Annotated in this window: 45 protein-coding genes and 1 pseudogene; 16 read left to right on the forward strand and 30 right to left on the reverse strand. The window is 73.5% G+C overall.

Annotation, left to right across the window (positions count from 1 at the left end; all coding sequences use genetic code 11):
* Both RBH18_RS19390 and RBH18_RS19395 read right to left on the reverse strand, forming a co-directional pair.
* A partial coding sequence (locus tag RBH18_RS19390) for a hypothetical protein (RefSeq protein WP_306209747.1) occupies positions 1–994 on the reverse strand: 994 nt, incomplete at its 3' end.
* Positions 995–1,033: 39 nt separating this feature from the next.
* Positions 1,034–1,801: a hypothetical protein gene (locus RBH18_RS19395; protein ID WP_306209749.1), complete on the reverse strand. Its 768-nt coding sequence runs from the start codon at positions 1,799–1,801 to the stop codon at positions 1,034–1,036.
* A gap of 120 nt (positions 1,802–1,921) precedes the next feature.
* Here RBH18_RS19395 and RBH18_RS19400 point away from each other — a divergent pair, with 120 nt between their 5' ends.
* A complete protein-coding gene (locus tag RBH18_RS19400; protein WP_306209751.1) occupies positions 1,922–2,836 on the forward strand; it encodes a serine hydrolase in 915 nt (304 codons plus the stop codon).
* A gap of 58 nt (positions 2,837–2,894) precedes the next feature.
* Positions 2,895–4,517 (forward strand): PAS domain-containing protein, encoded by a 1,623-nt coding sequence (locus RBH18_RS19405; RefSeq protein ID WP_306209753.1) that lies wholly within the window; start codon positions 2,895–2,897, stop codon positions 4,515–4,517.
* An 11-nt stretch (positions 4,518–4,528) separates the two neighbouring features.
* On the opposite strand, the gene RBH18_RS19410 is transcribed toward RBH18_RS19405, so the two are convergent.
* The 4 genes from RBH18_RS19410 to RBH18_RS19425 form a co-directional block, all read right to left on the reverse strand.
* A complete protein-coding gene (locus RBH18_RS19410) occupies positions 4,529–5,392 on the reverse strand; it encodes an aldo/keto reductase family oxidoreductase (protein ID WP_306209755.1) in 864 nt (287 codons plus the stop codon).
* A 105-nt stretch (positions 5,393–5,497) separates the two neighbouring features.
* The gene (locus tag RBH18_RS19415; RefSeq protein WP_306209756.1) at positions 5,498–6,547 is read right to left on the reverse strand and encodes a S1 family peptidase; all 1,050 of its coding nucleotides are present in this window, start codon (positions 6,545–6,547) and stop codon (positions 5,498–5,500) included.
* 156 nt (positions 6,548–6,703) lie between these two features.
* The gene (locus tag RBH18_RS19420) at positions 6,704–7,960 is read right to left on the reverse strand and encodes an FAD/NAD(P)-binding protein (RefSeq protein WP_306209758.1); all 1,257 of its coding nucleotides are present in this window, start codon (positions 7,958–7,960) and stop codon (positions 6,704–6,706) included.
* Between the two features lie 325 nt (positions 7,961–8,285).
* Positions 8,286–8,990 carry a winged helix-turn-helix domain-containing protein gene (locus tag RBH18_RS19425; protein ID WP_306209760.1) on the reverse strand — a complete coding sequence of 235 codons (705 nt, stop codon included), beginning with the start codon at positions 8,988–8,990 and terminating at the stop codon, positions 8,286–8,288.
* 848 nt (positions 8,991–9,838) lie between these two features.
* Here RBH18_RS19425 and RBH18_RS19430 point away from each other — a divergent pair.
* The 5 genes from RBH18_RS19430 (at position 9,839) to RBH18_RS19450 (ending at position 13,431) form a co-directional block, all read left to right on the forward strand.
* Entirely contained in the window at positions 9,839–10,339 is a 501-nt protein-coding gene (locus RBH18_RS19430) for a flavin reductase family protein (protein ID WP_306209762.1), read from the forward strand.
* 464 nt (positions 10,340–10,803) lie between these two features.
* The gene (locus RBH18_RS19435; RefSeq protein WP_306209764.1) at positions 10,804–11,220 is read left to right on the forward strand and encodes a hypothetical protein; all 417 of its coding nucleotides are present in this window, start codon (positions 10,804–10,806) and stop codon (positions 11,218–11,220) included.
* A 69-nt stretch (positions 11,221–11,289) separates the two neighbouring features.
* Entirely contained in the window at positions 11,290–12,195 is a 906-nt protein-coding gene (locus tag RBH18_RS19440; RefSeq protein WP_306209766.1) for an alpha/beta fold hydrolase, read from the forward strand.
* Between the two features lie 33 nt (positions 12,196–12,228).
* Entirely contained in the window at positions 12,229–12,516 is a 288-nt protein-coding gene (locus RBH18_RS44250; RefSeq protein ID WP_456237631.1) for a ribosomal protein bL36, read from the forward strand.
* 81 nt (positions 12,517–12,597) lie between these two features.
* Positions 12,598–13,431 carry an alpha/beta fold hydrolase gene (locus RBH18_RS19450; protein ID WP_306209768.1) on the forward strand — a complete coding sequence of 278 codons (834 nt, stop codon included), beginning with the start codon at positions 12,598–12,600 and terminating at the stop codon, positions 13,429–13,431.
* 143 nt (positions 13,432–13,574) lie between these two features.
* Here RBH18_RS19450 and RBH18_RS19455 read toward each other — a convergent pair whose 3' ends face one another.
* Positions 13,575–14,996 (reverse strand): hypothetical protein, encoded by a 1,422-nt coding sequence (locus tag RBH18_RS19455; RefSeq protein ID WP_306209770.1) that lies wholly within the window; start codon positions 14,994–14,996, stop codon positions 13,575–13,577.
* A gap of 20 nt (positions 14,997–15,016) precedes the next feature.
* Positions 15,017–15,892, reverse strand: a complete 876-nt coding sequence (locus tag RBH18_RS19460; protein ID WP_306209835.1) for a pyridoxal-phosphate dependent enzyme — start codon at positions 15,890–15,892, stop codon at positions 15,017–15,019.
* A 27-nt stretch (positions 15,893–15,919) separates the two neighbouring features.
* On the opposite strand from RBH18_RS19460, the gene RBH18_RS19465 reads away from it, so the two are divergent.
* A complete protein-coding gene (locus tag RBH18_RS19465) occupies positions 15,920–16,651 on the forward strand; it encodes an HAD family hydrolase (RefSeq protein WP_306209772.1) in 732 nt (243 codons plus the stop codon).
* On the opposite strand, the gene RBH18_RS19470 is transcribed toward RBH18_RS19465, so the two are convergent.
* The 5 genes from RBH18_RS19470 to RBH18_RS19490 all read right to left on the reverse strand — a co-directional run bounded on the left by RBH18_RS19470 (position 16,642) and on the right by RBH18_RS19490 (position 21,790).
* Complete coding sequence (locus RBH18_RS19470) at positions 16,642–17,205, reverse strand: nucleotidyltransferase family protein (RefSeq protein WP_306209774.1); 564 nt, start codon at positions 17,203–17,205, stop codon at positions 16,642–16,644. The two genes, RBH18_RS19465 and RBH18_RS19470, sit on opposite strands and share 10 nt — an antisense overlap.
* 99 nt (positions 17,206–17,304) lie before the next feature.
* Positions 17,305–18,207, reverse strand: coding sequence for a GlxA family transcriptional regulator (locus RBH18_RS19475; RefSeq protein WP_306209776.1), 903 nt, complete (start codon positions 18,205–18,207; stop codon positions 17,305–17,307).
* Positions 18,204–18,788, reverse strand: coding sequence for an isochorismatase family protein (locus RBH18_RS19480; RefSeq protein WP_306209778.1), 585 nt, complete (start codon positions 18,786–18,788; stop codon positions 18,204–18,206). Before RBH18_RS19480 ends, RBH18_RS19475 begins: the two co-directional genes overlap by 4 nt.
* Positions 18,789–18,911: 123 nt before the next feature.
* Positions 18,912–20,645: an alpha/beta hydrolase gene (locus RBH18_RS19485; protein WP_306209780.1), complete on the reverse strand. Its 1,734-nt coding sequence runs from the start codon at positions 20,643–20,645 to the stop codon at positions 18,912–18,914.
* Between the two features lie 107 nt (positions 20,646–20,752).
* Complete coding sequence (locus RBH18_RS19490; RefSeq protein WP_306209782.1) at positions 20,753–21,790, reverse strand: TetR family transcriptional regulator; 1,038 nt, start codon at positions 21,788–21,790, stop codon at positions 20,753–20,755.
* 121 nt (positions 21,791–21,911) lie between these two features.
* On the opposite strand from RBH18_RS19490, the gene RBH18_RS19495 reads away from it, so the two are divergent.
* The gene (locus RBH18_RS19495) at positions 21,912–23,057 is read left to right on the forward strand and encodes a cytochrome P450 (protein WP_306209785.1); all 1,146 of its coding nucleotides are present in this window, start codon (positions 21,912–21,914) and stop codon (positions 23,055–23,057) included.
* A gap of 35 nt (positions 23,058–23,092) precedes the next feature.
* On the opposite strand, the gene RBH18_RS19500 is transcribed toward RBH18_RS19495, so the two are convergent.
* Positions 23,093–23,575: a hypothetical protein gene (locus tag RBH18_RS19500; protein ID WP_306209787.1), complete on the reverse strand. Its 483-nt coding sequence runs from the start codon at positions 23,573–23,575 to the stop codon at positions 23,093–23,095.
* Entirely contained in the window at positions 23,575–24,135 is a 561-nt protein-coding gene (locus RBH18_RS19505) for a hypothetical protein (RefSeq protein WP_306209789.1), read from the reverse strand. Before RBH18_RS19505 ends, RBH18_RS19500 begins: the two co-directional genes overlap by 1 nt.
* A gap of 96 nt (positions 24,136–24,231) precedes the next feature.
* Between RBH18_RS19505 and RBH18_RS19510 the strand changes: the two genes are divergently transcribed.
* The gene (locus RBH18_RS19510) at positions 24,232–25,167 is read left to right on the forward strand and encodes a sugar kinase (protein WP_306209791.1); all 936 of its coding nucleotides are present in this window, start codon (positions 24,232–24,234) and stop codon (positions 25,165–25,167) included.
* On the opposite strand, the gene RBH18_RS19515 is transcribed toward RBH18_RS19510, so the two are convergent.
* From RBH18_RS19515 to RBH18_RS19530, 4 genes are read right to left on the reverse strand one after another with little or no spacing between them, the layout of a single operon-like run.
* The gene (locus RBH18_RS19515) at positions 25,157–25,693 is read right to left on the reverse strand and encodes an NUDIX domain-containing protein (protein WP_306209793.1); all 537 of its coding nucleotides are present in this window, start codon (positions 25,691–25,693) and stop codon (positions 25,157–25,159) included. The genes RBH18_RS19510 and RBH18_RS19515 overlap by 11 nt on opposite strands.
* Positions 25,656–26,873, reverse strand: coding sequence for an MFS transporter (locus RBH18_RS19520; RefSeq protein WP_306209795.1), 1,218 nt, complete (start codon positions 26,871–26,873; stop codon positions 25,656–25,658). The genes RBH18_RS19515 and RBH18_RS19520 overlap by 38 nt, the downstream gene beginning before the upstream one ends.
* A 1-nt stretch (position 26,874) precedes the next feature.
* Positions 26,875–27,327: a hypothetical protein gene (locus tag RBH18_RS19525; RefSeq protein WP_306209797.1), complete on the reverse strand. Its 453-nt coding sequence runs from the start codon at positions 27,325–27,327 to the stop codon at positions 26,875–26,877.
* A gap of 38 nt (positions 27,328–27,365) precedes the next feature.
* Positions 27,366–29,363: a peptidoglycan recognition protein family protein gene (locus tag RBH18_RS19530; RefSeq protein ID WP_306209799.1), complete on the reverse strand. Its 1,998-nt coding sequence runs from the start codon at positions 29,361–29,363 to the stop codon at positions 27,366–27,368.
* A gap of 125 nt (positions 29,364–29,488) precedes the next feature.
* On the opposite strand from RBH18_RS19530, the gene RBH18_RS19535 reads away from it, so the two are divergent.
* Positions 29,489–31,795, forward strand: coding sequence for a putative bifunctional diguanylate cyclase/phosphodiesterase (locus RBH18_RS19535; protein WP_306209801.1), 2,307 nt, complete (start codon positions 29,489–29,491; stop codon positions 31,793–31,795).
* Here the strand turns inward: RBH18_RS19535 and RBH18_RS19540 are convergent.
* A complete protein-coding gene (locus tag RBH18_RS19540; protein WP_306209803.1) occupies positions 31,785–32,660 on the reverse strand; it encodes an NADP-dependent oxidoreductase in 876 nt (291 codons plus the stop codon). The genes RBH18_RS19535 and RBH18_RS19540 overlap by 11 nt on opposite strands.
* On the reverse strand, positions 32,657–33,175 hold the full coding sequence (locus RBH18_RS19545) for a hypothetical protein (protein ID WP_306209805.1): 519 nt from the start codon (positions 33,173–33,175) through the stop codon (positions 32,657–32,659). Before RBH18_RS19545 ends, RBH18_RS19540 begins: the two co-directional genes overlap by 4 nt.
* A gap of 164 nt (positions 33,176–33,339) precedes the next feature.
* Here RBH18_RS19545 and RBH18_RS19550 point away from each other — a divergent pair, with 164 nt between their 5' ends.
* Positions 33,340–33,486 carry a hypothetical protein gene (locus RBH18_RS19550; protein WP_203839018.1) on the forward strand — a complete coding sequence of 49 codons (147 nt, stop codon included), beginning with the start codon at positions 33,340–33,342 and terminating at the stop codon, positions 33,484–33,486.
* A 92-nt stretch (positions 33,487–33,578) separates the two neighbouring features.
* Here RBH18_RS19550 and RBH18_RS19555 read toward each other — a convergent pair whose 3' ends face one another.
* Positions 33,579–35,273 carry an alpha-glucosidase gene (locus tag RBH18_RS19555; RefSeq protein ID WP_306209810.1) on the reverse strand — a complete coding sequence of 565 codons (1,695 nt, stop codon included), beginning with the start codon at positions 35,271–35,273 and terminating at the stop codon, positions 33,579–33,581.
* Positions 35,274–35,334: 61 nt separating this feature from the next.
* Between RBH18_RS19555 and RBH18_RS19560 the strand changes: the two genes are divergently transcribed.
* From RBH18_RS19560 to RBH18_RS19575, 4 genes are all read left to right on the forward strand, one after another.
* The gene (locus RBH18_RS19560) at positions 35,335–36,342 is read left to right on the forward strand and encodes a glycosyltransferase family 4 protein (protein WP_306209812.1); all 1,008 of its coding nucleotides are present in this window, start codon (positions 35,335–35,337) and stop codon (positions 36,340–36,342) included.
* Between the two features lie 106 nt (positions 36,343–36,448).
* Complete coding sequence (locus RBH18_RS19565) at positions 36,449–37,594, forward strand: glycosyltransferase (protein WP_306209814.1); 1,146 nt, start codon at positions 36,449–36,451, stop codon at positions 37,592–37,594.
* Entirely contained in the window at positions 37,591–38,676 is a 1,086-nt protein-coding gene (locus tag RBH18_RS19570) for a glycosyltransferase (RefSeq protein WP_306209816.1), read from the forward strand. Before RBH18_RS19565 ends, RBH18_RS19570 begins: the two co-directional genes overlap by 4 nt.
* Positions 38,673–40,175 carry a glycoside hydrolase family 130 protein gene (locus tag RBH18_RS19575; RefSeq protein WP_306209818.1) on the forward strand — a complete coding sequence of 501 codons (1,503 nt, stop codon included), beginning with the start codon at positions 38,673–38,675 and terminating at the stop codon, positions 40,173–40,175. The genes RBH18_RS19570 and RBH18_RS19575 overlap by 4 nt, the downstream gene beginning before the upstream one ends.
* Positions 40,176–40,317: 142 nt before the next feature.
* Here RBH18_RS19575 and RBH18_RS44140 read toward each other — a convergent pair whose 3' ends face one another.
* The 8 genes and pseudogenes from RBH18_RS44140 to RBH18_RS19615 form a co-directional block, all read right to left on the reverse strand.
* On the reverse strand, positions 40,318–40,419 hold the full coding sequence (locus RBH18_RS44140; RefSeq protein WP_372338945.1) for a LuxR C-terminal-related transcriptional regulator: 102 nt from the start codon (positions 40,417–40,419) through the stop codon (positions 40,318–40,320).
* 6 nt (positions 40,420–40,425) lie between these two features.
* Positions 40,426–41,295: pseudogene (locus RBH18_RS19585) on the reverse strand (UDP-N-acetylmuramoyl-tripeptide--D-alanyl-D-alanine ligase); the annotation flags it as partial.
* Positions 41,292–42,806 carry a UDP-N-acetylmuramoyl-L-alanyl-D-glutamate--2,6-diaminopimelate ligase gene (locus tag RBH18_RS19590; RefSeq protein WP_306209820.1) on the reverse strand — a complete coding sequence of 505 codons (1,515 nt, stop codon included), beginning with the start codon at positions 42,804–42,806 and terminating at the stop codon, positions 41,292–41,294. The gene RBH18_RS19590 and the pseudogene RBH18_RS19585, both read right to left, overlap by 4 nt.
* Positions 42,807–42,861: 55 nt before the next feature.
* Entirely contained in the window at positions 42,862–45,264 is a 2,403-nt protein-coding gene (locus RBH18_RS19595; protein WP_306209822.1) for a penicillin-binding transpeptidase domain-containing protein, read from the reverse strand.
* A 4-nt stretch (positions 45,265–45,268) separates the two neighbouring features.
* Entirely contained in the window at positions 45,269–45,808 is a 540-nt protein-coding gene (locus RBH18_RS19600; protein WP_372338946.1) for a hypothetical protein, read from the reverse strand.
* A 12-nt stretch (positions 45,809–45,820) separates the two neighbouring features.
* Positions 45,821–46,873, reverse strand: a complete 1,053-nt coding sequence (gene rsmH, locus RBH18_RS19605) for a 16S rRNA (cytosine(1402)-N(4))-methyltransferase RsmH (protein ID WP_306209839.1) — start codon at positions 46,871–46,873, stop codon at positions 45,821–45,823.
* Positions 46,874–47,095: 222 nt separating this feature from the next.
* Positions 47,096–47,527: a division/cell wall cluster transcriptional repressor MraZ gene (mraZ, locus tag RBH18_RS19610; protein WP_305786326.1), complete on the reverse strand. Its 432-nt coding sequence runs from the start codon at positions 47,525–47,527 to the stop codon at positions 47,096–47,098.
* A 930-nt stretch (positions 47,528–48,457) separates the two neighbouring features.
* On the reverse strand, positions 48,458–49,200 hold a 743-nt coding region (locus RBH18_RS19615), incomplete at its 5' end, for a C40 family peptidase (RefSeq protein ID WP_306209828.1).

Genomic DNA, 49,200 nt, shown 5'->3' on the forward strand with positions numbered 1-49,200 from the left:
CCTCGGCCGCGATCTCGCGGTCGGCGCGGGCGGTCGCGGACATCTGCAGGTACATGAGGATGCCGAACATGGTCGCGAGCGTGGCGCCGGCGATGACGACGACCATGTCGGTACGGCCGGCGTTCGGCAGCAGGGCCTGATAGCTCGCGCCGCTGCGCAGCACCCACTGGCGCTCGCCCGCGGTGAAGTTGGCCGTGTAGCGGAACGCGGCGTTGCCGTTGCCCACGACCGCGGCGACCTCGGCCAGCTCGCCCGTGCCGGAGCGGGTGAGCAGCTGGATGTCGAGATCGTTCCCGGACGTGGCCAGCGCCAGTCCCCGCGCGATCAGGTCGCGCGCGGCCACGTTGAGGACCAGATAACCCTCGGACCCGGTCACCGGGGCGACCACGTCGAAGGACAGCTGCCGCTCGATCGCGGGGAGGGTGAGGTCGGCCAGCCGGACGTACGCGTCGGAGATGGCGACCGACTTCGCTGCCGCCTTCGTCACGTCGATCACCGCCTGCGCGGAGCCCTGGTCGACGCCGGGCTCCGGGGCGCGCTGCTTCGCCAGTCCGGCGGTGAGGACGGGGTACAGATGCTCGCGCAGCCCGGCGGCCCCGGGCTTCTTGGTGAAGCCCGCGGCGCCGCGGGCCCGCCAGCGAGCGGTGAGGCCCGCACTGTCCGGGACCACGAGAGACAGCGCCCGTACGGCCGTGAGCTCCTGCGCGTCCACCGCGGCGGCCAGCTTCCGGAAGGCGCCGGCGGTCGGCTCGGGCAGGGCGGTGAGGGCGGCGGCGGTGAGGCGGACGGCGTCGGAGTAGCGGCCGAGCTCGTTGACGACCGTGGTCTGCACGGCGGTGCTCGACGCGGCCAGGCGCGCCTGGGCGTTGCGCTCGAGGGCCCCGCGCAGCCGCACGCCGAAGCCGAACGAGACCGCGACGCCGCCCAGGATGATGATCAGCGAGAAGAACGCCGCCCACGGGCGCGACCACCCGCTGTTCCGCTCCTTCGCCACTTTTCCCAATTTAGCCGTTTTTGCGGCCCCTTGCTCCGCTTACTCCTCCGCGGCCTCGACCCGCTCCTGGCCGCGCCGGCGCAGCATCTTGAGGCCGGGCAGCCCGACGATCGCCAGGTGCAGGTCGTTGGTCACCTCGAGCAGCGAGTGCAGGTCGGGACCCACCTGGTCGAGCTTGGTGAGCAGCGGCAGCACGTCGTCGGTCAGGTGCTCGCGCAGCTGCGGCAGCTGGTCGATCATCCGGATCGCCGCGGTGACCTCCTCGGGCGTGAGGTCCTCGATGAACCGGGCGAGCAGCGGCGCCGCCTTGCGCAGCGTCGGCGCGTAGCCGTCGAGCAGCTCCCGGCTCTCGCTCACCGCCGCCCCGGCCGAGCCGATGACCGTCTTCGTCTCCGCGACCGCGCCGCCGGCCTCACCGATGATCCGCTTGGTGTCGGACACCGCGCCGCCCGCGTCGGCGATGATTGCGCGGGTGCCGGTCACCGCGGCCTCGGCGTCGGCGCTCACCCGGCCCACCCGGGTCACGATCGCCTCGGCGCCGGTGGCGATCTGGTCGGCGCGGGAGACGATCGCCTGGGCGCTCGCCACGGCGCCCTCCGCCTCGCCGGCCACCCGCTCGACCCGGTCGATCAGGCCCTCGGCCCGCTCGGCCAGCACGGTCATCCGGCTCACCAGCAGCTCGGCCTGGCCGAGCAGGCTCAGCAGCCGGACCGGCACCGTGGCCGCCGAGGCCGCGGCCTCCACCGCCTGACCTGCCGCGTCACGCGTGAGCCGGACCAGGGAAGCGGGGGTGGGAAGCAGCGCCATGCGCCCATTGTGCCCCCGGAAAACCATCACTAACCGTGGTGACGGCGGTGCCTATAGTGCGAGCGTTTGAACATCACCCGCCTCGCACGGCAGTATGCACGGGTGCGGCGTTCTCGAATCGTGATTTTCGTAGTGGCTGCGGTGGTCATCCTGGGCGGTGGATCTCTCATCGCCCTCGGCCTGCGCGGCGACGGTGGCGGCTCCGGCGGCGGCCTGCTGCCCAGCTCTCTCACTCTGGGTGACGAGAGCCCCACCCCGTCGGCGTCCCCCTCGCCGACCGGCCCGACCCCCGAGGAGCTGGCGGCCGCCGCGCGCGCCAAGCAGGTCAAGGCCCTCGACAAGGCGCTGAAGAAGCTCGACGCCGACTCCCCCGAGTTCTCGGTCGCGGTGCTCGACAAGACCACGGGGCAGAAGTACGCCTACCGCGGCACGGAGAAGTACGAGACCGCGAGCATCGTCAAGGTGCAGGTCATGGCGTGCATGCTCCTGGAGGCGCAGGAGAAGGACCGCGAGCCCACCGCGGGCGAGATGGACCTCGCCAAGCCCATGATCCGGCTCAGCGACAACAACGCCACCACGTCGCTGTTCACGCACCTGGGCGGGCGCACCGCGATCAACGCGTGCAACGCCAAGCTCGGCCTCACCCAGACCACGGTCAGCAGCTCCTGGGGCCTGACCAAGACGACGGTCGACGACCAGGTGAAGCTGCTCGGCGAGCTGGTCGACACCAAGGGCCCGCTGGACGCCGGCTCCCGCAAGACCGCCTTCGGCCTGATGAACTCGGTCGACGAGACCCAGACCTGGGGCGTCCCCGCGGCCGGCCGGACCGGCGAGACCACCACCGTCAAGAACGGCTGGCTCTCCCGCTCGACCGACAACAACCTCTGGATCATCAACACGGTCGGCCGCATCACCGGCGACGACGACACGAACGTCTCGATCGCGGTCCTGTCGCACAACAACGCGACCATGGACAGCGGCATCACGCTGGTCGAGAAGGTCGCCAAGCTGACGCGTACGTACCTCAAGTACTGAGCCGGACCGGGAGCGTAGCGGCATGGACACGCAGCGACGCCGCTGGTACTAGTTAGGCGTGCTGAGCGCCCTCGCCTGGATGGTGCTGGGAGGTGGCAGCGCAGCCGCGATCGTCTCCGGCGTGCGGCGTCACCGGCCCGCCCGGTCCGGACCCTGGTTCCTGCTCGCCGGCGCCGTCACGGCGAGCGCAGCCGGCGATGTGCTGACCGCGCTCGGCCGGCCCGGCGCCGCCGAGGTCTGCTTCTACGCCATGTTCGTCCCGGTCGCCTGGAGTCTGCTGCAGCTGACCCGCGCCGGGGCGATTCTCGTCGACCGGGCGCGGCTGATCGACCTGAGCGCGTTCGCGTGCTCGACGCTGCTGGTGATCTGGGTGTTCGTCATCGGCGACGCGGGCCGGATCGGGGACGTCTCCGGGGCGTACGTCATCGGGGCCCTGCTGCTGGTCGCGATCGTCACCCGCCTGCTGATCGCCGTGGGCCGGAACCTCTCGGCCGTGCTGCTGGTCGTCGGGGCGACGGGCGTCCTGGTCGGTGACATCGTGCAGCCGCTGTGGCCGGGCCCGCTGAGCGGGGCCGGGTTCGTGGTGCTCTATCTGGCCTGGGGCGCCGCCGCGCTGCACCCGTCGATGGTCCGGCTCACCGAGCCCGCGGCGCCGCGGCCGAGCCCCTGGCGCGGGCGCTGGGCGGCGCTGCTGGGCGTCTCCGCCGCCACCCCGCCGATCGTCCTGCTGATCGAGTCGGTCCACGGCACGGTCGGCGACGGCGTGGTGATCGCCGTGGCCGGCGCTGTCACGCTGCTCCTGGCGATCACGCGGCTGACCGACTCGGTGACTCTGAACGCCCGGGCGCTGACCCGGGAACGCGCCCTGCGGCAGGCGAGCGCCGCGCTGGTCGCCGCGGCCGACACGCAGGCCGTGGACGAGGCCGTCCGTGCCGCCGTCGGCCGTCTCATGCCGCCGGACGCCGTCCGCAGCGCCGTCTTCGCCCTCGACGACCGCCAGGTCCCGCCCGGCACGGCACCCGACCCGGCGCGCTGCAGCTGGTGGGCCGAGGGCCCGGACCACGACCACGCCACACTGGTCTGCCCGCTGCGGCTGGAACCGCTGGCCGTCGCCCGGCCCAGCGGCGGGGCGCTGATCCTGGCGGGTCGCCGCGACACCCTGACCGCCACGCGCGACGCGCTCGAGGTGCTGGCCGGTCAGGCGGCGCTCGCGCTGGATCGCGTCTCCCTGGTGGCGGCGGTCGGCCGCCGCGACAGTGACCTCTATCTGCGCGCGGTGATCGGCACCGGCACGGACATCATCGTGGTGCTCGACGAGGACCAGCGCATCCGGTACGCCAGCCCCTCGCTGCGCGAGCTGCTCGGTGCCCCCGGCCTCCCGCCGCTGGCGACACTGGACGACCTGGTGCATCCGGACGACCGCGACCTGCTGCGCCGGGCCTTGCGCGGCTCCGGTGACGGCGTGGTGGTCTGCTCGCTGGTGCGCACCGACGGCGGCCAGGTGCTCGTCGAGGCAGCCTACCGCGACCTGCGCACGGACCGCCTGGTCCAAGGCTTCGTGGTGACCATGCGGGAGCTTCCCCCGGGTCCCGGGCCGGACGGGCAGCGGCCCGGATGCGACACCCCGGACCAGGCACCGGCCCGGGTGAACCGGCGCAGCTCCCGGGACAAGTTCCGCTAGGGTGCGGCTCGTCAGCGGCCGATCTTGTCCAGCTCGGCGAGATCGTCGGCGGAGAGGGTGCGGCCGGCGCCGGCGATGTTCTCGCGCAGGTGGGCGACCGACGACGTACCCGGGATCAGCAGGATGTTGGGGGAGCGCTGCAGCAGCCACGCCAGCGCGACCGACATCGGCGTCGACCCCAGCCGCGCGGCCACGCCGTCCAGCGCCGACGACTGCAGCGGGCTGAAGCCGCCCAGCGGGAAGAACGGCACGTACGCCACGCCGTCCGCGGCGAGCTCGTCGATCAGGTCGTCGTCGCCGCGATGGGCGAGGTTGTACATGTTCTGGACGCAGACGATCGGGGCGATCCCCCGGGCCTCGGCGACCTGCGCGGGGGTCGCGTTGCTGATGCCGAGGTGCCGGATCAGGCCCTGGCTCCGCAGCTCGGCCAGCGTGCCGAGCGCCTCGGCGACCGGTTCGGGCACCGGGCCCTGGGCGTTGCCGAGCCGGAGGTTGACCAGGTCGAGCGTCTCGAGGCCGAGCCGGTCGAGGTTGTCGTGCACGGCCCGGCGCAGGCTCTCCGGGTCCCGTGCGGGAGGCCAGCCGCCCTGCGCGTCGCGGGTGGCGCCGACCTTGGTGACGATGTGCAGCGACGCGGGGTACGGGTGCAGGGCCTCGCGGATCAGCTCGTTGGTGACGTGCGGCCCGTACGCGTCGGCGGTGTCGATGTGCGTGATGCCGAGCCCGACGGCCTCGCGCAGAACGGCGAGCGCGCCGTCGTGGTCGGCGGGCGGGCCCATGACCCACGGGCCGGCGAGCTGCATGGCGCCGTAGCCGAACCGGGTCACGGTCAGATCGCCGAGCGTCCAGGTGCCGCCGGGAAGAGAAGTCGTCATGGCGACCACTGTGCGCCGGGCCGCTCCCCGCCGGGAAGAAGGCACCTGGAAGTGCGTAAGGCCCCGGCAAGTGCCGGGGCCCACGCGATCAGTTCACCGGACGGGTCACCAGACGGCGACGCCGTACGCGCTGAGGGGCTCGGTGACCGGCTGGAAGTAGGTCGTGCCGCCGGAGGAGCAGTTGCCGCTGCCGCCCGAGGTCAGGCCGTAGGCGACGGTGCCACGGTACAGCGGGCCGCCGCTGTCGCCCGGCTCGGCGCAGACGTTGGTGCGGATGAGGCCCGAGACCGAGCCCTGCGAGTAGTTCACCGTGGCGTTGAGGGCCTGGACGGTGCCGGAGTGGATGCCCGTGGTGCTGCCGCGACGGGTGACCGCCGTGCCGACCGCCGGGGTGCCGGAGGAGCTGATGTCCTGCGAGCCGACCGCGCCGCTGATCGTCACGCTGGTGGTGGTGTAGCGCACGATGCCGTAGTCGTTGCCCGGGAAGCTCGTGCCGGCGCGGGTGCCCAGCGTCGTCGAGCCGTTGGTCCAGGTGGTCCCGGCGTTGGTGCAGTGGCCCGCCGTCAGGAAGTAGTTCGTGCTGCCGCTGCGGACGTTGAAGCCGAGCGAGCAGCGCGAGCCGCCGGTGTAGATCGCGTCGCCACCCGAGATGAGGGTGGAGAGGGTACCCGGGGTCTGCTCGAAGGAGGCCTTGTCGCCCAGCTTGGCGACGATCGCCTTGACCGCGGCCAGCTTGGCGCCGGTGACGCTCGCGTCCGCCTGGACCGACACCTTGTTGGTGACCGGGTCGATGGCGAAGGAGGTGCCGGGCGTCTTGAGGTCCGACTTCAGGGTCGTCTCCGCGGCGGCCAGGGCGGCGCCGGAGTTCTTCACGTAGCGCACCGAGGCGCCCGCGGCGGTCGCGGCGGCGGCGGTGGCCGCGTCGGTCACGTTGACCACCAGCTTGCCGGACGAGTCGACGTACGATCCGGCGGCCTTGGTGCCGAGCTGGGCGCTCAGCGTGCTGGCCAGCTTCGAGGAGACGAGGGACGCGTCGGCGGCGGGGGCGGCCGCCGACGAGGCCGCGTTCGCGGGTGACGCGAACGCGCTGCCGGCGAGCAGGACGGCGGCCAGGCCGACGATCGGTCGGCCGAGCTTGGAGCCGGGGTTACGCACAGGGTCCTCCCAGGGGGATGGGGGGTGCACCGGGCATGTCCGGAGCACCTCGTGCCATCCGTAGTATCGAGAGAACTCAATGCATCGACAAGGGTCGCGCGCGCCGCCCCGATGCCCGTCAAAGCCGCTCTGAGCTGCGGAAACGGCGGTTGCATATCACGGGGCTATCACCAAAGCGGGATGCTCGGAACGCGTTTCGGCCGCCAGCCGTTGCGCCTGCGCGCGGATCTCCGGCACCGCCGTCGTCTCCCACTGCGACCCGCGGCGCAACGGCCCGATGAGCCACAGCCGCTCGTGCGCGCGGCCGTCGGCGGCGATCACCCGGCCGGCCGGGTCGACCGCGAGACCCAGGTCGTGCGGGCCGGCCACGGCCGTGCCCGACGACAGCAGGTCCTGGACCAGCGGCCCGGCGGCGCCCGGCAGCTTGCCCGGCCCCGCGCAGTTGACGACGGCCGCGTAGTCGCCGAGGCCCGGCCAGGCCGCCACCCCGCCGCGGCGGATCTCCAGCAGGCCCGCCTCGCGCAGCGCGACGACCCGCCCGGCGATCTCCGGCGCCATGCGGTGCCGGTGACACTCCCAGGTGCGGGCGAGATGCCGCAGGAAGGCGTCCTGCTCGGCGGGGCTCAGGGCCGTCCACAATTCATCGAGGTACGGCCGGAGCCCGTCGACCACCGGCCGCCAGTCCCCCGCCTCGCCCGCCGCCGAGCGCACCGCCCGCACGACATCGCGCAGCGTCGCGCAGTCGTCGAGGGCGGGCGCGGCCGGCGGAGCGGCGTCGACGGTGTGCGTGAGAGGCAGCAGCCCCCGGCGGCTGATCGCGACGACCGGGGCGGTCCGGCGCCCGTCCGCCGTGAGGGTGAGCGCGGCGTCGACCGCGGTGAGGCCGGTGCCGACGAGCAGCACGGGCCGGTCGGGCGGAAGGGCATCGAGGGCGCCGGGCTGCCACGGGTCGTCTAGGTAGTGCGGGTGGTCCAGGCGCTGGCGGGCCGAGGACGGTCCCCCGGTCGCCAGGATGACGTGGTCGGCGCGGATCTCGCTGCCGTCGTCGAGGGTGACCGCACCGGGGCGGACGGCCGTCGCGCGATTGCGGCGCAGGTGGAGCCGGCCCGGGTGGTCGGTCGCGGCCTCGTCCAGGACGGCGCGCAGATAGCGCCCGTACTCCGCACGCGGCCGGAAGTCGCCCGGCGCCGCCCCGGACCAGCGCACGAAGTGGCCCGGGTCCCCGGGGTCCGCGCTCATCGCCCCGGCCCGCGAGTTGAGGACGTGCCAGGGCCGGGCGTGCCCGTAGGCCACCCCGCCGCCCGGCTCCCCCGGCTCCACGAGCACGACGTCGTCATCGCCGCCCCGCAGCAACTCCCGAACCGTCAAGACGCCGGAACACCCGCCGCCCACCACCGCCACCGTACGCCGCATGAACCCCTCCTCATTCCCTATCTTCACGATAGGCTTAGGAGCCTTTCGCGCCAATCACCGTACCGGCGCGCGCCAGGGGGAGATCGGGGGCACCGCCTCGCACCATTGTCGGGTGCGGCCCACATCGTGGACCCGGCGACCGGCCGCCATCGAGAGCGACCTTTCTCACCTCGGCCGGGGGCAGCCGCGGCGGCTTCGCCGAGCAGGCCGTCGTCGCCGAGCCCTCCGCCCCCGGACTCGGCGCCCGGCATCCGTCGCCCGGCGCGCGAGGCTCGGCATCTGGCATCCGGCGCGCGGGGCTCGGCATCCTGCTGGGACTGTCCGCTCAGTCGGCGATCGTGATCGCGGCTTCCTCGGAGAGGCGGTAGCCGACGCCGTAGACCGTGGTCACGATGTCCGGGTCGCCGAGCTTCGTGCGGAGCCGACTGACGTGCACGTCGACCGTGCGCACGGTGGTGTGGGTGTGGCCCCACACGTGGCCGAGCAGCTGGTTGCGGCTGAAGACCTGGCGGGGGTGGCGGGCCAGGAAGAGCAGGAGCTCGTACTCGAGGCGGCTCAGGTCCAGCGGCACCCCGTCGAGGGTGGCGGTGCGCGGCCGCGGGTCCAGGTGCAGGCCGGCGACGCCGGGGCGGGCGACCGGGGCGAAGGCGGGAGCGTCGAGGGCGACCGCGGCGTCCGGGCCGGCGGCGACGACCAGGTCGCGGAGGGCGGCGAGGACGCGCTCGCTCTCCTCGGTTCCGGGCGCGCCGAGCGTGATGGTGACGGTCACGGACGACGAGGGCGTGGCGTCGCCCGGCACGGCGCGCAGGCGGCCCTGGCGGGACCGGAGACCCGGCACGCGCAGGGGGGCCGAGGCCACGTGCGGGGCAATGTGCTTCGAGGCGAGCTCCACGACCTGCTTGGACGCGGCTTCCGGGCGCTGCTTCGCGGCGAGATCGGCGCGCTGCTTCGCGGTGAGATCGGCGCGCTGCTTCGCGGCGACTTCCGCGAGCTGGTTCGGGGCGAGATCGGCGACGGCGAGGACGGACATGAGACGGGCCTCCGGGTGGGTGTCACCGCAGCCGGATCTCGGCGGCGGCTGAAGAATACTTCTCCCATGTGCGGGATAGGTTTAGCGGCGCGGGAGCGCGCCCATGGTCATGCGGAAGGGGGAACCACCGAGGGCCGTTCACGACGGGAGCCACGCACTCGAGGCGGGATCACCGCGGGGCCGACACCGTCGTCGACGCGATCGTGAACGCCCTCACCCGCACCGGGGTCAGCGCACCGGCCGGGTCACCGGGAGGAGCGACACCGCGCGCTGGCGCATCGGAGGAGATCGATGGCCAGGCGGGACGTCAGGCGTACGTCGCGCATCTGCATGTCCCCCACCCTTCCCGCTCGGTCACGTCCGGTCACAACAAATCCAGGATGCGGGAGCATTTTCCCGCCGAATCACCATGGCATCCCGGCGGCCACCCGGAAAGGTGACACCGCCCACAAAGGCGCATCTATGCAGTGATGGCCACCACTGTCACGACCCGCCCTCCGGGATGGCGACACCACCGGCCCGCCCCGCACCGGCACCACCCCACCCGTCACCCCACCCGGTCCGCAGCGGACCGAATGTCACCCTCTGCAGCGAGTTGACCACCGTCCATGGTGAACAGCTACGGTGGGGATGGTGGCCATCCTGCCCGCCGGCCGCAGTCATGTCAACAATAACCCATAGGTTTACTAGGATATGAGATCACGTTGACGCCGCCCCGACTCCCGGGGAAGCGTGGGGCCATGCCCACCGCTGCGCCGGCCGTCATCGACGCCGGATCTCAACCAGTGGAAGGCACCTGCGGCGCTGCAGCTACCTCGCTCGTCCGTCTCCGTGCAAAGGGAGATCCCATGACCGACACCACCCTCGTGGACGCGCAGCTCTTCCGCTCCCTGCTGCGCCGGCACGCCGCGGCCGTCGTCGTCATCACCGCCCCGGGCGAGCCACCGGCCGGCTTCACGGCCACCTCGTTCACCTCCGTGTCGCTCGACCCGCCGCTCGTCTCCTTCTGCCTGGCCCACACGGCCTCGGCCTGGCCGACCGTCGACGCCGCCGACACGGTCGCGGTGCACGTCCTCACCCAGGAGCAGGAGCACGTGGCCCGCATCTTCTCCACCCGCGGCATCGACCGCTTCGCCGCGCACGGCGCGTGGCACGAGGGGCCCGGCGGCGTACCCCTGCTGGAAGGGGTCCTCGCCACCATCGTCTGCCGCGTCGCCCAGCGCGTCGAGGCCGGCGACCACACCATCGTCCTGGCCACCCCGCTGACCGGCGACCACCACGAGGACGCCACGGCGGCGCCGCTCGTCTACCACGACGGCAGCTACGCCCACCTCCGCCGCACGGCGTGACACCGGCCGCCCCGGCGCAGCCTCGCCGCACGGCCCGAACCGGCGGACCACCACGGCGCGGACGACGCGGACGACGCGGCTCCGACCGACTGAACCCGCCACGACTCGCGGACGGGCGGCGCCAGGCGCACTCACCCCGGCGTGACTCGCTACGGCCGGCGCCAGGCGCACTCACCCTGCCGTGACTCGCCGACGGGCGGCCCCAAGCGCACTCACTGGCGTGGGTGCCCGGCGCACTCGCCAGCGGCGACGCTGGATGCCCTCGCCGACGGGTGGCACTCGATGCACTCGCCGACGGGTGGCGGCCTCCTGAGGAGCGCACCGAAATTCCGGGCCGGCGTCAACGGGCGTTGACGAAGCTGTGAGTTCCTGTGAGAACGCCAAAAGCTCACAAGATCGCGGGTCACGGGCCGATCACACCCCTCGTACGGGCCGACAGCCGGCTCGCCGAGGAGGAATCCGTCATGACTTCGATCAGTGCCCTGGGCACGTCGGGCACGGGCTGGACCCAGAGCTGGGCCTGGACCCCGGCGCCCCGCCCGGTCTCCGCCGCCGCCGAGACGAGCAGCACCGACACCAGCCAGGTCGCCGAGCAGCTCACGAGCGCCCAGAGTTCGGCACCGCCCCCGCCCCCGCCCGGCGGAGGCCCCGGCGGTCCCGGCTCCGGCGGGCCCGGCGGCTCGCGTGGCGAGGTCGCCGGGCTGCAGGACCCGTCGAAGCTCAACCAGATCAGCGACCTGCTCGACATGAGCGAGGACGACGTGACCACCTCGGCCACCAGCGCGACCAAGCTCGTCGAGCTCCTGCAGAACAAGGGCGTCGACCTGGGCCAGCTCCGCAACGTCCTGAACAGCGGCGACCTGCTCGACGTCCGCGCCTGACGGCCGGTCCGGCACCTCCGGCGCTCGCTCGGCGTGGCCCTTTTTATGGTTCACGCGTACCATAAAAAGATGACCGCCGAGCTGAGCAGCTTCCGGACCGACGCCGACCGGGCCCGTCACCTCGCCGTGCTGCGGGACCTGATCGACCGGCGGTGGCCGGTCGAGCGCACCGAGACCGACGTGCCGACGAGTTTCGGCACCACGCATGTGTTCCGCAGCGGGCCGGCCGGCAGCACCGCCGATCCGTTCGTGCTGCTCGCCGGCTCGGGCGGCGGCTCGCTGATGTGGACGCCGCACGTCGCCGGGCTCGCCCGCGAGCGGCCGGTGCTGGCGCTCGACCTCATCGGGGAGCCGGCCCTCTCGACCCAGACAGCCCCGATCAGCACGCCGGCGGACCTGTCGCGCTGGCTGACCGAGACGCTCGACGCGCTGGGGGTGCGGCGGGCGCATCTCGTCGGCTGCTCGTACGGCGGCTGGATCGCTCTGCTGCACCACCTCGACGACCCGGGCCGGGCGGCGTCGATCACGCTGCTGGACGCGGGCGGGTTCGGGCGCGTCACGCGGCGGTTCATGGCGTGGATCATCGTGACCGGGCTGTTCATGTTCGCGCCCGCGCCGCTGCGGCACCGGGCCGCCGGCTGGTTCCACAACAGCACGCTGCTCGACGACTCGATCCCGAAGCTGGCGAAGGGCACCTTCACCTTCCGCCCGCGGCTGCCCAGGCTCACCCCGCTCACCGACGATCAGCTGAGCCGGATCCAGGCGCCGGTGCTGGCCGTCTTCGGGGAGCGGAGCCAGCTGTACGACGCCGAGGCCACCGCCGCACGCGTCCGCGACCGCATGCCGGACGTCCGCACGCTGGTGGTTCCCGGGGCGGGTCACGACCTCGTCATGCACAGCCCGGACCTCGTCGTCGAACGCACGGTCGCCTTCGCCCGGGCCGTGGACGAAGCCCGAGCCACCGACGAAGCGTGAGCCACGCACCAACCTCCAGCCAGGGAGGACGCCATGCAGGGCGCCCGAGCCGGGCAGAAGGCGCGAGCCGCCGGGACGGATGACGACGGCGACGCCGGGCCGGACGCGGCGGACGCGGCGGACGCGGCGGACGCGGCGGACGCGGGCGGCCGGAATGCGCGGGACCCCGGCGACGTTTCCCCCGCGGGAGGTAACACCATGAAGGTTCGGAACTCGCTCCGGTCGCTGAAGAGCAAGCCCGGCTCGGTCGTGACGCGCCGCCGCGGGCGGATGGTCGTCATCAACCGTAAGAATCCGCGCTGGAACGGCCGGCAGGGCTGAGACGCGATACCGTGACATCCAACGCCGGGGACCCGCCGCCACGGGTCTCCGGCGTTTCCTGTTCCCGGGCACACTGAGATCATGGATCCTCTCGTGCACCCGGTGCCCTCCGCCGACGGCGTCACGCTGACCGTCGAGGAGCGGGGCACCCCCGGCGCGACGGCTTCGATCGTCTTCCTGCCGGCGCTGGGCGTGCCGCTCGCGTACTACGACAAGTTCCTCACCGCCTGGGCCGCGCACGGCCGGCACGTCGTCGGGGTCGAGCTGCGGGGGATGCCGCGCAGTCCGGTGGCCGACCTGCGCAAGGCCTCCTTCGGGTACGCCCATCTGCTGCGCGAGGATCTGCCCGCCGTCTTCGCGAGCGAGGCGCTGCAGCGGGCCGGCAGCTACGTGCTCACCGGTCACAGCCTCGGCGGTCAGCTCGCCCTGCTGTCGGCGGCCACCGGGGGCTCCCGGCCCGCCGCCGTCGTCACGATCGGCACCGGCACCAGTTCCAAGGCGGCGCACGCCACTCCCCTGGCCCGTGTCCGGCGCGCCGCCGGGGTGCGGTTCGTCGGGGCGGTCGCCGGGTCGCTCGGCTACTGGCCGGGGCATCGCCTGGGCTTCGCCGGACGCCAGCCCCGGCTGCTGATGGCCGACTGGGGTTACGAGGCCCGGCACGGCCGCTACCGGTTGCACGGCGACCGCACGGACTACGAGGCCGCCCTGGCCGCCCTCGACCTGCCGGCCCTGCTCGTGACGATCGCCGGCGACGCCATGATCACCGCCCCGGCCGTGGAGCACCTCGCCCGCCGCCTGCCCGCGCACGTGGACCGGGCCACCGTGACGGCCACCCCGGACCACTTCCGCTGGGCCCGCCGCACTCCCGAGCCCGTCGTCGCCGCCGTCGAGTCCTGGCTGGCCGGAAAGGCGTGACCCGGCAGCCGGCGCACGACCCGCGAAGAAAAAGGCCGGCTCACGACCCCGACGAAAAGGCGCACGACGCCGAGGGAAAGGCGCACCACCCGACGTAAAGGCGCACGACCCCGAGGAAAGGCTCACGACCCCGAGGAAGAGGCTCACGACCCCCGGATGACCGAAGGATCGAGCAGCCCGCGCGCCGCCGCGAGCCCGAGCGCCGTCCGCGGCGAATAGGGCACCCGCCACAACCCGCCGTGCGCCGCCCCCACGGCCTCGTCGGTCCACGCCTCCGCCGCCGCCGGACGCGGGTTCCGCAGCTGGTGCACCAGCAACGCCGCCATCAACCGGTTGCTGGTCGCCGGCTCGAACACCTCGACCCCGAACAGATGCGCCCCCGCGTACGCCGCGGCCAGCAGCCTGTTCCGCGTCACCGACCGGGTCCGGGTCGGCGGCGCCACCGCGAAGGCGACGTCCGTCCCGGCCCGCCGGGCGGCCGTGGCCCGCCAGCGCTGGATCCGTTTCGCCAGCGCGTAGTTCGGTCCCTGCTGCGGCACGAGGCTGTCGGCGATGCCCGGGTCGGCGCCCGCGGGATAGTGCGGTGCGAGCAGCCGCCCGCCCGACAGCGCCTGGGTCACCTTGACGCCGGCCGGCCGCGCCCGATAGCGCGACGCCGCCTCCGCGACCACCGGACCCGGCACGGCGAAGGTGTCGGTCGGCGTGGCGAGGAACGCCAGGGCCGTCTCGGGCCGCTCACCCACCAGCCGTACGCCGAGAGCGTCGACGCCCGCGGACAGCAGCGGATACGCGGCCCCGGGTGCGTACACGTAATTGCCGAGCACCAGGCGGCCCGGCACCTCCCGCAGCCAGGCGGCCACCTCGGGCAGCCCGCTGAGCAAGTCGATGCCGGCGTCCACCGGGGACGATCCCGGCGCGATCAATGTCCCCGCGCTGCGCCGGGCGGTGTCGGCGACCCGCTCCCACAACGCCGGCCGCGGCAGGTCGACACCGAGCACCGTGCCGCCCCACGCCAGCACGGCGGGCAGCGGGCCGAGCTCCGCGCCCGCGCCGAGGACGACGAGCCGCTGATCGGACAGGTCGAGCCACTCCGGGTGGGCGGCCACCTCCCGCACGAGCTCCGCGCACGATGCCTCGATCACCCCGCGCGCGATCCACGCATCGAGCTGCCGGTGCAGGGCATCACCCCGCAGGACCTCTTTCCCGTACGGAACGAGCAGCTCGCGCTCCGCCTTCTCCTGCCCGGTGACCGTGAACGTCGCCGGCGGCGGGGCGGGCACCGCGAAGATCTCGGACAGCGGCACGTCCCCGTCGTCCCGCGCCACGACCACCCGCTCATGGACGGCGGCGAGCCCGGCGCCCGCGACGGCGTACCCGTCGGTGAGGCTTGCCTCGACCAGCGCCCGGAAGTGCCGCAGATAGCCGGACCGCCAGTCCTGCTCGCGCGCGGCGCCCTCCGCGGCCGCCGGATCGACGGCACGCAACGCGTCGGCGACCACCGCCCGGCCGAAGCTCGTGCTGCTGCGCCGGCCGTCCGGCGTACGGGGAAACGCGACCTCGTTCACGCGGCAAGTATGCGGGTAGCTCAGCCCGCGTACGCGGGGTGGCCGAACAGGCCGGGCAGGCCGCCGGTGTGCAAGAACACGACCTTGCCGCGCGGGCGGGCCGCCGCGAGACCGGCCATCGCACGGCCCGTGTACGTCGGGTCGAGGAAGAGGCCCTCGGTGCGCGCCGCGAGCCCGACGGCCGCGCCCGCCGCCGGGGCCAGGGTCGCGTAGCCGTCGCCGACCTGCGTGTCGTCGATGCGCAACGCCGCCGGGTCTACCGGCTTGCCCATCTGGACGAGCAGACCGGCGACGGTCGCGCGGATGTCCGGGACGGCGCCCACGTCGACGCCGAGCACCCGGTCCGCGCCGAGCCCGGCGACCAGGCCGGCCATCGTGCCGCCCGAGCCGGCGGCGACCACGACAAGGTCGAGGTCCGGCGCCTGGGCGAGCAGCTCCCGCGCACAGTCCACATAGCCCTGTGCCGAAAAGGCCGAGGTACCCCCGAACGGGATGAGGTGACCCGGCTGCCGCGCCGCCACCTCGGCGACGGGCTCGGCACCGGTCCAGACGACGGTGGCGCCGGCGAGCTCGTCGAGGATCAGGTTGCCGCGCGCGGCCGGGGGCGGGTCACCGGCGAGCACGAGCGTGCAGCCGAGGCGCAGCCGGGCGGCGGCCGCGGCGGTCAGGCGCGCGTGGTTCGACTGCGGTGCGCCGGTGGTGACCACCCGGGTGGCGCCGGCCTTGACCGCCTCGGCACAGGTGTACTGCAGCTTGCGCACCTTGTTCCCGCCGCCGCCCAGGCCGGTGAGGTCGTCGCGCTTGAGCCAGAGCTCGTCGAGCCCGAGCTCCACCGCGAGGCGCATGGCCGGCTCGAGTGGGGTCGGCCACGTGGCCAGGGGGATCGGCCTGATCATCACGCCTGCGAGCATAGGATGCCGCCCGTGGAACCGCTCGAGGTGCGACCGGACGACGCGCTCGGCGTGCTGCTCGACGACGCGGCCGGGGTGTTGCTGGACCTGGACGGCACCCTGTTCGATCACGACGCGGCGGCGGACGCCGGGGTGCGCGCCTGGCTGCCGACGCGCGGGCTCGACGCGACGGACGAGGCGGTCGCCCGCTGGCGGGCCCTGGAGGAGCCGCACCTGGCGGCGTGGCGGGCCGGCACGGTCACGTACGCGGAGCAGCGCCGCCGGCGGCTCCGCGACTTCCTCGCCATCTCCGGCACCGATGCCGAGCTCGACGCCGTCTTCGCCGGTTATCTGCGGCACTACGAGGCTGCCTGGTTCGCGTACGACGACGCGGTCCCGGCCCTGACCGCGCTCGCCGCCGCCGGCGTCGCGACCGCCGTGCTCACCAACGGCTCGGCGGTCCAGCAGCGCAAGAAGCTGACGCGTACGGGCCTCGCCGGCCTGGTCGGCCCGGTGTTCACCGTCGACGACCTGGGCGTGGCGAAGCCCGATCCGGCCGCGTTCCGCCGCGCGTGCGAACGCTGGGGCCGACCGGCGGACCGCGTGGTGAGCGTCGGCGACAACTACGCCCTGGACGTGCTCGGCGCCCGGGCAGCCGGGCTGCGCGCGATCCATCTCGACCGGCTCGCCCGGGGCCCGTACGACGAGACCCACCGCATCACGACCCTGCGCGACCTGCCGGTGCCTCCCCGCCCTCAGGGGTGAGCGGGCGGGACGTCGAGATCGGTGTCGTCGGCAACGTCCCCGACCGCGATCACGCGCACCTCGGCGGCGTGGGCGCGCAGATAGTCGCGGGCGCCCCGGTCGCCGTGCGCGGTGGCGATCACGCCGGGCCAGTGGTCGCGGCCGAGGAGGACGGGGTGGGAGCGGCGCCCGTCGTAGCCGCCCATGGCGAGGGCGCCGGGGGCGGCGTGCGCGGCCACCCGGCGTACCGCCTCGGGGGTGACGCCGGGCATGTCGACCAGCAGGACCACCGCCGCCTCGGCCGGGGTGGCGGCGAGCGCGGTAAGTCCGGTGCGCAGGGAGGACGCCATGCCGGTGGCCCAGTCGGCATTGTGGACCGTGGCCAGCTCGGGAGCGGCGGCGCGCACGTCGCCGGCCGCGGCGCCCACCACGACGAGGACGCGGTCGAGGCCGGCGGCGGTCAGGGTGGCGGCGGCGTGCTCGACGAGGAGGCGGCCGTCGAGGCGGACGAGAGCCTTGGGCCCGCCGTAGCGGCGCCCGGCGCCGGCGGCGAGCACGAGCCCGGCGATCTCCATGCGGCGAGTGTAGAGCTCGCGGGCGCAGAGGCGGCGAGTTCAGAGCTCGCGGGCGCGGAGGCGGCGAGTTCAGAGCTCGCGGGCGCGGAGGCGGCGAGTTCAGAGCTCGCGGGCGCGGAGGCGGCGCAGCATGCGGGCGTCGACGAAGCCGACCGCGCGGGCGGCGGCCTCGACGGTGGCGCCCTGCCCGATGAGGTGCTCGGCCCGCTCGACCCGCAGCTGCTGCTGGTAGCGCAGCGGCGTGCAGCCGGTCGCGGCCTCGAAGCGGCGGGTCAGGGTGCGTTCGCTGAGGCCGGCCGCGCGCGCCAGGGCGGCGAGCGGGAGCGGCTCGGTGAAGTGGGCGTCGATGCGATCCTGCACCCGGTGGACCGCCTCGCTGAGGTGGGCGCGATGCCGGAGCATGACGCTCTCCTGGTGGTCGTCGCCGTTGCGCCGGGCGTAGACGACCATGTCGCGGGCCACGCGGGCGGCCGCCGCCGGGCCGTGGCGGGTGGCGACGAGGTGCAGGGCCAGGTCGATGCCGCTGGCGATGCCGGCCGAGGTGATCACGCGGTCGTCGGCGACGTAGAGGACGTCGCGCACCACGGTCGCCCGGGGGTGCCGGCGCGCGAGATCCTCCTGCACGTCGTGGTGGGTCGTGCAGCGGCGGCCGTCGAGCAGCCCGGCCCGGCCGAGCGCCTCGGCCCCGGCGCAGACGCTCGCGACCGTGCCGCCGGCGGCGTGGTGGGCGGCGATCCGGGCCAGCGTCGCCGGGCCGAACTTGCCGGGGCCGCCGGCCCGCCGCCAGCCGGGGACCAGGACCAGGTCGTCCGGGCCCAGGGCGGGCCAGTCCGTCGTGGCGTGCAGGGTCACGCCCTGGTGGCTCGGGACCTCGGGGCGCTCCGCGACGTAGTCGAGGCGGTAGCCGTGCCCGTGGTCGGCCGCGGTCGAGAAGACCTGAGCCGGGCCGGCGAGGTCGAGCAGGTGCACCCCCGGCGCCAGGACGAAGACCACCCTGCTCACGATCCGGTCAGCTCCCGCACGGTTGTCACCTTAGCGAAGCGGCCCGCCAGTGCGTACTCCGTGCGGGCGACGATCTCGGCGACCGGCAGCGTGCGCGGGTCGGCGAGCAGCTCCGCCACGCTGCGGCCGGCCGGGGCGTCCCGGTGCGCGATCGGGAACGTCGTGGTGGCGTCGGTGACGAAGATGACCGCGTAACCGTAGTCCGCGGCGAGGCGGGCGGTCGTCTCGACGCATTGCTCGGTCTGGATGCCGCACACGGTCAGGTCGCGGACGCCACGCTCGGTCAGCAGTTGTTGGAGGCCGGTCGTCGTGAAGGCGTTGCGCGAGGTCTTGGTGAGGACGGGCTCGCCGTCCCGCGCCTCGAGCCCGGCGAAGAGCCGCACGTGACCCGACTCCGGATCGAACGGCCCGCCACTGCCGGGCTCGGCGTGCAGCACCCACACCACGAGGTCGCCGGCGGCGCGCGCGGCGTCGACGAGCCGCTGCACGGGTACGGCGATGTCCGGGTCGCCGACGGCCTCCCACAGCGGCCGCACCCGGAACGACTCCTGCACGTCAATCACGATCAGCGCTTTGCTCATGCCGTCGATCCTGCGCCGCGGCGCGCCGGCGGGTAAGGCACGGTCACGTCCGGCACCGGAACGATCCGGTCAAGCAGGCGCCCCGGGCACAGGGCTCCGGGGCGCCGTACGGGTGCGGTGGGGTCAGCGGTTGCCGTTGAAGATGGACGCCGGGAGCGGCATGGCCACCGGCGAGCGGTCGGCGGCGCCCGCGGTGGGCGCCGGCTGCGCGGTCAGCTGCGGCGTGGTGAACGGCTGGGCGTCGCCCTTGCAGCGCAGGCCCTTCGCGGGCAGCTTGCCGGTGAGCAGGTACGCGTCGACCGCCCCCGTCACGCACGCCGAGGTGCCGTACGACGTGTGCCCCCAATTGTCGCTGGACAGCAGCCGCCCGTTCGGCAACCGGCGCGAGGCGGACACCGCCTCGTCGTAGTTGGTGGCGGGGTCCCACTGGGCGCCCACGAAGAGCACGGGCGCGGCGGTGCGCACGCCGAAGGGCCCGGTGTACGCGTCCTCGTCCCGCACCGTCCACGTGTCCCGGGCGCACGGCGCGGAGATCCAGCCCCACACCCGGCCGAAGTGCGGCGCCCGCTCGTCGGCCGCGGTCATCAGCTCCGGCCACATCGACGCGTCCCGCGGGTGCAGGGCGTCGGTGCAGAGGACGGCGGCGAACGCCTCCGTGGTGTTGATGTACGGGAAGTCGCGGCCCAGCTGGTCGCGAGCGGCCGTGGCGCGCTGGCGCAGCCCGGTCTTCGCCACGGCGGTGGCGGCCGGCGACGTCGGGAACATGAGGTCCCACACGTACTTGGCGAGGGCCGTCACCAGGGCGCCGGCGTCCGCGCCGTACAGGGAGCCGATGATGCCGCCCACGAAGTCGCCGTACGTGATGGTGAAGGTCCCGTACGGATCGGTGAAGACCAGCGGCTTCGCGCGCAGCCGCTGAGCCATCTTCTCGAAGTTGGCGAGCGGGTCTCCGGCGGCGAAGACGCAGTACTTCTCGCCGGCCTTGTCGCACCGGCGCAGCAGCTCGCGCAGCGCCCGGTACGCGCCGTTGCCCGACCGCAGCCGCGCCTCCTGCTCGCGGCCGGCCGTGGCGGGCGTGCCCACCCAGTGCGCCGGGTCGAGCACGCCGTCCGCCACGATCGCCCGGAACCGGTCCGGGAACATGGCGGCGTAGTACTGCCCGATCACCGTGCCGTAGCTCATCCCGAAGAAGTTGAGCTTTCCCTCGCCGAGCGCGCGGCGGATCATCTCCAGGTCGCGCGCCACCTCGGCGGTCGACATCGCGCCCGCCAGCGGCCGGCCCCGGGTGGAGCACGCCTTGCCGACCTGTTTCGCCGCGGCGACGTACCCGGCCTCCTGGGCCTTGCCCCACGGCACCGACACGTTGAGACCGGACAGCACCGCCGTCTGCTCCTGGGTGGACCGCCAGCACTCGACGTGCGCGCTGGCCCCGACGCCGCGCGGGTCGACGCCGAGGATGTCGAACCGTTCGCGGACGGCCGCGCTCAGGAACGCCGGTGCCGCGATCGCCATGTCGGTCGCGGCGCCGCCGGGCCCGCCGGGGTTCACGAAGAGCGTCCCGATCCGCTTGGCGGGGTCCGTCGCCGGCATCCGCAGCATCGCCACCTCGGTCGTGGCGCCGCCGGGCTCGTCGTAGTCGAGCGGCAGCCGGGTGACCGCGCACTGGGCGACGTCGTAGCACTTGTACCAGCCCAGTTCGGGCACCGGCACGCGATCCAGCCTGTCCGCCTCGGCAGCCGGCGCCGCCTCGACCGCCGGCGACAGGCCGGTCGCTGCTTCGACCGGCGAGCCGGCCCCGGCGAGGCCGAGCAGCCCGGCCGCAGCCGCCGCGATCAGGCGTTTTCCGAGAGGTGACATAGGAGCCCTTCCGTCGATGCCGCGGCCGCGCACCGCGAGGCCTCGACCGTAAGAACGGAAGATCACCCGATATCGGACGACGACGAAGAAGCACCCAGCCGGGCGACTCAGGCAGCCACCGCGTAACAGGCGCCGTAGCCGTCGGCGCGGGCCACGATCCGGCCGCCGCGCACCCGCACGGCACTCTCCGTCGCGTCGCTGACCGCCGCCACGCCCGCCGCGGCCGCGAGCGCTCCGGACTCGTCGTGCACGATCTGCAGCCGGCACCAGGCCCGTTCCGGCACGGCGGCACGCAGGCAGGCGCGCAGCTCCGCCACGGCGAGACGCGCCAGCGGGCCGAGCTCGCCGGGCTCCCCGGTGACAACGACGAGGGTCACCGTGCCGGACGGCGGGACCGTCCGCAGCGCCTCCTCCACGGCGGACAGGCGGTGCAGTCCGAGCACGGCGACGACGCCGTCGGCACGCAACGAGGCCGGGGCGGCGCGGAGGGCGTCCGTCGCCGCGGGCGGGTCCCAGGGGTCGGTGACGGGGCGGGCCGGGGACACGTACGGCAGGTGCGTCGGCGCCCACTCGTCGCCGGTGTCCAGGCCGGCGAGCGCGGCACACGCCTGCGCCACCGCGAAGGGCTCGCCGAACCCGGGCGCCGCGGCGGCCAGTTGCGTGGTGCCGTGCAGCAGCGTGAGCGCGACCTCGGCGACGCGCACCAGGCGGCCCGGCGCGCCCCCGCGCACCCCTTCGAGCGAGAGCCCGAGCAGCACCGCGGAGAGGGCGGTCAGCTGCGCGTACGGCACCCGCACCCGCTCGTCCGCCAGCACCTCCGGCAGCAGGTCCCGCCCGAGCCGCGTGGCGCTGTGCCGGTCCTCGGTCGACAGCGGCAGCCGCGCCTGCCAGGCCCGCGCGAAGTCCCCGAGCGCCGCGCCGACACTGCCCGCGGTCGGCGCGTAGTCCGGCGGCGGCAGCTGGGCGGCCTCCTCGGCCAGGACCGCGAAGTAGAGCGCCCGCTTGCCCGGGAAGTTCGAGTAGACCGCGCCGCGGGTCAGCTCCGCCCGCTCGGCGATGGCGTCGATCTTCGCCTCGCGGAAGCCGCGCGTCATGAACTCCGCACGGGCCGCCGCCAGCACTTTCGCCCGATTGTTGCCCTGCATCTCCGCCCTGCTGAGCCGGACCAATGCGCCTCCCGCCGTTGCCCTGACCGTCGCCGTCAGGATACCGTCGCCATCCAGATGATGTGAACATCTGGGACGAGCATCCGAGAGGTGGCCCGGCATGGAGATCGACCTGTCCGACCCGCAGGTGCTGCGAGACCCCTTTTCCGCGTACGGCAAGGCGCGCGAGCAAGCGCCCGTCGTCCGCCTCGTGACGCCGGGCTTCGGCCACATGTGGGCCGTGACGCGGCACGCTAACGCCAAGACGTTGCTCAGCGATCCGCGCGTGGCGTTGACCGAGGACACGTACCTGCCGCTGCAGGTGCCGGAGCACTGCCGCAAGTACCTGCGCACGATGCAGCAGACCGAGGGCGAGGAGCACGCACGGCTGCGCAGGCTCGTGTCGCCGGCGTTCACCGCCCGTCGCGCCGCCGCGTTCCGGCCGCGGATCGAGCAGATCGTCGACCGGCTGCTGGACGATCTCGACGACGGCACGGGACGCGTGGACTTCCTGACCCGGCTCGCGCAGCCGTTGCCGATGGACGTCATCACCGAGCTCGTCGGCATCCCCGTGGACCGCCGGGACGACTGGCGCGCGTACGGTGCCGCGATCGCCGCCGGACAGGGCCGGACATTCGTGGCGGCGATCCCGGAGATCATGCGGGACGCGGAGACCGCCGTCGCCGCGCGCACCGGGGATCCCGGTCCCGATCTGCTGTCCGAGCTGATCGGCGTGCCGGACCGGCTCACCGCGACGGAGCTGGTCACGCTGGTCTGGCACCTCGTGCTCGCCGGGCAGACGCCGGCCGTGCTCGTGGCGAACGCCGTCGAGCTGCTGCTCACCCATCCCGCGCACCTGGCCGCGCTGCGGGCCGACCCGGGGCTCGCGCCCACCGCGGTCGAGGAGATGACCCGCTGGGCCGGGCCGCAGCTGCTCACCCTGCCGCGGTGGACCAGAGAGCCGATCGAGATCGCCGGTACGCCCATCGAGGCGGGACAACCGGTGACCGTGGCCCTGGCCGCCGTCAACCGCGACCCGCGCGCGTTCCCCGACCCGGAACGGCTCGACTTCGGGCGACCGGCCGGCGGTCACCTCGGGTACGCGTACGGGCCGCACTTCTGTCTCGGCGCGGCCCTCGCCCGCGTTCAGGTGGAGGTGGCAGTCACCGCGCTGCTGAAGCGTTTCCCCGGCATCGCGCTCGCCGCCGCGGAGCGGATGCCCGACCCGGGGGCGTGGCGTCTGCGCACCCTCGAGGTGGCCCTATGACGGGGGCGTGGCGTCTGCGCACCCTCGAGGTGGCCCTATGACGGGGCCATCGGCTCCAGCTCGGCCGGCAGCGGCAGGCCGAGCGCCCGGAGGAACAGGGCCGTCTTGATCTCCACGAAGAGCTCCGCGTCGTCGAGCTCGTCGACGTCGAGCTCCTCGTCCAGGTCGATGTCGGGCTCGATGTCCTCGGCAAGGTACTCCGCCAGCTCGGCCTCCTTGGCCCGGCGCGCAGCGGTCGCCGCCCCGGTCAGCGCGGCCCACCACGCCGCCAGGCCGGCCGCCTCGCGCGCCACGTCCGTGGGCGGGGAGGCGTCCGCCGACTCGAAATAGGTGCGCGGGGTGAGACCCAGATAGGCCACCCCGCTGCCCGCACCGGCGGGTTGGTAGCTGACCGTCGCGACGTCGCTGTCGTGCACGGTGACCGCGAGCCACGGTTCGCCGGCCTCGGGCAGCTGCTCCTCGTAGTCGTACGAGGCCCAGGCGCCGCCGGCGAACAGGAAGTTGCCGAAGAACCCCATTACGACTCGACCGGTTCCTTCGGCTTGCGCGAGGGGAGCCGGAGGGACCGGCCCGGCGGCTCCTCGGGCAGCGCCGGCGGCGGCGTGAGGCGGATCTCCAGCTCCTCGCGGACCGCCGCCTCGAGCTCCTGCATCACCAGCGGCACGTGGCCGAGCATCTCGCGGACGGCCTTGGTGGAGTCGACGCCGGGCGGCGGGGTGACACTGGGGGCGTACACCTTCTCCAGCAGCAGGTGGACCGCCATGACCGCGCTGCGCACCGGCCCGGACGCCAGCAGCCGGACCCGCATGAGCGCCGGGCCGGCCTCGTCGAGATAGAGGTGCGACGCCGGCATCGGCTGCCCCGAGTCGAGCGCCAGGCGCAGCCGCGCCGCCGACCGCTCGAACTGGGCGAGCAGCGCGACATAGGCGTCCCGCCGCTCCGAATACCACCGCTCGGTGCGCGCCGCCCGGGCGCGCGCGAACCGGTCCCGGGCCTCGAAAAGCACGGCCAAACCGGCTCCTAGCAGGGCAAACACGACGGCGACGAGGGGCAGCCCCCACCACGGGATCTCAGACACGCGACCACCGTAGCGATGCCGGGCGGACGGCGCACCGCTGGCCTCGGACCGGGTGATGAGGGGATGCTGAACGCCCACCGAGGAAAGGGGCGGGGCATGACCTCCGGAGGCCTGCTGACGTTCGGCGAGACGATGGGTCTGGTCGGTGCCGACGGGATCGGGCGCCTCGAGCACGCCCGCGGGGTCACCTTCGGCATCGGCGGCGCGGAGAGCAACGTCGCCGTCGGAGTGGCCCGGCTGGGCGGCACGGCCACGTGGATCGGGCGGGCGGGGACGGACGCGACCGGCGACCTGATCGAGTACAGGTTGCGCGCCGAGGGAGTGGACGCCGTCGTCCTGCGCGACACCGCCTTCACGGGCCTGATGGTCAAGCACCGGCGCACCGCCGGGCTGCTGCACGTCGACTACCACCGCGCGGGCAGCGCCGGCTCGCGGCTGTCCCCGGCCGACATTCCCCCCGATGCCGTACGGGCGGCAGCCGTCCTCCACGTCACCGGCATCACCCCCGCCCTGAGCAGCACCGCCCGCGCGACCGTGTTCCAGGCGGTCGAGACGGCCCGCGACGCCGGCGTCCCCGTCTCGTTCGACTTCAACTACCGGTCGAAGCTCTGGTCCCGCTTCGACGCCGCTCCCGTGCTGCGCGACCTGGCGTCCCGCGCGGACATCGTCTTCGCCGGCCCCGACGAGGCCGCCCTCGTGGCCGACGGCCCGCCCCTGCCCGCGCTCGCCGCCCTCGGCCCCCGCGAGGTGATCGTCAAGGACGGCGCCCGCGGCTGCACCGCCCTGATCGACGGCGACCCGCACGACGCCGCCGCCCTGTCCGTGACCGTCGTCGACCCGGTGGGCGCGGGCGACGCCTTCGTCGCCGGCTACCTGGCCGACCGGCTCGCGGGCGCCCCGCCCCGGCACCGCCTCGCCACCGCGATCGCCGCGGGCGCCTGGGCCGTCACGGTCCCCGGCGACTGCGAGAACCTGGCGACCCGCGCGGACCTCGCCACCCTCACGACCGCCACCGACAACGTCACCCGCTGACGGCCGTCTTCGCCAGGTAACGCCCCAGATGCGGGTCGAACCGCGCCGGATCCGCCGCCGCCACCTCGGCCCGCGTCCACCAGCGAACGGCCGCGAACTCGCCCGCGTCGACGGCCAGCCCGGCATCCCGGGACACCGTCGCCGGGTACCACAGGCTCACGTCCGTGTGCCCGGCGTCGACGCCCACAGTCACCGTGACCGTCAGGAAGACCGGCTCGGCCGCGGCCCCGGACACGCCCAGCTCCTCGCGCAACTCCCGGGCCGCGGCGGCGGCCGGATCCTCCCCCGGCTCCACGTGACCGCCCGGCGGCAGCCAGAGCCGCGCGTTGCGATGGTCCACCAGCAGGACGTCGCCGGTGTCCGGGTCGGTCGGCACCACGTACGAGACGAGGTGTTTCGGCGGGGTCGCGGGCTTCACCCGCCGATAGACGTCGCCGGTCGAGCCCAGCCATGCCCGGGCATCGGCGAGATGGGCCGCCTCGAGGTCGTCATGCGGGCGCAAGCCGGAGATCAGCGCGGGGAGCATCGTCCGATGGTCGCAGAGCGAGCACGACCAGGACGCCCGCCAAGGTGTACGCCGCCCCCTGTGTCGTGATCACCGGCAGCACCCCGAAGCGCCCGGCCAGCGCGCCCGCCGCGAGCGTCCCGGCGAGCATCGCCCCGGAGTCCACGGTGGTGATCGCACCCCACACCCGCCCGCGCTCCGCCTCGGCCGTCGCCCGCTGGAAGACGGTGAGGCCGCCGGCGACGAGGACGGCGGCGGGCAGTCCCGCGAGCCCGATCAGCACGGCGGCCGGCCACAATGCCTGCCACACCAGCGGGTAGAGGAACAGTGCGAGGTCGACCAGCCCGAAGGCGACGGTCCCCCAGCCGAACATCGCCCGCGGCGGGAACCGATGACCGACGAGCGTCACCGCCAGCCCGCCCGCCAGGCCGCCGACCGCCTGCACGCCCATGACGAAGCCGTACGCCCGTGAGTCGCCGCCCAGCACATCGCGCACGAACGGGGCCGCTAGCACGCCGATCGCCGCCTCCCCGATCCCGGTGACCAGGCTGAACGCCACGAACACGCGCAACACCCGGGACCGCGCCACGATGCGCCAGCCGCCGTGGCCGGCAGCTCGCGAGGCGGCCGAGCGCACCGGCCGTACCCGGATCAGGAAGAGCAGCCCGGCAGCCAGCAGGAAGCTGGCCGCGTCGGCCACGGCCAGCAGCGGGATGCCGCCGGCGGCCGCCACGATGCCGCCGAGCGCGGCGCCGAGCAGGCGGGCGATGTCGCGGATCTGGCCGTTGAGCGCGTTGGCGGTGACCAGCCGGTCGGGCGGCGTCAGGGCGGGAAGGAGCGCCGCCTCCGCGGTCGCGAAGAACGGCGCGAGGCAGCTCTGCACGGCCAGCACCGCGTAGACGAGCCACGCGTCCCCGGCACCGTGCACGGCCAGCAGGGGCAGCAGCGCGACGGCCATGAGCAGGTTGACGCCGGCCATGAGCAGCCGCCGGTCGGCCCGGTCCGCGACCGTGCCGGCGAGCGTGCCCAGCGCGATCGGCGGGATCAGCGACGCGAGAACGGCGCCGGCGGACGCGAGCGTGGACCCCGTCAGGACATAGATCTGGTACGCGATCCCCGTGCGCAACGTCCAGTCGCCGACCAGGGAGACGAGGTTCGCGGCGAGCAGCAGACGCAGGTCCCGCCCGGCGTGCCACGCCACCTCAGCCGCCCGAGGCGGTGGGCCGCAGCGGCGTGAGAACGGTGGTGACGTTGACGGGCACCGCGTCCGCGGGACGCTTGCCCGGCTCGCCGATCGGGCGCTCGCGCACCCACCGGGTGAACAGGTCGTCCATCGCCCGGCGCAGGTCGGCCACCTCGTCGATCGTGAGGTAGAGCAGTGACTGGCTCGTGCCGGCCAGCTCGGTCCAGCGCGGATCCTCGTCGGCGCGGCGCTCCTGCCACTCGGTGAGTTGCGCGAGCGCCTGCTCGGCCATGTAGCGGTCCAGCAGCTCGACGGCGTCCTGCCCCTCGCCGTCGGACTCGGCGGCCCGGAAGTCGTGCGACGTGGAGACGACCTGCCACGGGCGCTCGCGGTTGTCGCCGGCCGGGCCGGGCTCGATGAAGCCGTACTTCGCCAGCTGCCGCAGGTGGTGCGACGCGAGCGCCTGGCTCACGCCGAGCTGGCGTGCGGCGTCGGCGGCGGTGATCCGGCCTATTTCACGTAGACCAGGCCGTCGGAGATCACGCCCGGGCGGCCCTTGGTGCCCTCGACGACGAGCGTGACCGTGTGCCGGCCGGTGCTGGTCCACGAGCGGGTCCAGACGGCGCGCCGGTGGAGGGTTTCGGTGGCGCGGAGGTCGATCATGCCGGCTGGTTCGCCGTCGACGAGGATGCGGGCTTCGCCGGAGATGGCGGTGCGGGTCACCGCGAGTGCGGCGGAGCGGCCGGTGAAGGTCCAGCTCAGCGACGCGCCCGCGGTGGTCGCCCGCAGCGCTTGACCGCCCAGGTACGCCGTCCCGGTCGCCGTGCGCCACGCCCCCGTGCGCGTGGCGCTGCCGTCCGACAGCAGCGCCGCGGTCCGGGTGGTGGCCACCGATCGGACGTTGCCGGCGCGGTCGGTGGCGCGGAGGCCGTACACGGTGGCGGTGTTGAAGCGGACCGTGCCCGCCCAGACCGTCGCGCCGGGCCCGAGGTCGCGGGTGACCGGGCTGGTCAGGGCGATGGTGCGCAGGCCGCCGGCGTCCGATGCCGACCAGCGCAGCCGGACGGGCACGATGCTGTCGAGCGACCCGGTGCGGAGCGAGACGCTCGGCCCGCTCGCGAAGGCCGGCAGCGTCGCGTCGGCGTAGACGTCGGTGTCGGTGTACGTCGCACGGCCGTTGAGCGCGAGCGCCTGGACCCGGATCGTGTGCTTGCCCGGCGTCAGCGTGAGCAGCTGCTGCCGCTGGTCGCGGGGCACCGACGCGGTGAGGACGCCGTCGACGTACACGTCGTAGCGGTTCATCAGCCGGTAGACCGTGCCCGGCGTCCAGTACGGCCGGATCGTGCCGCGGGTGAACCACGTGCCGCCCGACTGGACCGCGCCGTTGATCTTCGTGATCGCCGGGCGGGACGGGGCCGCGGAGGCGAGGCTGCGGATCGCGCCGAGCTGCCGGTAGAGCACGTTGCCCGGGCACTCGGTCATGCCCGTGTCGCGGTGCCCGGAGATGCGGTTGAGGATCGCGGTGCTGCCCTTGGCGTAGCGGTCGCTGCCGCTGGAGACGAGCGCCGCGCGGCCGCCGGGCGCATGACCGTAACCCGCGATCTTGTACGCGGCCAGCTGCGCGATGACCGTACGCACCTTCGCCGAGACCGCGGCCGACGAGTAGTTGCCGAGCACGGCCACGGCGGCGCTGTTCGCGTTGAAGCCGAGCGTGTGCGCGCCCAGCACGGCCTTGGTGATGCCGCCGCGCCGGCCCTCGAAGAGCGTGCCGCACTTGTCGACGAGGAAGTTGTAGCCGATGTCGTTCCAGTGGTTGCTCTTCACGTGGTACGCCTGGATGCTCCGGATGATCGCCGGCGAGTCCGCGCAGCTGTAGCCGTTGGTCCCGGCCGTGTGATGCACGAAGAGCACCTTCACGTCGGTCGTGTACTCCGGCGCACCCTTCACGAGATCCTCGTCGGCGCCCCACTGGGCCCGGGTCACCACGGGCGGGACGGGTCGCGTCGGCGTGGTGACCGCCTTGCGCTCCAGCACCGGCGCGGCGGCGCCCGTGCCCGGGTCGATCAGGTCGAGCCGCAGCCCGGCGGGCACGGCGCCGCCGCCCGCGACACGCGCCTCGACGCCGTCGGACGGGCCGACCCACAGCGGGTCCGTGCTGCCCCGCGCGGCCGCGGCATCCCGCGAGCCGGGTGCGGCCGGGGCGGGGTTGTCCGCCTCCAGCGGCTGCCAGGCGGTCCACTGCCCGGCCACCGGGCGGGTGCGCACCTCGACCGTGGCGGTCAACCGTTCCCGGGCGTCGGCCCAGGTGGCCCCGACCAGGCTGAACGGCCCGGTGGCCCGGGGCGCGGAGAAGGCCTGGCGGCTCACTCCGAGCGGAATCGTCTGCAAGGAAGCCCCGGCATATGACAGTGCCGGCGACCCTCCGGCAGCGGTCACCACGACCACCGCCCCCAGCAGCATCGTCGTACCCAGTGACGTACTCAGGACTCGCCTGTGCGCGCTCTTCACGCGTATCCCCCCGCGAATGACTTCGTACCGGCCCAGACCAGGATGAAACGAACTCACGATCCGTGGGCGCTTTCGCGTATATTTGTCGCGTTAAGCCCAGAGGCTGGGATGCCGATCATGGTCATGTGACCTCTGCCCTCGCCCCGGAGCGCCCGCCGGCGGCACCCGCGGCCGGCGTCGCCCGGGCGCCCCTGCCGCCGTACACGACGGTGGTGTTCCGGTCGTTCCTGGCCGGCAGCGCGGTGCTCGCGGGCCTGCTCGTCGCGGGCCCGGCGCCGGTGCAGGACCTGGCCGGCCTCGCCGGCATCCTCGGCGCGCTGTCGGCGGTCTGGTACGGAGCCCTCCGCGTCGCCGTACCCGCCGATCGCCGCCCGTGGGTGCACATGGGCGTCGCCGGGCTGCTCTTCCTCGCGGGCATGGTCATGCGCGCCGTGGTCCCGGGCGCGAGCGACTCCCCGCCGACCCTGCAATCGCTCTGGCCCGACGCCTTCGTCGTCCCGGGTTACCTGGTGATGGGGTACGCGTTCGCAAGCATGCTGCGCCGCCGCCGGGCCGCCGACGACGACCCGGCCCGCAGCGACGCCCTGCTCGTGGGGGCCGCCGCCGCCTTCATGGCGTGGACGTTCGTCATGTCGCCCACGATCGACCAGAGCGGCATCGACCCGATCCGGGTGGCCAACGCGTTCTTCCCGGTCATCGACGTCGTGCTGATGATGCTGGTCGCCCAGCTGGCCCTCGCCGGCGGCGCGCGCACGCCCGCGCTGTGGCTGCTCATCGCCGGGTCCACCGCGATGTTCATCGGCGATCTGCTCTTCATGCTGCGCGACAACGAGCTCGCGAACGTCCCGCTCACCGCGATCAACACGCTCTTCACGGGCGCGTTCCTGCTCTTCGGGGCCGGCACGCTGCACCCCTCGATGCGGACGCTCACCGAGCCGCAACAGGTGATCGTGCGCGTCCTCGGGATGCCCCGCATGATCACGATCGCGCTGCTCGTGGCCGTGCCGGTCGTGATGACGACGGTGCAGACGATGCACGGTGTCGTCGACGGCGCGGTGCGGGCCACGCTCTGCGTACTGATGATCATGGCTGTGCTCTTCCGCGTGGTGCGCTCGAACGACTCGCGGGCCCGCGCCGAGAGCGCCGGCCGGCGCCGCGCCACCCACGACGCCCTCACCGACCTGCCCAACCGCGAGCTGCTCAGCGAGACGATCACGGCGTGGGGCGACCGGGCCCGGGACCAGCAGCAGGAGATCAGCCTGCTCTTCATCGACCTCGACCGGTTCAAGATGATCAACGACCACTGGGGTCACCAGGTCGGCGACGAGCTGCTGTGCGCGGTCGCGGGCCGGCTGGGCGCCATCGTCCGCAGCACCGACCTGGTCTGCCGGATCGGCGGCGACGAGTTCGTGATCGCGCTGGCCAGCCCGTCGCACTCGGCCACGGCGGAGTCGCTGGCCGCCCGGGTGCTCGCCGAGTTCGAGCGGCCGTTCGAGCTGTCCGTGGGCAGCGTCGTCGTCTCGGCCTCGATCGGCGTGGCGAAGACGACCGGCGGCGCCGAGGCGCTCGAGCTGATCCGCGACGCCGACACGGCGATGTACAAGGCGAAGGGCTCGGGGCGCAACGCGTACGCCCTGTTCGACAGCTCGCTGCGCGACGAGGTGCGCGACCGGCTGCTGCTGGAACAGGCGCTGCGCGGCGCCCTGGAACGCGGGGAGCTCTACGCCACGTACCAGCCGATCGTCGACCTGGCCACCGGCGAGCGCGAGGGCTTCGAGACGCTGATGCGCTGGGAGCACCCGGAGCTCGGGGCGGTGTCGCCGCTGCGGTTCATCCCGATCGCCGAGGAGACCGGGCTGATCGTGGAGGCCGGGGCGTGGCTGCTGCGCGAGTCCGTGCACCAGCTCGCCGCCTGGCGCGCGGCCGCCGCCCCGGGTACGCGCCCGCTGCACGTGTCGGTCAACGTGTCCGTCCGCCAGCTGCGGGACAAGGCGCTGGTCGGCGTGGTCCGCGACGTGCTGGCCGAGACCGGGCTGCCGCCCGAAGCGCTGTGGCTGGAGATCACCGAGTCCGGCGTGATGGAGGATCTGGCCACGGCCCTGGCCACGCTCGACGAGCTGCACGCGCTCGGCGTCGTCATGGCCGTCGACGACTTCGGCACGGGCTACTCGTCGCTGAGCTATCTCAACCGGCTGCCCGTGGGCGTCGTGAAGCTGGACCGCTCGTTCGTCTCGTCGGTCGGCACCGGCGGCACGGATGAGCAGATCGTCCGGGCCGTGCTCGCGCTCGCCGGCGCCCTCGGCCTGCGCGTGGTCGCCGAGGGCGTCGAGACGGACCTGCAGCGCGACTGGCTGGTCGAGCAGGGGTGCGAGCTCGGCCAGGGCTGGCTCTTCGGCAAGCCCCTGCGCGCGTCGGCGTTCATCACGTCGTGAGCACGACCTTGCCGCGGCCGTGCCGGCTCTCCACCGCGGCGTGCGCCTCGGCGACCCGATCGAGCGGATAGGCGCGGATCGGCATGACGAGGTCGGGCTGGGAGACGACGGCGGCGAGGCGTTCGGGCGACCGGGCCGCTCGCACCACCCGCGTTCCGTGCTGGGCCGCGGCGACATCGTCGACGATCGTCCCGACACGGTCCGGCGGCACACCGAGCTCGACGGACTGCCCGATCGCCCGGCCGCCCGCGGCGTCCAGCGCCACGGTGACCTTCAGGCCGAGCTGACGCACGGCTTCGACCAGCCCGTCCCCGTACGCCACCGGCAGCGCACCCAGCGACCGCAGGTACTCGTGGTTGCCGGGGCTCGCCGTGCCGACCACCGTGGCGCCCGCCTTCCGGGCCAGCTGCACGGCGAGCGTGCCCACCGAGCCGGCGGCCGCGTGCACGAGCAGGACGTCGCCCGCCGTCACGGCCAGGTCCAGCAGCGCCCCGGAGGCCGTCTGCGCCGCGGCGACCAGCCCGGCCGCCGTGGGGAAGTCGAGGTGATCAGGCTTGCGGACGGCGGTGGCGACCGGCACGACGACATGCGTGGCGTGCCCGCTGAGCATCGTCGAGCCGAGCACCCGCGTACCGATCGGCAGGTCGCCCTTGTCGACGACGCCCGCGTACTCCTGGCCGATCCGCTGCGGGAACGCGATAGGCAGCTTGGTCATGACGCCGCGCCGCACGGCGACGTCGAAGGGCTGGACCCCCGCGGCGGCCACCCGCACCCGGACCTCACCCGGACCGGGCTCCGGATCGGGCAGGCCGGCGATGCGCAGGACCTCGGGACCGCCGAAGCGGTCGAACACGACAGCTCTCATGCGGCCGATCGTGCAAGGTAAACACCGGTGGAGGTCAAGCGCGGGCGCGACGGCGGCCGCACCATCGAGCGCACGAGGATCGCGGCCCAGACGGCCGACCAGAGCAGCAGCGCCACCGCGAGCGGGCCGAGGACGAGGACCGCCAGGCCGGCGCCGATGTTGGCGCCGATGACCGCCGCGGTCACGGTGCGGCCGATGAGCCCGATCGTCCAGCCGGCGGCGGCCACCGCCGGGACGACCAGCCACCAGCGCGCCGAGATGCGCCGGGTGACGGTCGCCCAGCCGAGCACCGCCACGGTCGCGACCGCCAGCAGCAGCCCGAAGACGCCCGCGGCCGCCTCCACGCCCGGCGCGATCTGCGGCGGCTGCACCGCGTAGTCGGCCCGGGTGCCCGGCGGCACCGAGCCCTGCGGCCCGATCCACCACCACGCCACCGTCGCGTTGACCACGGTGAACGCCCCGATGCCCAGCGCCCCGACGGTGAACCGGCCCAGCCAGTGGAGGAAGTTCGTCATGGGAGAAGAGCCTTCCGGGCCGCGTGCGCCTGGACGTGAGTAGCAGTACTCAGCCGGTGCTAGTTCGCGGCCCAGATCGTGCCCCGGCGCCGATCATGTTTGGGAGCGCTCCCGCCCGGGGTACATGCCGCGCCGCCACACCCCCACAGAATAGAGGCTCTCCGATGTCCATCCAGGGACTGTTCTACATCATCGCCGTCATCCTGCTCGTCCTCGCCGCGCTGCCGATCGGGACGCGGGGCATCTCGCTCGCGCTGCTCGGTGCCGCCTTCGCGCTGCTGGCCTACTCGTGGGACACCATCACCGCCTGACGTCCCGCGCGCTTCGCCGCACCGCCGGCCGCGCGGCTCTTGTCACCCACTGACCGTGCGGTTCTTGTCACCCACTGACCGTGCGGTTCTTCTCACCCGCTGACCGTGCGGCGGTAGACCACGAGCTGCCACGGCTCGAGGACCCACTTCTCCGGCGCCGGGGCGTTGGTCAGGACCAGTTCCTGCCACGCCCCGGCGTCCGGCACGTCGGCCGGCACGTGCTCCCCGGTGAAGTTGCCGATCACGAGCAGCTCGGTCGAACCGTGCCGCCGGGTGTACGCGTACAGGCGCTCGTCGGCCGGCATGAGCATCGTGAAGTCGCCGTACACGACGGCGGGCTCCTCGTGGCGCAGCGCGATCAGCCGGCGGTAGAAGTGGTAGACCGAGTCCGGGTCGGCGACCGCCGCGGCGGCGTTGATCTCCTTGTGGTTCGGGTTCACCGCGAGCCACGGGGTGCCCGTCGTGAAGCCGGCCTGCGCCGAGGAGTCCCACTGCATCGGCGTACGGGCGTTGTCGCGGCTGCGGGCCCGGAGCACGGTCAGCACGTCCTCGGGGGACCGGCCCTCGTGCTCGGTCGCCTGCGCGTAGTGCCCGAGCGCCTCGATGTCGCGGAAGTCGGCGATCGTGCCGAACGGATAGTTCGTCATGCCGAGCTCTTCGCCCTGGTAGACGTACGGGGTGCCGCGGTGCAGGTGCAGCACGCCGCCGAGCATCTTCGCCGAGCGCTCGCGCCACTCGGGCGAGTCGTCGCCGTAGCGGGAGACCACGCGCGGCTGGTCGTGGTTGTTCCAGTAGAGGCTGTTCCAGCCCTTCTCCTGCAGGCCGGCCTGCCAGCGGGCGAAGATGCCCTTGAGCTTGGTCAGCTGCAACGGGTAGAGCTGCCACGGGTCCGCGCCCCGGTCCACCCACACGTGGTCGAAGTTGAAGACCATGTCCACCTCACCCCGCGCGGGGTCGGTGTACTTCACCGCCTCCTCGACGGTCACGCCCGGCATCTCGCCGACGGTCAGCAGCGCCTCCCGGCCGGCGAAGACCTTCTGGTGCATCTCGTGCAGGAACTCGTGATTGCGCGGGCCGTGCATGTAGTGCGGGGCGCCCACGCCGTAGAGCGACCCGGGTGCGACGGCGCCGTCCGGCAGCGCCACGTCCTTGGAGATGTGGTCGATGACGTCCATCCGGAACCCGTCGACGCCGCGGTCGAGCCACCAGTTCATCATCTCGTACACCGCCTCGCGGACCGCCGGGTTCTCCCAGTTGAGGTCCGGCTGCTTGCGGCTGAACAGATGCAGGTAGTACTCGCCGGTCGCGGGGTCGAACTCCCACGCCGGGCCGCCGAAGACGGATCCCCAGTTGTTCGGCTCGGCGCCGGGCGTGCCGGGCTCAAAGCCCTCGCGTGCCGGGCGCCACCAGTACCAGTCGCGCTTGTCGCTCGTGCGCGACGAACGGCTCTCGACGAACCAGGGGTGCTCGTCGGACGAGTGGTTCACGACCAGGTCCATGATCAGTTTCATGCCGCGGTCGTGGACGCCGGCCAGCAGCTCGTCGAAGTCGGCCAGGGTGCCGAACACCGGCTCGATGTCCTGGTAGTCGCTGATGTCGTAGCCGTTGTCGTCCTGCGGCGACGGGTAGACCGGCGACAGCCACAGCACGTCGACGCCGAGCCCGGCGATGTGGTCGAGGTGGTCGATGATCCCGCGGAGATCCCCCATCCCGTCGCCGTCGGCATCCGCGAAGCTGCGCGGGTAGATCTGATAGACGACAGCACTGTGCCACCACGGGTTGTCCATGGTCCCTCTTTAACACGCAAACCACGGACGGAACACGCGTTCCGCTCGCATACTCAGGATCATGAAGGTCGCGCTGCTGGGACCGATCGCCTGGCGTACGCCTCCGGTGCACTACGGACCGTGGGAACTCGTCACGAGCCTGCTCGCCGAGGGGCTGACCGCGCGGGGCGTGGACGTGACCCTCTTCGCCACGCTCGACTCCGTCACGAAGGCCACGCTCGACGGTGTCGCGGTGCACGGCTACGAGGAGGATCCGGACCTCGACGGCCGCGTGTGGGAGGCGCTGCACGTGGCGTACGCGCTGGGCCGCTCGGCGGAGTTCGACCTCGTCCACAACCATCTCGACTGGTTGCCGCTGGCGTTCTCGGAGCACTGCGCGGCGCCGTTGCTGACGACGATCCACGGCTTCTCCGGGCGGAACATCCTGCCCGCGTACCGGCGGGCGCGGTCGGCGTACGTGTCGATCTCGGACGCCGACCGCAGCCACGACCTGGACTACCTCGGCACGATCTATCACGGGGTGGACGTGGAGACGCTGCCGTTCGCACCCGGCGGCGACGACCTGATCTGCTTCGGACGCATCCATCCGGACAAGGGCACGGATCTCGCCGTCGAGATCGCGCGGCGGGCCGGGCGGCGGCTGACGCTGTGCGGGATCGTGCAGGACGAGGCGTACTTCCGCGAGCGGGTCGAGCCGCACATCGACGGGGACCGGGTGGTCTACCTCGGATCCGTCGGGCCGGCCGACCGGGCGCGGATCCTCGGCAGCGGCGCCGCGCTGCTGCACCCGATCCGGTTCGCCGAGCCGTTCGGCCTTTCCGTCGTGGAGTCGATGATCTGCGGGACGCCCGTGGTGGCGTTCCGGAAGGGGTCCATGCCGGAGGTGGTCGACGAGGGCGTCACCGGGCGGCTGGCCGACGACGTGGACCAGGCGGTGGCGGCCGTCGAGACCATCGGGCAGCTCGATCGGGCGGCGTGCCGGGCCCACGCCCGCAGCCGTTTCTCGGCCGACCGGATGGTCGACGACTACCTGGCGATGTATCGCAAACTTCTCAGCCGATCGGCTTGATTTTGTTACCGTCGAATTAACCATTCGCGGCGATTCTCCGGAAAGGTTCCAATTCGTTCTTCCGCGCGCGCGGGGAGGCGGCCGCCTGATCAGAAAGGGCCCTGTCATGCCCGTGACCTACGGATTCCTGAGTACGTATCCGCCGACCCAATGCGGGTTGGCGACCTTCAATGCCGCGCTGGCCGGCCATTTGACGGGCGGGACGCCCGGCAGCGGCGTGGTCCGGCTGCTCTCGTCGGAGGCGGTCGACAACGGCGGCCTGGCGATCGACCACACCGCACCGCGCGTCGTGCACACCTGGCACACGGGTACGCCCGGCGGCTGGACCGCCGCCGCCAACGCCCTCAACCGCTTCGACGTGGCGATCGTGCAGCACGAGTACGGCATCTATCCCGGCCTCGACGGCGACGAGGTGCTGCCCCTGCTGCGCGCCGTGCGAGTCCCGAAGATCGTCGTCTTGCACACCGTGCTCACCACGCCGACGCCGTCCCAGCGCTCGGTGCTGGAACGCATCGTGGCCGCCGCCGACGCCGTCGTGACGATGACCGACACCGCACGGCAACGCCTCACCACCGGGTACGTGGTCGACCGGCGCAAAGTGACAGTGATCCCGCACGGCGCCGCGAGCCACACGAGCGTGCCGCGCGAACGCCACGACGTCCCGCACCTGCTCACGTGGGGGCTGCTCGGGCCGGGCAAGGGCATCGAGTGGGCGCTGCGCGCGCTGGCGCACCTGAGCGGCCCGGTCTACACGGTCGCCGGGCGCACGCATCCCAAGGTGCTCGAGCACCACGGCGACGTCTACCGCGACTCGCTCCAGGCCCTCGCCGCCGAGCTGGGCGTCGCGGACCGCGTGCGCTGGGAGGACGTCTATCTCGACGCGGCGTCGCTGAGCCGGCTGATCCGGTCCGCGGACGTGGTGGTGCTGCCGTACGACTCCACCGAGCAGGTCACCTCCGGCGTGCTGATCGAGGCCGTCGGCGCCGGCGTGCCCGTGGTGGCGACCGAGTTCCCGCACGCCGTCGAGCTGCTCGCCGACGGGCCGGGGATCCTCGTGCCGCACCAGGACCCGGCGGCCATGGCCGACGCGATCCGGCACCTGCTGCAGGCCCCGGACGTCGCCGGGCACCTCACCGGCCTGACCGGCGGACCGACGCTGCGCTGGCCCGCGGTCGCCCATCGCTACCAGAGCCTCGCCGCCGGCCTGCTCGCCGCCCGGACGCCCGCGGTCGCCGCGTCGGTGCCCGCATGAGCGTGACTCTGCGGCTCGTACCGCCGCCGCTGCAGTTGATCGACGCGCCCGAGCCGAACTGGGCGCACCTCGCCCGGCTCTCCGACGACACCGGGCTGCTCGAGCACGCCCGGCACGCCATCCCCCGCCGCGAGCACGGCTACTGCGTCGACGACGTCGCCCGGGGACTGCTCGTGGCGGCGCGCGAGGTGCAGCCGACCGCTCAGGTGACGGCCCTCGCCGAGCGGTGGCTCGCCTTCCTCACGCACGCGATGGCGCCGGACGGGCGGGTGCGCAACCGGCTCTCGTACGACCGGCGCTGGCTCGACGAACCGGGCACCGGCGACTGGTGGGGCCGGGCACTGCACGGACTGGGCACCGCCGCCGCCCGCAGCACCGTCCCGTGGATCCGGCGGGAGGCCCGTACGGCGTTCCTCATCGGCGCCCGGCAGCGCTCGCCGTGGCCGCGCGCGATGGCGTTCGCCGGGCTCGGCGCCGCCGCCCTGCTCCGCGCCGACCCTTCGTGCCGCGAGGCCGGACAGCTGCTGGCCGACGCGGCCACCGTGATCGGCCTGCCCGGCGGCGACCCGGAATGGGTGTGGCCCGAGCGCGAGCTGACCTACGCCAACCCGGCGCTCGCCGAGGTGCTGATTCACGCCGGCGACCTGCTCGGCGACGAGCCGCTGCTCTCCGACGGCCTGCGCATGCTGCGCTGGCTCTGCGAGATGCAGGAGCACGACGGCCACCTGTCGGCCGTCCCCGTCGGCGGGTGGCGGCCGGGCATCCCGAAGCACCGGTACGACCAGCAGCCGATCGAGGCGGCCACCACCGCCGACGCGTGCGCCACCGCGGCGGCCGTGACCGGCGACGACGCCTGGGACGCCCCGCTGTTCCAGGCCGTCGCGTGGTTCCTGGGCGACAACGACGGCGGATTTGTCATGTACGACCCCCTGACTGGTGGATGTCATGACGGTTTGACCCCGGATGGCCCTAATCTGAACCAAGGAGCCGAATCCACTCTCGCCCTCGTCGCCACCCTGCAGCACGCCCGCGCGTGGGCAGCCCGGCGCGGCGCGACCCGACCGTCAGGGGGACTGGCGTGACCGCAATCCTCGACCCGCATCAGGCCCAGACCTCCTCGCTCGCCCTGCGCCACGCGCTGACGATGCAGCCCGACGGGCGCCGCGTCGTCATCAAGCTGTTCCTGCCCGGCGAGGACGCGCAGTCCGGCCGCAACCGGGTGTCCAGCCTGATCGACCGCATCCTGCAGCTCGACGAGGACGAGATCGCCCGCCTGCTCGACGACGTGCTGTCCCGCTTCGCGGGGCGGCACCACGACCTGCTGACGACCTTCGCGCACCACTTCGATCTGGTGCACCACCGGGTGCCGCCGGACATCGAGCTGTCGCCGAACGCGCGGTCGCTGATCGGGGCGTACTTCAGCCACGAGTTCGCGGTCGAGGCGGCGGCCCTGTGCAACCCGTCGATGGTGCCGCACCCCGACCAGAGCGGACTCCAGCCGGGCCAGCTGCGGGTCGCCGTCAGCCTGCGCCAGATCGGCGAGGGGCACATCTCGTCCATCGGCTTCTGCTCCGCGGTCGTCGGGCCCGGCGAGCGCATCGAGCTCGAGGGGCGAGACGGGCCGCTGATGGTCGGCGAGCGTACGGGCGCCAAGCACCAGCGCGACCTCCTCGCCGCCGGCCTCGCCGAGCACGAGATCGAGACCGAGCTGTCCGCGACCGTGCTGTCGGCGCTGCCGGAGCGCTACTCCGACGACGAGTTCGAGGAGATCCTCGGCCACCTGCCCGGCGAGCTGCTGGCCCGGCCCACCACGGGCGAGACGCTGGCCGTCATGCGCGAGATCGTCGCCGCCGACTACGCCGTCGTCTTCCCCGTGACCGTGCCCCTGCACCAGCGGGTGCTGTGGCCGGCCGCGCCCGCCGAGAGCAACGGCATGGAGGACGCGCGCTTCGTGCAGGTCGTCGAGGAGGACGGCCGCATGTCGTACGCGGCGACCTACACCGCCTACGACGGCCGGCAGATCGGCGGCCGCATGCTCCAGACCCGCGACCTGCGCCACTTCGAGGTCACCGCGCTGCGCGGGCCGGCCGCCCGGAACAAGGGCATGGCGCTCTTCCCGCGGCCGGTGCACGGCCGGCACCTGGCGCTGTGCCGCTCCGACGGCGAGACGCTCGGGCTCAGCGAGCGCGACGAGTCCAACCGCTGGCAGGAGGCCGTCCCGCTGCTCATGCCGCACCGGGGCTGGGACCTCATCCAGGTCGGCAACTGCGGCTCCCCGGTGGAGACGCCGGCCGGCTGGCTCGTCCTCACCCACGGCGTCGGGCCCATGCGCCGCTACGCCATCGGCGCGATGCTGCTCGACCTCGACCACCCCGAGCGGGTCATCGCCGACCTGCCGAGCGGCCTGCTCGAGCCGGACGAGATCGAGCGCGAGGGGTACGTCCCGAACGTCGTCTACTCCTGCGGCGGCCTCATCCACGACGGCCGCTTCTGGCTCCCCTACGGCGCCAGCGACGTCCGCGTCGGCTTCGCCAGCATCAGCATGGAGGTCCTGCTCGGCGCCATGGTCCCCGTGGCCTGAGCCGTCGCCGCCGGCCGGGCACCCGGGCCGGGACGACGAACGGCCGGCGCGGTGCTTCGTGCTCGACGCGGCCGCGGCCGGACGGACGCACCGGGGCGGCCAGCACGAGCGTGCACGGCAGGCACCGCCGGACCGCGGTGCCTCACTCGGCGTCGCGGATCAGGATGGCGACCTGGACCCGGTTGGTGAGGTCGAGCTTGGTCAGGATCCGCGACACGTAGGACTTCACCGTCGCCGTGCTCATCCGCAGGGCCGCGCCGATCTCCTGGTTGGTGCGGCCCTGCGCCACGAGCCCGGGCACCGGCGCGCTGCCCTCCGGCGTGACGAGGGTGTACGCCGCCCGGCCGCGCCCGTCCACGGTCACGTCCTCGGCGCGTACCGTCGCGTCGGCCGACTCGCCCGTGAGCACGACGCGCGCCTTGGTGCGCGGAAACATGCCGGCGACCAGCGGATCGTCGGCGTTGAGGACGGCCAGGCCCTCGACCGGCAGCCCCTCGACCAGCTCGCCCTTCGCCTTGGCGGTGCCCTCGACCGAGCCGAACTTGCCGATGTGCGCGGCGCCGACGTTGAGCACCACGCCGATCCGCGGGTGGGCGATGCCGGTCAGGTAGGCGATGTGGCCGACCGCCCGCGCGCCCATCTCCAGCACCAGGAAGCGCGTGCCGGTGGTGGCCTTCAGCACGGTGTACGGGAACCCGAGCTCGTTGTTCAGCGACCCGGCCGGCGCCACGGTCGGCCCCAGCTTCGCCAGCAGCTGCCCGACGTAGTCCTTGGTCGTCGTCTTGCCCGACGAGCCCGTGAGCCCGACGACGGTCAGCTCGGGCAGCCGCTCGACGACCGTCGCCGCGAGCTTGGCCAGCGCCTCGAGCGGCTCGGCAACGACCACGCCGGGCTGGCCGACGTCGCGCGTCCCGAGGTAACCGGCGGCGCCCGCCGCCACGGCACCGGCGACGAAGTCGTGGCCGTCGACGCGCTCGCCGGCGAACGCCACGAACAGGCCGCCGGGCTCCAGCAGCCGCGTGTCGTACTCGACGGGGCCGGTCACCGTGGCGTCCGGGCCGGCGTTGACCAGCGTCCCGCCGGTGATCGTGGCGATCTCCGCCAGCGTCATCCGGATCACTGCGTTCCTCCCAAGCTCGCGGTCAGGGCCGCGGCCAGCTCGATGCGGTCGTCGAACGGCAGCACCTCGCCGTTCACCTCCTGGCCCCGCTCGTGTCCCTTGCCGAGGACGGCCACGACGTCGCCGGGGCCGGCCAGCCGTACCGCCTCGTCGATGGCGGCCCGGCGGCCCGCCACCTCGATGATCTTCGCCGGCGCGCCGGCCTCCTCCGCTCCCCGCCGGACCGCGGCGCGCACGGCCGCCGGGTCCTCGGTGCGCGGGTTGTCGTCGGTCACCACGACCACGTCGGAGCCCCGCGCCGCGGCGGCACCCATCAGCGGGCGCTTGCCCCGGTCGCGATCGCCGCCCGCGCCGATGACGCAGACCAGGCTGCCGCCGCGGGCCGTCGCCAGCTCGCGCAGCGCGGCCAGGGCGGCCACGATCGCGTCGGGCTTGTGCGCGTAGTCCACGACGCCGAGCACCTCGCCGGGGGCGTCGACGCGCTCGAGCCGGCCGGGCACGCCCGGGCACGCCGCGATGCCGTCGGCGGCCACCTGCGGGTCGATCCCGGCGGCGACGAGACTGGCGAGGGCCAGCAGGGCGTTCGCCACGTTGTGCAGACCCGGAAGAGCCACCCCCGCGCGTACGGCGCCGGCCGGCCCGTGCGCGGTGAAGCGCTGCCCCGCACCGTCCACCGTGACGTCCGACGCGGACCAGGTGGCCGACCTGTCGCCGGCCGCCGAGTAGCTGATCGTGGCCGGCTTGAAGAGCGGCCGCAGCGCGGCGTCGTCGGCGTTGAGCACCTCGAAGCGGCAGCGGCCGTCGAAGAGGCGCGCCTTGGCGGCGAAGTACTCGGCCGAGTCGGCGTGGAAGTCGAGGTGGTCCTGGCCGAAGTTGGTGTAGCCGCCGACCGTGAACCGCACGCCGCCGACCCGGCCCATGACCAGCGCGTGGCTGGACACCTCCATGACCACGGCGGTGACGCCCTGCTCCACGGCGGCGGCGAGGATCGCGTGCAGGTCGGTCGCCTCGGGCGTGGTGCGCGAGCTCTTGACCACCGTGTCGCCGATGCGGGTCTCCACCGTGCCGATCAGCCCGGTGGTCAGGCCCGCGGCGCGCAGGCCGGACTCGACGAGGTACGCCGTGGAGGTCTTGCCCGCGGTCCCGGTGAGGCCGATGATCGTCAGCCGCCCGGCCGGGTCGCCGTAGACCGCCGAGGCGATCACACCGAGTGACTCCCGGGGGTCGTCCACCACGACGACGGGCACCCCGGCGGCGGCCGCGAGCTCGCGCCCGCCGGGGTCGGTCAGGACGGCCACGGCACCGGCCGCGACGGCCGCGGCGGCGAACTCCGCGCCGTGCCGCCGGGCACCCGGCAGGGCGGCGTAGAGATCGCCGGAGCGGACCTCGCCACTGGCGTGCGTCACGCCGGTGACCTGGGCGTCCGGGCCGGACACGGCGGCGTCGACCAGACGCGCCAGGTCGGTCAGCCGGGACGGCCGGACAGTCTGGGGACGGGGAATGCCGGACACGGCGTCAGACCCTACCCGGTCACAGACTTCTGGTTGCGAACGCCATACGGGACGGCTATTTCATCCAGTCGAACTTCGGCGCAGGGGTACTGGACGGTGGCACATGGTATTGGGTGAGGGTCGCAGCCATCATCTTGCTGAACGCCGGGGCCGCCACGTCGCCGCCCGTCGTCCCCTGCGGCACGTCGGCGAAGACCGCGACGACGTACCTCGGGTTCTCGGCCGGCGCCATGCCGATGAACGAGCTGGCGTTGTGGTTGGTGTACTGGCCCTCGATCGGCTTGTTGCCGGTGCCGGTCTTGCCCGCGACCCGGTAGCCGGCGACCGCGGCCTGGGTGCCGGTCGCGTGCTCGGCGCCGACGACCGACTCCATCATCTCGCGCAGGTCCTTCGAGGTCGACGCGCTGAGCACCCGGTGCGTCTCCGGCGGGTCCGCCGGGGTCACGGTGCCGTCCTTGCCGGAGATGGTCGCCTTGATGAGGTGCGGCTGGATGTAGACGCCGTCGTTGGCGATCGCCGCGTACCCGGCGGCCATCTGGATGAGGGTGGCGCTCACGCTGTACCCGATCGGCACGGAGCCCCAGGACGAGCCGCTCCAGTCCTCCGGCGCGAGCAGCTGGCCCGACGCCTCGCCCGGCATGCCCTCGTTGGTCGGCCGGCCCAGCCCGAACTTCTGCTGGTACTCGTAGAGCTTGTCCTTGCCCAGCAGCTTGCCGATCCCGATCGTGCCGACGTTCGACGAGTACGCGAGCACCTGGCTCACCGGGATCTTCGAGCCGGTGGCGAACGTGTGTTCGTCGGGGAACCACGTGCCGCCCACCTTCACCCCCGGGGCGACGGTCACGGTGGAGTCCTTGGTGATCAGGCCCTCCTCCATGGCCGCCCCGATGACGAACGCCTTGTGCGTCGACCCGGGGTCCGAGACCATGTTGGTCGCGGCGTCCACGCGGTCCTTCGAGTCGTAGTCGAGGGCCTTCTGCGCGTTGTAGGTCGGATAGCTGGCCTGCGCCTTGACCTCGCCGGTGCGGATGTCGATGACGACCGCGCCGCCCACCGTGGCCTTCTTCTCCTCCATGTACTCCTGGAGGTAGCGCTGCACCTGGAACTGCAGGTCGCTGTTGATCGTCAGCTGCAGCGACGAGCCGGGCTTCGCGGCGGTCTCCCGGCGGTAGCCGCCCGGGATCTCCTTGGCGAGGTCGCCGTTGCCGACCTCGTAGACCTTCTCGCCGTCGGTGCCCTTCAGCAGGTCGTCGTAGCGCGCCTCGAGACCCTCCAGGCCGGTGTGGTTGTCGCCGGTGAAGCCGATGAGGTTCGCGGCCAGGTCGGCGCCGGGCACCACGCGCACCTCGTCGCGGCCCGAGCCGATGCCGTCCAGGTCGAGCCGGCGGATCTGGTCGGCGGTCGCCACGTCCACGCCGCGCGCCAGGTACTCGAAGCGGGACGGGCCGCCGCCGGGGCGCTTCTTCTTCTGCATCAGGCTGGCCAGCTTGGACTGCGGCACGCCGAGCAGCGGCGACAGCTTCGCCGCGGTGGCGGCCGGGTCGCCGATCATCTCCGGGTCGCCGTAGATGTAGCGGGCCTCCACGCTGTGCGCGAGCTCCGCGCCGTTCTCGTCGAGGATGCTGCCGCGCGGGGCGGGCAGCACAACCTCGGTGAGCCGCTGGCTGCGCTGCTTCTCCAGGCTCTGCGCCTGCGCCGGCGAGTCGGCCACCTGCAGGACGATCAGCCGTACGCCGATCGCGGCGAAGAGCGTCAGCGCCAGCACGGTGCCCAGGCGCAGTCGGCGCGTGCTGTTCGCGAGCTTCGGCGGCTCGGGCGGCGCCGCCGGGACGGGCCGGCGCGTGGTCTTGGACACGGTGCGAGCCGGAGCCCCGCCGCGGCGCGGGCTGGCCGGGGCCCCGCCGCGGCGCGGGTTGGCGGTGGCGCGGGTGCGGCCGCCCCCCGCGGTCGCGCGCGTCGCCTCGGCACGGCCGGTCCGGGCCTCCGTACGTCCGGAGCGGGTCTCGCCCCGGGCGGGCCGGGCCTCCGTCCGGCTCGGCCGCGCCTCGGTACGGCCGGAGCGCGCCTCGGTGCGGCCGGAGCGCGCCTCGGTGCGGCCGGTGCGGGGCTGGCGCTCGCGCTCCGGCTGCTGGGCGCGTACGCGGGTGCCCCTGCCCCGCTCCTGCGGCTCCTCGTCGCGCTGGCGTGGCGGCGGGGTGTCCTCGCCGCGGCGGCGGTCCCGTGCCGACCGGCCGCCGTCCAGCACCTGCAGGGCCGGGCGGAACGGGTCGTTCGTGCGCCCGGCCCGCGGGGACCGGGTGCGCTGGTCGCCGTCGCGCACCGTGCGTCCACGCGGCGTGTAGGCCCGCGCCTCGCCGATGCCCCCGAAGCCGCGCCCGCTCTCCCGGCCCTCGTCTGACGAAGCGCCGCGCCGGGGCTCCCGGCCCCGGCGCGGCGGCTCGTCGTCGCGCGGCGTCATCGCGTTACTCGCCCGCGGCCGGCGTCGCGGGCGCCTCGGACGGCGGCTGCTGCGCCGTCACGGCCGGCTCCCCGCTGCCCGGCTTCGGCATGCCGAAGACCTTGCCGTCCGGCAGCCGGATCCAGGCCGGCGAGTTCGCCTTGACCAGGCCCAGCCGGCGGGCGGCCGCGTCGAGGCTGCCCGGCATCTCGTTGGCCGCGATCTGGTTCTCCAGCGTCTGCTGCCGCGCGTCGAGCGCGTCCTGCTGCTTCTGCAGGGTGTCCAGCTTGAACGAGTTCTCGGCCGTCTTCGTGTTGATCAGCAGGATGCCCAGCACGCCGGCCACCACGACCGCCACCACCAGCGCGATGAACGGCGCCCGCGGCGCGTTGATCGGCACCGGCGGCGCCACCCGCAGGCGTGGTCCCGCGGCCGCCTCGCGCGGCTGCACCCCGGGCTTCAGTGCCGTGGCCCCCTGCACCGGGAAGTACTTGCTGCCCCTGCCCGGCTTGCGCCGGTCGTCCCCCTGGCTCGCGGTCCGGCCCCCCGACCGCGCTGCCTGCATACGCTCGCTCAACTACCCCTCCCCCTTCTTCCGTGCCCCCGGGCGTCGCCGCCCTTGTCCCCCCTGTGCCGACAGCCGGGCCCGCTCGCGTCCGGTCCCCGCTGCCGGGTCGTGCTCGTCCAGCCGTTCCGCCGCCCGCAGCTTCACCGAGGCCGCGCGCGGGTTCTCCGCCACTTCCTGCTCCGTCGGCGGCTCCGACCCCCTCGTCAGGAGCCGCACCGTCGGACCGGTGCCGGGCAGCTCGACCGGCAGGTCGATCGGCCCCGTGCTGCGCGCCCTCTCGGCCAGGGCACGCTTGACGATCCGGTCCTCCAAGGAGTGATACGACAGCACCGCAAGGCGCCCCTTCGGCGCCAGCAGTTCCAAAGCGGACGGCAGAACGTTCTCGAGGGCGGCGAGTTCGCCATTTACCTCAATACGTAGCGCCTGAAACGTTCTTTTCGCGGGATTTCCACCCGTTCGCCGCGCGGCGGCCGGGATCGCGTCCCGGACCAGGTCGGCGAGGCGTGCCGAGGAGACGATCCGGGCCTTCGCCCGCTCCCGCACGATCGCCGAGACGACCCGCTGCGCGAACTTCTCCTCGCCGTAGACCCGCAGGATCCGGACGAGCTCCCCCGGCTCGTAGCCGTTGACGACCTCCTCCGCGGTGATGCCGCGGGACTGGTCCATCCGCATGTCGAGCGGGGCGTCCTTCGCGTACGCGAAACCGCGGTCCGCCTCGTCGAGCTGCAACGAGGACACTCCGAGGTCGAGCAGTCCGCTGTGGAACGCCGGCAGCTCCAGCCGCTCGAGCACCTCGGGCAGCTCGTCGAAGACGGCGTGCACGAGATGGATCCGGTCGGCGAAGCGGGCGAGCCGGTGCCGCGCGTGGGCCAGCGCCTCGGTGTCGCGGTCCAGCCCCACGAGCGTCACGCCCGGGTGCCGCTCCAGCACCGCCTCGGCGTGCCCGCCCAGGCCCAGCGTGAAGTCGACGTGCACCGCGCCGCTGCGGTCGAGCGCCGGAGCCAGGATCTCCAGGCAACGCTCGAGCAGCACCGGCACGTGCGTGCCGCGCAGCTCCCCCATGTCGACCCCCATCGCACCGCTCTTCCTCGCGTGGTGCCACCCGTGCTCTGTCGAGCGTGCGCCGGCCGTCCTCCGTACCGCCAGATCCCCATCCGCTCATGCCCGGTGCCGTTCGGGCTGGACACGCGCCTGGCGCCGGGGAAGAGGCGCCAGGAGCGGGAGCGGCTGGAGATCTGGTGGTAGGGCAACGACGACCGGACTCTCCGCCGGCGGTGGCCACGCCTACAGTCCGCCGGGCAGCACCCCCTCCTCGATGTCGGCGAACTCGTCCTCGCTCGCCGAGAGGTACTGCTCCCAGGACTGCTTGTCCCAGATCTCCACCCGCGTGCTCGCCCCGATCACCACGAGCTCGCGGTCGAGTGCCGCGTAGTCCCGCAGGTGGACCGGAATCGTGACCCGGCCCTGCCGGTCCGGGATCTCGTCGTGCGCGCTGGCGAAGAACACCCGGCTGTAGGCCCGGGCGGCCTTGTTGGTGACCGGTGCCGTCTGCAACTGCTCCGCGATCCGCTGGAACTCGGCCATCGGGAACACGTAGAGACAGCGCTCCTGCCCTTTGGTGATCACGACACCTCCCGCCAGCTCGTCCCGGAACTTCGCCGGGAGGATCAGCCGGCCCTTGTCGTCCAGGCGCGGGGTGTGCGTGCCGAGGAACATCGGCAAACCCCCCTGCCCAGTGGCGGTATCGCGGTCCGCCGGTTCGCTCGGGCCGGCAGGTCCGAACCGGCCCTGCCACTGGGCACCACTTTACTCCACTTCCCTCCACCCGCAACCGGAAACGGCCCTTCCGCGAGCCGGATTCGCGGATGAAACAGCACGTCAGAAAGGGTGGGCCCGGGGTGGAGGGTTTTGGCCGTCCCCGCGTGGTCCGCTTTCCGACACGGGGCGGCCACCGAGGCCGAAACGCCCACAAAAGGGGTATATCGCGGGCACGGAAGGGCAGCCGGGGAGGGAAGTGGAGGAAAAAGCGAAGCCCGGGTGGAGCGAAGTGGTGGCCCCTTTGGCAACCCCGGGACGACGCAAGATCTCTCACATGGGAACCTCTTGCACCGCGCGCCCCGAGCCCCCCGCGCCGTGCGCCCTCCCGGCCGCGCGCTCCGCCACAGCGCGCCACACGACGGCGCGCTTCACCACGGCACGCCTCACGACGGCACGCTCTACCACGGCACGCCTCACGACGGCACGCTTCACCGCGGCACGAGGCTGCGGCAGCGCGGGTCCTCGCCGCGCGGGGTCCGCCGCCTTGCGAATTCCATCGCCGCGGGTCCGCCGCCGCGCGCAGTTCGCCACCCCGCGGAATTCGCCGCGCGCAGTCCACCGCCCCGCGCAGCCCATCGCCGCGCGAAGTCCACCGCCCCGCGCAGCCCATCGCCGCGCGAAGTCCACCGCCGCGCGAAGTCCATCGCCACGCGGGGTTCGCCGCCGCGCGGGGTTCGCCGGGGCGAGACGACAGTGAGGCGTGACCCGCGTCGGGTCACGCCTCACTGAACTGTCGTACTGCTTTACTGCACCACTGTCGTACAGCCTTGCCTCACCGCGTGCCGGTCGGCGCCGGCGGCGGTGGTGCCGGTCCTGCCGGGAGCTGCGTCAGGCCGCCAGGCGGCGTACGACGTAGTTGCTGCTCCAGATCTTGTGCTTGCCGACCCGGGCGCCCGAGTGGGGCGAGTCGTAGATGTAGCCGCCACCCGCGTAGATGCCCGCGTGGTAGCCGTACGACCCGGAGCGGAAGATGATCAGGTCGCCGACCTTCTTGTTCGACTTGCTGACCGCCTTGCCGTACTTCTGCTGCGAGTTCGCCTTGTGCGGCAGGCTCTTGCCGGCCGCCTTCTTGTAGACGTACTTGGTGAAGCCCGAGCAGTCGAAGCGCTTGGGGCCCGCGGCGCCGTACTTGTAGAGCGCGCCCTTGTGCTTCTTGGCCTCGGCGAGGATCTTCGCGCCGCTGGCCTTGACGGTGATCTTGGCCGACTTGGCCGCGACCGCGGTGTAGGAGCCGGTGCCCGTGTAGTAGGTGCGGTACCACCCGGTCTTGCCCGGCTTGGTGGTGAAAGTGACCGTGCCGGTCGTGGTGCGCTTGGTCTGCCAGGTCTTCCACTTGCCGTTGACCTTGGACTGCAGGCGCACCGAGCCCGACTGGACCTTCTTGCCGGTCTTCGGGTTGATCAGCTTGGCGGTCACCTTGACGGTCTTGCCCCAGGCCACGCTCTTCTTGCTGAACGAGTTGGTGATCTTGGGCTTGACCTTCGCCGCGGCGGCCGCCTTGACCACCGGAGCGGCGGTCACAGCGGTGGCGGCGGACGCTGCCTGCGGCGCGATCAGCTGACCGGCGCAGA

Source organism: Actinoplanes oryzae (assembly GCF_030757795.1).
In the GTDB taxonomy this organism is placed as follows: Bacteria; Actinomycetota; Actinomycetes; order Mycobacteriales; family Micromonosporaceae; genus Actinoplanes.

Coding starts and splice junctions, on each gene's coding strand:
- RBH18_RS19480 (WP_306209778.1), bottom strand. CDS start 18,788: ATGAGCAAAGCGCTGATCGTGATTGACGTGCAGGAGTCGTTCCGGGTG.
- RBH18_RS19595 (WP_306209822.1), bottom strand. CDS start 45,264: ATGACGCCGCGCGACGACGAGCCGCCGCGCCGGGGCCGGGAGCCCCGG.
- RBH18_RS19570 (WP_306209816.1), top strand. CDS start 37,591: ATGAGCGTGACTCTGCGGCTCGTACCGCCGCCGCTGCAGTTGATCGAC.
- RBH18_RS19410 (WP_306209755.1), bottom strand. CDS start 5,392: ATGACGACTTCTCTTCCCGGCGGCACCTGGACGCTCGGCGATCTGACC.
- RBH18_RS19560 (WP_306209812.1), top strand. CDS start 35,335: ATGAAGGTCGCGCTGCTGGGACCGATCGCCTGGCGTACGCCTCCGGTG.
- RBH18_RS19450 (WP_306209768.1), top strand. CDS start 12,598: ATGGATCCTCTCGTGCACCCGGTGCCCTCCGCCGACGGCGTCACGCTG.
- RBH18_RS19485 (WP_306209780.1), bottom strand. CDS start 20,645: ATGTCACCTCTCGGAAAACGCCTGATCGCGGCGGCTGCGGCCGGGCTG.
- RBH18_RS19555 (WP_306209810.1), bottom strand. CDS start 35,273: ATGGACAACCCGTGGTGGCACAGTGCTGTCGTCTATCAGATCTACCCG.
- RBH18_RS19435 (WP_306209764.1), top strand. CDS start 10,804: ATGACTTCGATCAGTGCCCTGGGCACGTCGGGCACGGGCTGGACCCAG.
- RBH18_RS19510 (WP_306209791.1), top strand. CDS start 24,232: ATGACCTCCGGAGGCCTGCTGACGTTCGGCGAGACGATGGGTCTGGTC.
- RBH18_RS19425 (WP_306209760.1), bottom strand. CDS start 8,990: ATGTCCGTCCTCGCCGTCGCCGATCTCGCCCCGAACCAGCTCGCGGAA.
- RBH18_RS44140 (WP_372338945.1), bottom strand. CDS start 40,419: ATGAGCACGGCGACGGTGAAGTCCTACGTGTCGCGGATCCTGACCAAG.
- RBH18_RS19540 (WP_306209803.1), bottom strand. CDS start 32,660: ATGAGAGCTGTCGTGTTCGACCGCTTCGGCGGTCCCGAGGTCCTGCGC.
- RBH18_RS19550 (WP_203839018.1), top strand. CDS start 33,340: ATGTCCATCCAGGGACTGTTCTACATCATCGCCGTCATCCTGCTCGTC.
- RBH18_RS19395 (WP_306209749.1), bottom strand. CDS start 1,801: ATGGCGCTGCTTCCCACCCCCGCTTCCCTGGTCCGGCTCACGCGTGAC.
- RBH18_RS19460 (WP_306209835.1), bottom strand. CDS start 15,892: ATGATCAGGCCGATCCCCCTGGCCACGTGGCCGACCCCACTCGAGCCG.
- RBH18_RS19430 (WP_306209762.1), top strand. CDS start 9,839: ATGACCGACACCACCCTCGTGGACGCGCAGCTCTTCCGCTCCCTGCTG.
- RBH18_RS19470 (WP_306209774.1), bottom strand. CDS start 17,205: ATGGAGATCGCCGGGCTCGTGCTCGCCGCCGGCGCCGGGCGCCGCTAC.
- RBH18_RS19545 (WP_306209805.1), bottom strand. CDS start 33,175: ATGACGAACTTCCTCCACTGGCTGGGCCGGTTCACCGTCGGGGCGCTG.
- RBH18_RS19440 (WP_306209766.1), top strand. CDS start 11,290: ATGACCGCCGAGCTGAGCAGCTTCCGGACCGACGCCGACCGGGCCCGT.
- RBH18_RS19600 (WP_372338946.1), bottom strand. CDS start 45,808: ATGCAGGCAGCGCGGTCGGGGGGCCGGACCGCGAGCCAGGGGGACGAC.
- RBH18_RS19495 (WP_306209785.1), top strand. CDS start 21,912: ATGGAGATCGACCTGTCCGACCCGCAGGTGCTGCGAGACCCCTTTTCC.
- RBH18_RS19490 (WP_306209782.1), bottom strand. CDS start 21,790: ATGCAGGGCAACAATCGGGCGAAAGTGCTGGCGGCGGCCCGTGCGGAG.
- RBH18_RS19420 (WP_306209758.1), bottom strand. CDS start 7,960: ATGCGGCGTACGGTGGCGGTGGTGGGCGGCGGGTGTTCCGGCGTCTTG.
- RBH18_RS19500 (WP_306209787.1), bottom strand. CDS start 23,575: ATGGGGTTCTTCGGCAACTTCCTGTTCGCCGGCGGCGCCTGGGCCTCG.
- RBH18_RS44250 (WP_456237631.1), top strand. CDS start 12,229: ATGCAGGGCGCCCGAGCCGGGCAGAAGGCGCGAGCCGCCGGGACGGAT.
- rsmH (WP_306209839.1), bottom strand. CDS start 46,873: ATGGGGGAGCTGCGCGGCACGCACGTGCCGGTGCTGCTCGAGCGTTGC.
- RBH18_RS19515 (WP_306209793.1), bottom strand. CDS start 25,693: ATGCTCCCCGCGCTGATCTCCGGCTTGCGCCCGCATGACGACCTCGAG.
- mraZ (WP_305786326.1), bottom strand. CDS start 47,527: ATGTTCCTCGGCACGCACACCCCGCGCCTGGACGACAAGGGCCGGCTG.
- RBH18_RS19565 (WP_306209814.1), top strand. CDS start 36,449: ATGCCCGTGACCTACGGATTCCTGAGTACGTATCCGCCGACCCAATGC.